The 44,551-nt window shown below is 67.4% G+C and carries 37 protein-coding genes and 1 pseudogene (1 of these 38 only partly in view); 20 read left to right on the forward strand and 18 right to left on the reverse strand.

Going from position 1 to position 44,551, the window contains the following annotated elements:
• The 4 genes from ACYVD0_RS08420 to ACYVD0_RS08435 form a co-directional block, all read right to left on the reverse strand.
• Window positions 1–1,377, reverse strand: partial view of an efflux RND transporter permease subunit gene (locus tag ACYVD0_RS08420; RefSeq protein ID WP_460426396.1) — the start only. It extends 1,779 nt beyond the left edge of the window; only the first 1,377 of its 3,156 coding nucleotides appear in the window; its start codon is at window positions 1,375–1,377; its stop codon lies beyond the left edge, outside the window.
• The gene (locus tag ACYVD0_RS08425) at window positions 1,374–2,813 is read right to left on the reverse strand and encodes an efflux RND transporter periplasmic adaptor subunit (RefSeq protein ID WP_460426397.1); all 1,440 of its coding nucleotides are present in this window, start codon (window positions 2,811–2,813) and stop codon (window positions 1,374–1,376) included. Before ACYVD0_RS08425 ends, ACYVD0_RS08420 begins: the two co-directional genes overlap by 4 nt.
• A complete protein-coding gene (locus ACYVD0_RS08430; RefSeq protein WP_460426398.1) occupies window positions 2,810–4,063 on the reverse strand; it encodes a TolC family protein in 1,254 nt (417 codons plus the stop codon). Before ACYVD0_RS08430 ends, ACYVD0_RS08425 begins: the two co-directional genes overlap by 4 nt.
• A gap of 101 nt (window positions 4,064–4,164) precedes the next feature.
• Window positions 4,165–4,524: a hypothetical protein gene (locus ACYVD0_RS08435; protein ID WP_460426399.1), complete on the reverse strand. Its 360-nt coding sequence runs from the start codon at window positions 4,522–4,524 to the stop codon at window positions 4,165–4,167.
• Between the two features lie 579 nt (window positions 4,525–5,103).
• Between ACYVD0_RS08435 and ACYVD0_RS08440 the strand changes: the two genes are divergently transcribed.
• A complete protein-coding gene (locus ACYVD0_RS08440) occupies window positions 5,104–6,810 on the forward strand; it encodes an ABC transporter ATP-binding protein/permease (RefSeq protein WP_460426400.1) in 1,707 nt (568 codons plus the stop codon).
• Here ACYVD0_RS08440 and ACYVD0_RS08445 read toward each other — a convergent pair.
• From ACYVD0_RS08445 to ACYVD0_RS08455, 3 genes are all read right to left on the reverse strand, one after another.
• Window positions 6,796–7,902 carry a glycoside hydrolase family 5 protein gene (locus ACYVD0_RS08445; RefSeq protein ID WP_460426401.1) on the reverse strand — a complete coding sequence of 369 codons (1,107 nt, stop codon included), beginning with the start codon at window positions 7,900–7,902 and terminating at the stop codon, window positions 6,796–6,798. The two genes, ACYVD0_RS08440 and ACYVD0_RS08445, sit on opposite strands and share 15 nt — an antisense overlap.
• A gap of 269 nt (window positions 7,903–8,171) precedes the next feature.
• Window positions 8,172–8,885, reverse strand: coding sequence for an aquaporin Z (aqpZ, locus tag ACYVD0_RS08450; RefSeq protein ID WP_460426402.1), 714 nt, complete (start codon window positions 8,883–8,885; stop codon window positions 8,172–8,174).
• A 494-nt stretch (window positions 8,886–9,379) separates the two neighbouring features.
• The gene (locus ACYVD0_RS08455; RefSeq protein WP_460426403.1) at window positions 9,380–10,324 is read right to left on the reverse strand and encodes an SdiA-regulated domain-containing protein; all 945 of its coding nucleotides are present in this window, start codon (window positions 10,322–10,324) and stop codon (window positions 9,380–9,382) included.
• Window positions 10,325–10,856: 532 nt separating this feature from the next.
• On the opposite strand from ACYVD0_RS08455, the gene ACYVD0_RS08460 reads away from it, so the two are divergent.
• The 4 genes from ACYVD0_RS08460 to ACYVD0_RS08475 all read left to right on the forward strand — a co-directional run bounded on the left by ACYVD0_RS08460 (window position 10,857) and on the right by ACYVD0_RS08475 (window position 14,960).
• Window positions 10,857–12,344: a SulP family inorganic anion transporter gene (locus ACYVD0_RS08460; protein ID WP_460426404.1), complete on the forward strand. Its 1,488-nt coding sequence runs from the start codon at window positions 10,857–10,859 to the stop codon at window positions 12,342–12,344.
• 15 nt (window positions 12,345–12,359) lie between these two features.
• Entirely contained in the window at window positions 12,360–13,214 is an 855-nt protein-coding gene (locus tag ACYVD0_RS08465; RefSeq protein ID WP_460426405.1) for a universal stress protein, read from the forward strand.
• Between the two features lie 115 nt (window positions 13,215–13,329).
• Window positions 13,330–13,623, forward strand: coding sequence for a hypothetical protein (locus ACYVD0_RS08470; RefSeq protein WP_460426406.1), 294 nt, complete (start codon window positions 13,330–13,332; stop codon window positions 13,621–13,623).
• Entirely contained in the window at window positions 13,620–14,960 is a 1,341-nt protein-coding gene (locus tag ACYVD0_RS08475; RefSeq protein WP_460426407.1) for an MATE family efflux transporter, read from the forward strand. The genes ACYVD0_RS08470 and ACYVD0_RS08475 overlap by 4 nt, the downstream gene beginning before the upstream one ends.
• A 133-nt stretch (window positions 14,961–15,093) precedes the next feature.
• On the opposite strand, the gene speA is transcribed toward ACYVD0_RS08475, so the two are convergent.
• The 10 genes from speA to ACYVD0_RS08525 form a co-directional block, all read right to left on the reverse strand.
• On the reverse strand, window positions 15,094–17,004 hold the full coding sequence (gene speA / locus ACYVD0_RS08480) for an arginine decarboxylase (protein WP_460426408.1): 1,911 nt from the start codon (window positions 17,002–17,004) through the stop codon (window positions 15,094–15,096).
• Between the two features lie 42 nt (window positions 17,005–17,046).
• The gene (locus tag ACYVD0_RS08485) at window positions 17,047–17,421 is read right to left on the reverse strand and encodes a translation initiation factor (RefSeq protein WP_460426409.1); all 375 of its coding nucleotides are present in this window, start codon (window positions 17,419–17,421) and stop codon (window positions 17,047–17,049) included.
• 114 nt (window positions 17,422–17,535) lie between these two features.
• Window positions 17,536–19,155: an L-lactate permease gene (locus tag ACYVD0_RS08490; protein ID WP_460426410.1), complete on the reverse strand. Its 1,620-nt coding sequence runs from the start codon at window positions 19,153–19,155 to the stop codon at window positions 17,536–17,538.
• A 113-nt stretch (window positions 19,156–19,268) separates the two neighbouring features.
• Complete coding sequence (locus ACYVD0_RS08495) at window positions 19,269–20,276, reverse strand: 2-hydroxyacid dehydrogenase (RefSeq protein WP_460426411.1); 1,008 nt, start codon at window positions 20,274–20,276, stop codon at window positions 19,269–19,271.
• A 150-nt stretch (window positions 20,277–20,426) separates the two neighbouring features.
• Window positions 20,427–21,389: a lysylphosphatidylglycerol synthase transmembrane domain-containing protein gene (locus ACYVD0_RS08500; protein WP_460426412.1), complete on the reverse strand. Its 963-nt coding sequence runs from the start codon at window positions 21,387–21,389 to the stop codon at window positions 20,427–20,429.
• A complete protein-coding gene (locus ACYVD0_RS08505; protein WP_460426413.1) occupies window positions 21,386–22,126 on the reverse strand; it encodes an SDR family oxidoreductase in 741 nt (246 codons plus the stop codon). Before ACYVD0_RS08505 ends, ACYVD0_RS08500 begins: the two co-directional genes overlap by 4 nt.
• Window positions 22,123–23,439, reverse strand: a complete 1,317-nt coding sequence (locus tag ACYVD0_RS08510; protein ID WP_460426414.1) for an FAD-binding oxidoreductase — start codon at window positions 23,437–23,439, stop codon at window positions 22,123–22,125. Before ACYVD0_RS08510 ends, ACYVD0_RS08505 begins: the two co-directional genes overlap by 4 nt.
• The gene (locus ACYVD0_RS08515) at window positions 23,436–24,860 is read right to left on the reverse strand and encodes a UbiA family prenyltransferase (RefSeq protein ID WP_460426415.1); all 1,425 of its coding nucleotides are present in this window, start codon (window positions 24,858–24,860) and stop codon (window positions 23,436–23,438) included. The genes ACYVD0_RS08510 and ACYVD0_RS08515 overlap by 4 nt, the downstream gene beginning before the upstream one ends.
• A gap of 315 nt (window positions 24,861–25,175) precedes the next feature.
• Complete coding sequence (locus ACYVD0_RS08520; protein ID WP_460426416.1) at window positions 25,176–25,709, reverse strand: NUDIX hydrolase; 534 nt, start codon at window positions 25,707–25,709, stop codon at window positions 25,176–25,178.
• Entirely contained in the window at window positions 25,709–26,758 is a 1,050-nt protein-coding gene (locus ACYVD0_RS08525; protein WP_460426417.1) for a DUF2333 family protein, read from the reverse strand. The genes ACYVD0_RS08520 and ACYVD0_RS08525 overlap by 1 nt, the downstream gene beginning before the upstream one ends.
• A 219-nt stretch (window positions 26,759–26,977) precedes the next feature.
• On the opposite strand from ACYVD0_RS08525, the gene ACYVD0_RS08530 reads away from it, so the two are divergent.
• From ACYVD0_RS08530 to ACYVD0_RS08590, 13 genes are all read left to right on the forward strand, one after another.
• Entirely contained in the window at window positions 26,978–28,747 is a 1,770-nt protein-coding gene (locus ACYVD0_RS08530; RefSeq protein WP_460426418.1) for a protein-disulfide reductase DsbD, read from the forward strand.
• Window positions 28,748–28,913: 166 nt separating this feature from the next.
• A complete protein-coding gene (gene aroQ, locus ACYVD0_RS08535) occupies window positions 28,914–29,357 on the forward strand; it encodes a type II 3-dehydroquinate dehydratase (protein WP_460426419.1) in 444 nt (147 codons plus the stop codon).
• 22 nt (window positions 29,358–29,379) lie between these two features.
• Entirely contained in the window at window positions 29,380–29,844 is a 465-nt protein-coding gene (gene accB / locus ACYVD0_RS08540; RefSeq protein WP_460426420.1) for an acetyl-CoA carboxylase biotin carboxyl carrier protein, read from the forward strand.
• A gap of 17 nt (window positions 29,845–29,861) precedes the next feature.
• Window positions 29,862–31,211: an acetyl-CoA carboxylase biotin carboxylase subunit gene (gene accC, locus ACYVD0_RS08545; protein WP_460426421.1), complete on the forward strand. Its 1,350-nt coding sequence runs from the start codon at window positions 29,862–29,864 to the stop codon at window positions 31,209–31,211.
• Window positions 31,212–31,368: 157 nt separating this feature from the next.
• On the forward strand, window positions 31,369–32,247 hold the full coding sequence (gene prmA, locus ACYVD0_RS08550; RefSeq protein WP_460426422.1) for a ribosomal protein L11 methyltransferase: 879 nt from the start codon (window positions 31,369–31,371) through the stop codon (window positions 32,245–32,247).
• Window positions 32,248–32,324: 77 nt separating this feature from the next.
• Complete coding sequence (locus tag ACYVD0_RS08555) at window positions 32,325–33,467, forward strand: DUF3426 domain-containing protein (RefSeq protein ID WP_460426423.1); 1,143 nt, start codon at window positions 32,325–32,327, stop codon at window positions 33,465–33,467.
• Window positions 33,468–33,639: 172 nt separating this feature from the next.
• Window positions 33,640–34,638: a tRNA dihydrouridine synthase gene (gene dusB, locus ACYVD0_RS08560; protein WP_460426424.1), complete on the forward strand. Its 999-nt coding sequence runs from the start codon at window positions 33,640–33,642 to the stop codon at window positions 34,636–34,638.
• Window positions 34,635–34,955, forward strand: a complete 321-nt coding sequence (gene fis / locus ACYVD0_RS08565) for a DNA-binding transcriptional regulator Fis (protein ID WP_460426425.1) — start codon at window positions 34,635–34,637, stop codon at window positions 34,953–34,955. The genes dusB and fis overlap by 4 nt, the downstream gene beginning before the upstream one ends.
• 72 nt (window positions 34,956–35,027) lie before the next feature.
• Window positions 35,028–36,635, forward strand: coding sequence for a bifunctional phosphoribosylaminoimidazolecarboxamide formyltransferase/inosine monophosphate cyclohydrolase (purH, locus tag ACYVD0_RS08570; protein WP_460426426.1), 1,608 nt, complete (start codon window positions 35,028–35,030; stop codon window positions 36,633–36,635).
• A gap of 127 nt (window positions 36,636–36,762) precedes the next feature.
• A complete protein-coding gene (purD, locus tag ACYVD0_RS08575; RefSeq protein ID WP_460426427.1) occupies window positions 36,763–38,043 on the forward strand; it encodes a phosphoribosylamine--glycine ligase in 1,281 nt (426 codons plus the stop codon).
• Between the two features lie 131 nt (window positions 38,044–38,174).
• Entirely contained in the window at window positions 38,175–40,973 is a 2,799-nt protein-coding gene (locus ACYVD0_RS08580; RefSeq protein WP_460426428.1) for a response regulator, read from the forward strand.
• Window positions 40,974–41,048: 75 nt separating this feature from the next.
• Window positions 41,049–42,314, forward strand: coding sequence for an Hsp70 family protein (locus ACYVD0_RS08585; RefSeq protein WP_460426429.1), 1,266 nt, complete (start codon window positions 41,049–41,051; stop codon window positions 42,312–42,314).
• 149 nt (window positions 42,315–42,463) lie between these two features.
• Complete coding sequence (locus ACYVD0_RS08590; RefSeq protein WP_460426430.1) at window positions 42,464–42,838, forward strand: hypothetical protein; 375 nt, start codon at window positions 42,464–42,466, stop codon at window positions 42,836–42,838.
• On the opposite strand, the gene ACYVD0_RS08595 is transcribed toward ACYVD0_RS08590, so the two are convergent.
• Window positions 42,839–43,723, reverse strand: a complete 885-nt coding sequence (locus ACYVD0_RS08595; RefSeq protein ID WP_460426431.1) for an esterase/lipase family protein — start codon at window positions 43,721–43,723, stop codon at window positions 42,839–42,841.
• Window positions 43,724–43,865: 142 nt separating this feature from the next.
• On the opposite strand from ACYVD0_RS08595, the gene ACYVD0_RS08600 reads away from it, so the two are divergent.
• Window positions 43,866–44,264 (forward strand): Rho termination factor N-terminal domain-containing protein, encoded by a 399-nt coding sequence (locus ACYVD0_RS08600; protein ID WP_460426432.1) that lies wholly within the window; start codon window positions 43,866–43,868, stop codon window positions 44,262–44,264.
• Window positions 44,265–44,331: 67 nt separating this feature from the next.
• Window positions 44,332–44,551 (forward strand): annotated as a pseudogene (locus ACYVD0_RS08605) (IS701 family transposase); the annotation flags it as partial.

Below are 44,551 nucleotides of genomic sequence, written 5' to 3' on the forward strand. Positions count from 1 at the left end.
CAGGGTGATGATCAGCAGGCTGAAGAACAGCGCCGGGCCGACCTCCATCGCCGCCTCGGTGATCACCCGCCAATGGGTATCGCCCGAAAGCCTCTGGCCCGGATGCGCCGCGCGCCAGTGCTCAATGTGCTTGTGGGCGTTCTCGATCATCACCACCGCGGCGTCGACCATGGCGCCGACGGCTATGGCGATGCCGCCGAGGGACATGATGTTGGCGTTGATCCCCTGGCGCTGCATGACGATGAAGGCGATCAATACGCCCACCGGCAACGAGACGATGGCCACCAGCGACGAGCGCAGGTGCCAGAGGAATAGCGCGCAGACCAGCGCCACCACGATGAACTCCTCGACCAGCTTGTGGCTGAGGTTCTCCACTGCGCGGTCGATCAGCCCGCTGCGGTCGTAGGTGGTGACGATCTCCACGCCTTCGGGCAGAGTCTTCTGCAGCTCGGCCAGCCGCGTCTGCACCGCAGCCAGGGTGTCCCGGGCGTTCTTGCCGCTGCGCAGGATCACCACACCGCCTACCACCTCGCCCTCCCCGTCCAGTTCGGCGATGCCGCGGCGCATCTCGGGGCCGAGCCGCACCCGGCCCACCTCGCCCAGGGTCACCGGCACACCGTTGGCGTCCAGGCGCAGAGGGATGGCGCGGAAGTCCTCGAGGGTCTGCAGGTAGCCGGAAGCGCGCACCATGAACTCGGTCTCCGCCAGCTCCAGCACGCTGCCGCCGGTCTCCCGATTCGCGCGCTCGACGGCGCTGGCTATCTGCTGCTGGGTCACTCCGCGGCTGGCCATGCGCACCGGGTCGAGGACCACCTGATACTGCTTGACCATGCCGCCGATGCTGGCCACCTCGGCGACGTTGGGCAGGGTCTTCAGCTCGTAGCGCAGGAACCAGTCCTGCAGCGAGCGCAGCTGGGCCAGGTCGTGCCCGCCCGTGCGGTCGACCAGCGCGTACTGGTAGATCCAGCCGACCCCGGTGGCGTCCGGCCCCAGTGCGGGGCGGGCCTCGGCGGGCAGGCGGTCTTGCACCTGGCTCAGGTATTCGAGCACCCGCGAGCGGGCCCAGTAGAGGTCGGTGCCGTCCTCGAACAGCACGTAGACGTAGCTATCGCCGAAGAAGGAATAGCCGCGCACCGTCTTCGCCCCCGGCACCGAGAGCATGGTGGTGGACAACGGGTAGGTGACCTGGTTCTCGACGATCTGCGGCGCCTGTCCGGCGTAGGGCGTGCGGATGATCACCTGCACGTCGGATAGGTCCGGCAGGGCGTCGATGGCGCTGTGCCTGACCGACCAGACGCCCCAGGCGACAGCGAACAGGGTCGCGAGCAGGACCAGGAAGCGGTTGGCCACCGACCAGCGGATGAGCGAAGCGATCATGGCTGCCCCTCCAGTTTCTCGAGGCGCTCGATGAGCAGGCCCTCGTCGGTCTGGCGCACGCCGACGCGGACCCGGTCGCCCACCTTGAAGCCCTTGGCCAAGGCGGGGTCGGCCAGCGGGAAGGGCATGGTCATGCCGGGCATGTCGAGGCTCTTGAAGGGACCGTGTTCGAGCCCGAGCATGTCGCCGTCGATCTCGACGATGGAGCCCACCGCCTCGTGCAGGGCCGGCGCGCCGGCCGGCTGGCCGAGGCGCCGGGCGAGCAGTCCGCGCAGGCTGGCCTCGGAGTCGAGCAGGAACTGGCCGGAGGCAACCACCCGCTGGCCCTCCTCCAGCCCCTCCAGCACCTCGGTGCGGTCTGCGCTCTCGCGGCCGCTGCGCACCTCCACCGGACGGTAGCGGCCCTCCTCCTCGGCGAGCATGACCAGCGTGCGTCGGCCGCTGCGCAGCACCGCCTCGCTCGGGACCACCAGCGCCGTTCCGGCGGCCCGCTTCAGGGTCGTCTCGGCGGTCATGCCGGGATGCAGGCGGCCCTCCGGGTTGGGCAGCTCTACCCGCACCCGCACCGTACGGCTGTCCAGGTTGGCCTGCGGCAGCAGGGCGGCGACCCGCCCCTCCAGCACCTCGCCGGGAAAGGCCGGCAGGCGCGCCTCGACACGCTGTCCGGCGGCGAGACCGGCGACCTGCGCCTCGGGCACCGCCACCTCCAGCCAGACGTTGCCCAGGCCGTTGATCCGCGCCAGCGGCGCGCCGGCGGCCAGAGTCATGCCCTCGCGCACCTCCAGCGTTTGCAGCACGCCGGCAATAGGGCTGACGATGGTCCACAGCCGCTGGGCCTTGCCTGTACGCTCGAGGCGCGCGATCAGTTCGCCCGGTATGCCAGCCAGGCGCAGGCGCTGGCGGGCTGCCGCCAGCAGCGCCGGCTCGCCGAGGCCGCGCAGGGCGAGGAATTCCTCCTGCGCCGCCGCCCACTCCGGTACCAGCAGGTCGGCCAGCGGCGCGCCCTTCTCCACCAGGTCCTCAGGAGCCCGGTCGTAGACCCGCTCGACGAAGCCGCCGCTGCGCGCCTGGACCAGCGCCACATCGCGCGCGTCGAAGGTCAGGGTGCCGACCGCCTCGAGATCCTCGCCGAACCGCTCGCGACGGACCGTCGCCACGCGCATGCCGAGGTTCTGGACCACGCTGGGGTCAATGCGCAGGGCCGCGCCCTCGCCACCGTCGTCGGCGTAGCGCGGCACCAGGTCCATGTCCATGAAGGGCGACTTGCCGGGCTTGTCGAAATGCTGCTGCGGGTACATGGGGTCATACCAGTAGAGCACCTCGCGCCCGCCGTCCGCCTCGGCGGCCTGCAGCCGGGCCGTGGCGGACAGGGCCGCGACGCTGATGGCCACGGGCAGGCCGAGCAGCAGCGCCAGTCGTTTGATTGACGGGTTCATGGGGCGTCTTCTCCGTAGGCGAAATGCAGGCGGGCGCCGCTCAGGGCGCGCTGCTCGGTCAGTTCGATGCGGCGCAAGCGGGTTTCCACCCGTTCGCGGCGGGCGTCGACCACGGCGACCAGTTCGCCGGCGCCGCCGGAATAGTCGGCCATCGCCAGCGCCACCTTCTTCTCGGCGAGCGGCAGCAGGGTCTTTTCCAGGCGTTCGAGGGCACGTTCGAGGCGCCGGTATTCGGCCAGGTCCTCCTCCAGCGCCAGGGCGTGCTCGCGCAGCAGGGCCTCGCGCTCGGCCGCCACCTCGACGACCCGGGCCTGGCGGGCGGCGATCTTCGGGTCCTGGCGCGAACCGGGGAAAATCGGCAGGTCGACGCTCAGGCGCAGACTGACCATGTCGGTGTAGTCGCGGCCGCGCTTCTGATAGTCGACCTCCCAGCTCCAGTCCGGCCGCTTGTCGGCGGCGGCCCGACGTACCTCGGCCTCGGCCTGGCGCGCCAGGGGGGCGAAGGCGGCCAGTTCGGGATGTTCGTCGAGGTTGTGCCGATAGTGCTCGGCATCGGCCGTCCACTGCGGCCAGTTGCCGACCGGCGTGGCGCCGGCGGACGGGCCGATCCAGCGGCGCAGGGCCGCCTGGGCGACGGCGCGGCTGCGCAGCAGGACATCCTCCCGCTCGCCCAGCAGGGCGTACTCCTGGGCGGGCAACACGCCGTCCGCCGCCCGGCCGCGGCCGCCGGCGATCCGAGCCCTGACCGCGCGCTCGAACAGACGGTTTTCCGTGTAGAAGCGCTGGAACAGCTCCAGCTTGCGCTCCACCGCCAGCGCGGCGATCCACGCCAGGGCGGTTTCCCGGCGCACGAGCAGGCGCTCGATGCGCCGCCGGGCGTCGGCCACGTCCACGCCGGCCTCGGCGACCTCGACGCGGGCGCGGCGTTTGGCGCGGTTGGGCACCTCCTGCATGACGCCAATCATGCGCATGCTCATGGGATCCTGGTCGAGCTGCCAGCCGCCGTCGCCCTCGATGGGCACGTTCTGCAGGCCGAGGGCCAGTTTGGGGTCCGGCAGCTCGCCGGCGGGAATGGCGGCACTGCGGGCCGCCTGCAGATTCGCCGTGCGGGCGGCCATCGAGGGCGCCTCGCGCTCAGCCAGGCGCAGGGCCTCGTCCAGGGTGAGGGCGGCCGCCGCCCCGGGCAGGGCCAGCGCGCACGCCACCAAGGTCGCCACGCACGGGCATCCCCTCAGACATCGGAGGTTCATGTTCAGGATTCCTGTGATGTTCCGGCGCAGGCCCGAGCGGGCATGCGCATTGCGCCGCACGACCGAAGGGGCGGCGGAGGGCGTTCAGGACACGGGAGGAGTCAGGCGCGCGGCGGGTGCCAGATGGGCTCCGGCGCGAAGACCGGGAGGGCGTGAGCGCTGTGGGACGGGATCTGCCGCCCCGGCGGCAGCAGCGGCGGCTTGGCTGTGGCGACCTGGAACGGGCTGCCAGACTTGCACTGGTGGCCGTCCTTGCATAGATGCCCGCCCGGCGGGGCGGATGGGTGATCGTCGTGGCAGCCGCAGTCCGGGCCCGCCACCATGGTCCCGTCGTCATGCTGCATTTGCATTTGCGTCTGCATGGGGCAGGGCTGCACCTGCACCTTGACGCCTGCCATCCCGTTGATGGGAAGCGCAAGGCACAGCAGCAGGTACAGACAGAGGCGCAGGTGGCGGTTCATGGGCCTCAGTCTACTGGGCGGGCCGGCCCCCGGCAATTGCCAGGCCAGTACCAGAGTGTCGCGGCATGACGGACACGGCGCCCTGCCCGACAAACGAGCAGGCCACCGGCTACGCTATCCGTAGCAGCCGTTCGGCCGCAATGCGCCGGCCGCCCCGCAGCAACAACATGGACCTGTCCCCACCCTGGCGATCCCTCGCCAAAGCCGAGATCGCCGTGTCCGGCCCCGGAACGGCGTTGAAGGGCGGGCCGCTGATGTCGTACGTCGCCAACCGGCGGCGGAGATGAAAGGAATGTCGTTCTGCGAGTCGAGGATATTCCTGCAGGCGGACGGCCAGTGGTCGGGATGGCGCGAAGCGCGTCGCGCGGACATCCCGAACGGAGCACACTGGCACGCCTCGTCTGCCGGACGCAAACGGCTTGAAGCCATTCCCCCGCGCCTGATACCGGACGGTCATCGCAGTCTGTCCGCCATCCTCCAGACACTGCCTCAACTGGCGCGCAGACAGGGGATTATCGAATGTCGATGAATCAGAACAGTCCAAACCCTCCCCCCCTGAGGTGGCAGTTCGCCAATCTGGTGAGACCCTACTGGAGCAGCGAGCGCAAGTGGCTGGTACGCGGCGCCGTGGGGATTCTGCTGCTGCTGACCCTCGGCCAGGTCGGCCTGGCGATCTGGACCAGCTACTGGCACCGCGAACTCTTCGACGCCCTCGAGGCGCGCTCGCTCAACACCCTGATGCTGCAGATCGCCACCTTCGCGCTGATCTTCGCCCTGACTATGCTGGTCACCGCGCTGCACCTGCACGTCAAGCGCTGGCTGCAGTTGGACTGGCGACAGTGGCTGACCCTGCGCCTGCTCGACCAGTGGCTGGCGCGCGCCCACCACTACAAACTGCAGTTCACCAGCGGCGAGCACGACAACCCCGACGGGCGCATCGCCGAGGACATCCGCATCGCCACCGAGAACGCGATCACCCTCGCCCATTCGCTGGTCTTCTCCCTGCTGATCCTCGGCAGCTTCGTCGATATCCTGTTCAAGCTCTCCGGCACCCTGGCGCTGCCCGGCACCAACATCGTCATCCCCGGCTTCCTGGTGCTGCTGGCCTTCCTCTACGCCGGCGGCGGCAGCGTGCTGGGCCTGCTGCTCGGCCGGCAGCTGACCCTGTCCACCAACCGGCTGCAGACGGTCGAGGCGAACCTGCGCTTCGGCCTGGCCCGGGCCAGGGAGAATTCCGAGCCGATCGCCCTGATGCACGGCGAGGGGATCGAGCGCGACTACGCCGGTCGGCTGTTCGCCGATGTCGGCCGCGGCTGGAACCGGCAGACCATCAGCTACCTCGGCATCGTGTCCTTTTCCGCCGGCTACGGCGCCCTCTTGCCGGTGTTCCCGGTCCTGGTCGCGGCGCCGCAGTACATCACCGGGGCGATGAGCCTCGGCGTGCTGATGCAGGCAGCGCAGGCCTTCCAGCGCCTGACCTCGGCGCTCTCCTGGCCGATCGACAATCTTGGCGAGCTGGCCCGGTGCAAAGCCTCGGCGGACCGGGTGGCCAGCCTGTACAACGACATGCTGCAATTGGAGGCGCGGGCACTACAGCCGCTGGAACACCGCATCGAGCTGGGTCACGGGCGGGCCAACGAGCTGGTGTTCCGCGACCTGTGCCTGGCCAATCCGGATGGCGAGATCCTCGTCGAACGCCTCAACGCCACCATCCGCCGGGGCGAGCGGGTGCTGATCGCCGGTGATCCGGCGGTGACCATCAGCCTGTTCAAGGCGGTGGCCGGGCTGTGGCCGTGGGGCAACGGCGAGATCCTGCTGCCCGACGATGCTGGCATGGTCTTCCTCTCGCAGCACCCCTTCCTGCCCGACGGCAGTCTGGAGTCGGTGCTCAGCTACCCGCGCGAGCCCGGCCATTTCAGCCGGACGGAGCTTCACCATGCACTGGAATGCGCCGGGGTGGCCTGGCTGGCCCCTCGGCTGGTGGAGGCCGACAGCTGGGGCCGGGTGCTGCCGCTGCGGGCCCAGCAGTGCCTGGGCATCGCCCGGCTGATCCTGCACCAGCCGCCCTGGGTGTTCCTCGAGGAGGCCACCGACGCCTTCGATCCCAAGGGCGAGGACTACATGCTGGAGATGCTCTGCCGCGAGCTGCCCGACTCGACCCTGCTGACCATCAGCTTCCACGCCGGGCTCGAACATCACCACTCGCGCAAGCTGATCCTCAACCGCCAAGTCGAGCCGCGCTTTCTCACCTGCGCCAACGAGCTGTGCGCGCTACACAAACGCTGAGGGCAGCCAGCCGCGCTCGACGCTGTCGCGGAAGCTCCAGGCCGGGGTGGTTTCGGTCTTGTAGCTCCAGAAGAACCAGCCCTGGTACTTCTCGAAGCAGGCCAGCTGGGCGGCGGCGTAGCCGCGGTAGGCGACGCTCTCCTGGAAGGCGTCCATGTGCTCCAGGGCATGGTTGAACGGCCCCTCGGCCCACAGCGACACCACCTTCAAGTCCAGCCCCAGGCTCCACTCGCCGCAGATGGTCGGCAGGCCCAACTCGGTGATGATGGCGTCGGCCTCGGTCTTCCAGTCCCCGGCGGCCTTGCGCAGGTGGCCGTAGATGTCCATGTCGATGTCGCAGCGCTCGAAGCACTGGTAGCGGTGGATGTCGAACAACACGTTCTGCCACTGCGGTGGCTGCATGAAGCCCAGGTACTCGCGGAAGTTGCGGAAGCCGTCGTGGAAGACCACCGCCACCCGCTCGGCCGGGCAGTGCCGGCGGATACGCGCGTAGGCGTCCAGATAGTAGGCCTTGAGGTAGTCGGTGGGCACGTCCCAGCGCGGCTCGTTGAGCACCTCGATGGCGTGCAGCGCCGGGTGTTCGCGGTAGCGCTCGGCCAGGCGCTCCAGCACCGACAGCGCATGCTCGCGGTACTCCGGGCGGGTATGCCACTCGCAGATGTCCTTGATCCCGCCGTTGTCGAAGCCGTTCTGGCAGCCGGGCGCAGCATGCAGGTCAAGCACCACGCGCAGGCCGCACTCCCTGGCCCAGTCCATGGCGCGGTCGAGCACCTCGATGCCGCCCTCGACAAAGGGATAGCGGGCCTTGCCGTAGCTCGGATGATAGGGGTAGTCCGGGCCGAAGATCCAGTGGCCGACCGGAATGCGCACGGCATTCAGGCCGCGCTCGGCCAGCCAGGCGAAGTCGTCGCGGGTGATCCAGCAGTTCCAGTGGCTACGCAGCCGCTCGCCGGCCCGCTCGCCCAGCTCGGCACACCAAGTGGTTTCGTCGGTGGCCGCCAGTCCCTCGAACAGGCTCGGCACCATCCATTTCTCCAGCACCAGCCAACTGCCCAGATTGACCCCACGCAATTTCAGGTTGTTGTTGTGCATCCTTGCGCTCCCCTGCGGAAAAGTCTTTCCGACAAGCATAGATGGCCCGTCTCGCTGGAGCCCGGGACGGCGCAGGGCGAAGGCGGTCTGCAGGAAGAGCCAGGCTCCGCCGGAACTGGTCTCGACGCCGGTAGTGAAAAACCGTTATGCGTGTTTTGCACCTTACGGACGGATGCCGATAGCGTCGCGGCTTTTGCCGGGTGGGTAAGCACGCAGCGTTACCCAGCGAATGACGAGAGAGAAGCCGGGTGGCTTGCCCGGCACTCCTGTCAGCCGCGCGCCGGTTGCCGAGCGAGACCGGTATCCTCGGCGATCAGCCTATAGACGAAGGCCCCGATCACTGCCCCGACGATGGGTGCGACCCAGAACAGCCAGAGCTGGCCGATGGCCCAGTCGCCGACGAACAGGGCGACGCCGGTGCTGCGCGCCGGGTTCACCGAGGTGTTGGTCACCGGGATGCTGATCAGGTGGATCAGCGTCAGGGCCAGGCCGATGGCGATGGGGGCAAAGCCGGCGGGGGCGCGCTTGTCCGTGGCGCCGAGGATGACCAGCAGGAAGAACAGGGTCATTACCACCTCGCTCACCAGCGCCGCCAGCAGCGAATAGCCGCCCGGCGAATGGGCGCCGTAGCCGTTGGAGGCGAAGCCCTTGGCGACGTCGAAGCCGGGAGCGCCGCTGGCAATGACGAAGAGAACACCGCCCGCCGCGATCCCGCCGAGCACCTGGGCCGCGATGTAGGGAGCCAGATCCTTGGCCGGAAAGCGCCCGCCGGCCCAGAGGCCGATGGACACGGCCGGATTCAGGTGACAGCCGGAGATGTGGCCGACGGCATAGGCCATGGTGAGCACCGTCAGCCCGAATGCCAGCGAGACGCCGAGCAGACCAATGCCGACGTCCGGGAAGGCCGCCGCGAGGACTGCACTGCCGCAGCCGCCGAGCACCAGCCAGAAGGTTCCGAGAAACTCCGCGCCATACCTGTTCATTTTTCCGACCTCCCTGGGTCCATGGGGGGAACGCCTTGTGCATTCGAGACGCACGGCAAGTCTAGTCGGGGTCTGCAACGTTCTCCTGATGGGAAACTGATTCCCACTGGAAGGGGGGCAGCGGGGGGCAGCGGTGGCCAGCCGCTCCAATGGCAAGCTCCCGAACGCGCCGGCGGGGCGGCGCTGCAGGCCTTCGACGAATGGATGCGCCAGGACAACTTCGACGGCACGGGCAGCACCATTGCCGTCACCCTGCTGCAGGCGGGGATCGCCCGCCCCGACTTGTTCGACGTCGATCTGGCTTCACCGAACGCCTGAAGACGAGATCAGGAAGGGGGGCTGGGTGAACTGCCCGGAGGGGCGGGAATGGCAGCCGGTGGCACCGTGACCCGCTGAAGCCGCAGGGCTGGGCCTCGGCGACGTTGCCGGCGCGGGTGTCTCGGCCCGGGGAGTCTGGCCGAGCCGGGGTGTTCCGCCAGCCGGCGGCGAGCGGCTCAGTTCTTGCGATCGAAAACGTAGAACAGGTTCGGCTCGCTGACCATATAGAGCCTGCCGTACTCGTCCAGGGCCACGCCCTCGCCCTGCGGGATGCTCTCCTTGAGCCCCGCGGAACCACGCCACAGGGAACGCAGGCTCACCGTATCGCCCCGGCCGTCCAGCTCCACCATCAGCCGCGACTCGTCGCTGAGCAGGATCAAGTGGCCGCTGCTCTGGTCGTACTCCACGGAGGACAGACCGGTGCCGACGAACTTTTCGTTCAGCCAGGCGGAGCGGTCGAGCACCTTGAGGTTGAAGTCGCCGGACAGGCTGGCCTTGAACCCGCGGACCTCGTAGAGCTTGAGCGGCGAACGCTCTGTGGCCACGAACAGGCGGTCGCCGCCGCGGTCGTAGCCGACCCCCTCGAAGCCGCGGTTGTCGCCATCGGGATTGTCGAAGCCCAGGGTCAGCGCCCGGTAGTCCTGGCGCCGCAGCGCGCCGGGACCTGTCGGCACCGGCACGGCGACCAGGGCCTGGTCGCGCTCCTCGGTGAGCAGCAGCAGATCGCCGCCCAGGTAGGCCACACCCTCGACGTCCTTGAAGCCTTCCAACGGATAGCGCGCCAGCACCTCGCCCTCGGTGCTCAGGGCGAGCAGCTCTTCCGGATTGTTGATCACCGCCCACAGATGGAGGCGCTCGTCATCGTAGGCCAACCCGGAGAGATTGTTGCGCACGCCGGCGACCGGCAGTGCCTCGATGCGCACCTCATAGTCCGGCAGGCAGAAGTCGAGGCCCTTGGCACAGGCCTCGAGCCAGGCGCTCTTCACCCAGAAATACAGGCGCTCGTCGAACTGCCGGTCATGCACTTGCTGCACCAGGAACAGGCTCAGCAACAACGCGATCCAGATCCGCGGATGTATTGCAGGCAGCCGTCCCAGCAGCCCCTTGGCAATGGCGATCATGATGCAGTCGTTCTCGATGGATGGAATTTGCGACGCAATATACACATCCTAGGCTACAGGTTTGCTAGTGATCGCCCGCCCCCAGGGCAATCGCATGAACAACTTTCGCCCCTCTCCCATTCATGGGATGGGCGGGGGGAAGAGGGTATGAGCAGCAATGGCCTGTTTCCCCTCTCCCGCACGCGGGAGAGGGAGTGAAGGCTGCACCTGCCCCTTCATACGATTGCCCTGCGCCCGCCCCCTTGGTCGCGTTACCGAATATATCTATGCTAAGGTCCGCTCCTCTAAAAGAATCCAGGCACCTGCACCGAAAATGACCGACCGCTCCACCGCACGCTGGCTGCCCACGCCGCCATAGCGTTTCGCCCCCTCCCCCGACCTGCGCCCGCCGCAAGTACCCGAGCGCCCGTACGCCCTGCCGTCGCGTGTCTCACCCTGATTGTCCGACGAAAAATTTTGCCATTCGAAGCGTCCACCCCCGCCCGGGGAGGCTGCGTTTCTTTTTGTTTGTTCGTTCCAACAGGAAAAAACCATGCTGAAACCCCTCAAAGACACCTGGCTGTTCAACGTCCGCGGTGACGTCCTCGCCGGCCTGGTGGTGGCCCTCGCGCTGATCCCCGAGGCCATCGCCTTCTCCATCATTGCTGGCGTCGACCCCAAGGTTGGCCTCTATGCCTCCTTCTGTATCGCTGTGGTGATTGCCTTTGTCGGTGGCCGTCCCGGCATGATCTCGGCGGCTACTGGCGCCATGGCCCTGTTGATGGTGACCCTGGTGAAAAACCACGGTCTGGAATACCTACTGGCCGCCACCCTGCTCTGCGGTGTATTGCAGATCGTCGCCGGCTACTTGAAGCTTGGCTCGCTGATGCGCTTCGTCTCGCGCTCGGTGGTCACCGGCTTCGTCAATGCCCTGGCGATCCTGATCTTCATGGCTCAGTTGCCGGAGCTGACCAACGTCACTTGGCATGTCTACGCCATGACCGCCGTCGGCCTGGGGATCATCTACCTGTTCCCCTATGTGCCCAAGATCGGCAACCTCATCCCTTCGCCGCTGGTGTGCATCGTCGTGTTGACCGTCGTCGCCATGGTCCTGGGCCTGGATATTCGCACCGTCGGCGACATGGGTCAGTTGCCGGACACCCTGCCAGTCTTCCTCTGGCCTGACGTGCCGCTGACCTTCGAGACCCTGGCGATCATCTTCCCCTATTCAGCGGCCCTGGCCGTGGTCGGCCTGCTCGAGTCGATGATGACCGCCACCATCGTCGACGAACTGACCGACACCCCCAGCGACAAGAATCGCGAGTGCAAGGGCCAGGGAGTGGCCAACATCGCTGCCGGCCTGCTCGGCGGCATGGCCGGTTGCGCCATGATCGGCCAGTCGATCATCAACGTGAAATCGGGCGGTCGCTCCCGCCTGTCTACCTTTTCCGCAGGTGTATTCCTGCTGCTGATGGTGGTGTTCCTCAGCGACTGGCTGACCCAGATCCCCATGGCCGCGCTGGTGGCGGTGATGATCATGGTGTCGATCGGCACCTTCAGCTGGGACTCGCTGCGCAATCTAAAGAAACACCCGCTGTCGACCAATATCGTGATGGTCGTCACCGTAGTGGTTGTGGTGGCCACTCATAACCTGGCCTACGGCGTGCTGGTCGGCGTGCTGCTGGCGGCGCTGTTCTTCGCCAACAAGGTCGGCCACTTCCTGCGCATCGACAACGAGAGCCAGGAAGACGGCCATGCCCGCACCTACCGGGTGGTCGGTCAGGTATTCTTCAGCTCGTCGAGCAAGTTCGTCGATGCCTTCGACTTCAAGGAGGCGCTGAACCGGGTCACTATCGACCTGTCCCATGCCCATTTCTGGGACATCACTGCGGTAGCCGCCCTGGACAAGGTGGTGCTCAAGTTCCGCCGCGAAGGAACCGAAGTGACGGTGCTCGGCCTCAACGCGGCCAGCGCCACCATCGTCGACCGCTTTGGCGTGCACGACAAACCCGACGCTATCGACACACTCATGGAACACTGAGAAAGGAGCGACCCCATGACTCGGATACTGGCCTGCATCGACGGCTCCCCGTCCACTGCAGCAGTCTGCGACGGCGCCATCTGGGCCAGCCGGCGCCTCGGCCTGCCGCTGACCTTCCTGCATGTGCTGGACCGCGGGCGCTACCCGGAGCCTGGCGATCTCAGCGGCGCCATCGGCCTGGGCAGCCGCGAGCACCTGCTCGACGAGCTGACCCGGCTCGACGAGCGGCGTGCCAAGGTGGCGCTGGAGCAGGGCCAGGCGGTGCTGGAGGCGGCCCGTGACCGCGCTATCGCCGCCGGCCTGGAAGCGCCGGAACTCTGCCAGCGCCACGGCGCCCTGGTCGAGACCCTCGGCGAGATGGCCGACAGCATCCACCTGCTGGTGATCGGCCGCCAGGGCGAGGACAGCCGGCACAACGCCGACCAGCCCATCGGCAGCCAGCTCGAGAGCGTGACCCGCACCCTGGTCCGGCCGACCCTGGTCGTGCCGGACGACTTCAAGGCACCAGGCAGCCTGCTGCTCGCCTACGACGCCAGCCCGACCGCCCGGCAGGCTGTGCACATGCTGGCCACCAGCCAGCTGTTCAAGGGCCTGCCGCTACACCTCCTGATGGTCGGCGAGGACAACGCGCTGACCCGTGCTGCGCTGCACGACGCCCAGGCGCAGCTGGAGGTCGCCGGCTTCGTGGTGATCCCGGCGATCCGCGAGGGCGACATCGAGCCGGTGCTGCACGCCTATCAACAGGAGCGCGCCATCGACCTGCTGGCGATGGGGGCCTACGGGCATTCGCGGATCCGCCGCTTTTTCCTCGGCAGCACCACCAGCCACATGCTGCACACGTCATTGACGCCTCTGCTGCTGCTGCGCTGAAAGCGCCCGCCCGGCGCGTTATCCTTGCCCGGCTTTTCCGGGCCGTCCCCTTTCCCCCGTTGGAGCGAGGGGAGCCCGCGGCCCGGCACCTTTCTTTGTTCAGCAGGGGGATGCAATGCAAGAGGAAAGCTTCTTCGAATGGCTCGGCGAGGCGGTGGGGGCAGTGCTCCGCTACCTCGTCGAGGCGCTGGGCGGACTGTTCGACTCGATCGCCAGGGCCGGCGCGTCTTTCCTCGAAGGCTTGTCGCGCACCCTCGGCATGAATCCCACGCTGCTCGGCTTCATCGCCCTGATCGCCGGCCTGGCGCTGCTGATCGCCGGGGTGCGCGCGCTGCTGCAGCGCGCCTTCATCAGCGGGGTAATCTGCCTGCTGCTGGGCCTCTGGGTGCTCAGTTGGCCGATCCAGTGAGCGCCGTCGCGCTCGCCGAGGCCTGGCGCCACGCGCCGACCCAGCGCCGGGTCTGGGCGCTGGCCGCGCCGATGGTCCTCTCCAACGTCTGCACACCGCTGGTGACGCTGGTCGACAGCGCAGTGGTCGGCCACCTGACGCACGCCCACCAGCTCGGTGCTGTGGCGGTCGGCGGCAGCCTGTTCACCCTGCTCGCCTGGGCCTTCGGCTTCCTGCGCATGGGCACCACCGGCTTCGCCGCCCAGGCCTGCGGTCGCGCCGACGGCGCCGCGCTGCGCCAGGTGCTGCTGCAGAGCCTGCTCCTGGCCGGTGCCTTCGCCCTGCTGCTGGGCCTCTTGGCGTTACCCTTCGGCGAACTCGCCCTCGGCCTGATGCAGCCCTCGGCAACGCTGGACGCGCTGAGCCGCGAGTACTTTCACATCCGCCTGTTCGGCCTGCCGGCGGTGCTGGCCAGCTACGCGCTGATCGGCTGGCTGCTCGGCACGCAGAATGCCGGCGCACCGCTGGCCATACTGCTGGTCACCAGCCTGGGCAACGTGGCGCTCGATCTGTGGTTCGTTCTCGGCCTCGACTGGGGGGTGGCGGGCGCCGCTCGCGCTTCGGTTATCGCCGAGTGGAGCGGCGCCCTGCTCGGCCTGGCGCTGGCCCGCCGAGCGCTGCGCCAATATCCCGGCCGGCTGCCCTGGAACGCCTTGCACCGCTGGGCGAACTGGCGCCCGCTGCTGGCGGTGAACCGCGACATCTTCCTGCGCAGCCTGCTCCTGCAGCTGGTGTTCTTCCTGCTCACCGTGCAGGGCGCGCGGCTCGGCGACGCCACGGTGGCAGCCAACGCTCTGCTGCTCAACGGTCTGCTGCTCACCGCCCACGCCCTGGACGGCCTGGCCCATGCCGTGGAAGCGCTGTGCGGGCACGCCATCGGCAGCCGCGACCGCGCCGCCCTGCGCCGGGCACTGGTGGTCGCCGGGCTCTGGTCGCTGCTGGCCAGCCTGGGCTTCGCGCTGTTCTTCCTGGTCGGCGGGTCACTGTTCATCCGTCTGCAGACCGACATCGCGACGGTGCGCGAATTGGCCGAAGGCTATCTGCCCTATCTGGCCGTGCTGCCCTTGATCGCGGTATGGAGCTACCTGCTCGACGGCCTGTTCATCGGCGCCGTCCGCGCCCGCGAGATGCGCGACGCCATGCTGTTCGCCGTGGCCCTGGCGCTGCCGCTCGCCTGGCTGCTGCAGGATCTGGGCAACCACGGCCTGTGGCTGGCCTTCCTCGCCTTCATGGCGCTGCGCGCCCTGATCATGGCGGCCTTCGCCCGGCGCCTGTGGCGTCAGGGGCTGGCGGAATAGGCGCCAGAGGCTCAGGCCAATAGGTAGCCTTCTGCGTAGGATGGAAAACTCGCATGGCGATTTTCCACCATGCCCTGCATGCCGCCTTGGAGGGAAAGGCTTGCGGCCGTTTCCCATACGCATGGGCGGTGCACTACGCAGACAGGTAGGACGAGCGCGTCAGTCCCAGGCGCAGGGCGTCCAGGTACTGGGCGCGTTCGCGGGCGCCGATGGGCGCGCCGGCCACCTTGTCGCGGTAGTAGGTCATCAGCTCCTCGGGGGAGAGGTGCACATAGCGCAGCATGTCCTCGATGGTGTCGTGGGTCTCGATGCCGGTGTGGTAGACGCGGCCGTCGGCACGCTGGTAGACGTTCACCGAGTCGGTATCGCCGAACAGGTTGTGCATGTCGCCGAGGATCTCCTGATAGGCGCCGACCAGGAAGATGCCCAGGAAGTACTCCTCGCCCGTGCGCAGCTCGTGCACCGGCAGACTGGTCTCGATGCTCTGCTCGTCGACGTACTGCTTGATCTTGCCATCGGAGTCGCAGGTCAGATCCTGCAGCACGGCGCGGCGCAGCGGCTCCTCGTCGAGCCGGTCGAGGGGCAGGATCGGCAGGACCTGGCCGATCGCCCAGGTATCCGGCAGGCTCTGGAACACCGAGAAATTGCAGATGTACTTATCGGCCAGCTTGTCATTGAGCTCGTCGATCACCTGGCGGTGGGAGCGCTGGCGGGCCTTCAGCGAGTCGTGCAGACGCCGGCAGAGCGCGTAGTAGCACTGCTCGGCGAGCGCCTTGTCGGCCAGGCTCAGTTTGCCCTCGGCATACTGGCGGGACAGCTCTCCGAGGTACTGGGTGGCGCGCCAGTAGGTTTCGGTGACCATCTCGTCGTCGGTCGGGCCGAGCAGCTCGACCAGCCAGCGCAACGTCTCCGGCAGGCGCTCCGGATCGGTGACTTCCGTCAGTTGGTCGTTGTGGCGCTCCACGTCGGTGACCTGGACGACCAGCAGGGCATGATGGGCGCTCAGCGCGCGGCCGCTCTCCGAGAAGATGTGCGGATGCGGCAGGCCCTGGGCGTCGCAGAACTCCAGGAGCATGCCGACCACGGTGGCGGCGTAGTCGTCCAGGTCGTAGTTGATCGAGCTGGGGTTGCGCGAGTGGGTGCCGTCGTAGTCGACGCCCAGGCCGCCGCCGACGTCCACGTGGTCGAGGGGCAGGCCGAGGGCACGCAGCTCGGCGTAGTAGCGGATGGCTTCCTTGAAGCCGCCCTGGTAGTCGGCCAGGTTGGCGATCTGCGAGCCCATGTGGAAGTGCAGCAGGCGCACCCCCTGGTCCAGCCCGGCGCCACGCAGGCGCTCGATCACACGCAGCAGCTGCGCCGCCGAGAGGCCGAACTTGGCCTTCTCGCCGCCGGTGTCGGCCCACTTCGAGGAGGCCAGCGAGGACAGCCGCACGCGCAGGCCGAGCTGCGGGACGACCTTGAGCTCGGCGGCCTCCTCGATGACCAGTTGCACCTCCGACTCCTTCTCGATGACGATGAATACCGCGTGGCCGAGCTTCTGGCCGATCAGCGCCAGGCGGATGAATTCGCGGTCCTTGTAGCCGTTGCAGACGATGGTGCCGCCCTTCGGCGCCAGCGCCAGCACGGCGAGCAGCTCCGGCTTGGAACCGGCCTCCAGACCGATGGAGACGTTCGGCGTGGCGATGATGTTCTCCACCACCGCCTCCTGCTGGTTGACCTTGATCGGATACAGCGCGGTGTAGCGGCTCTGGTAGCCAAGGCGCTCGATGTGCGCGTCGAAGGCGCCGGTCAGCTGGCGCACGCGGTCCTGCAGGATATCGGGAAAGCGCACCAAGAGCGGCAGCGACAGGCCGGCCTCGCGCAGCTGGCCAAGCAGCTCGACGAGGTCGATGGGCCGCTCGGCGGCGCGGTTCGGCCGCGCTTCCACATGTCCCTGCTCATTGATGGCGAAATAGCCGGCACCCCAGTGACGGATGCCGTAGACGGCGCGGCTGTCGGCCACGGTCCACTGGCTACCGTCGTCCTTGCGTGTACGTCGTGCCATGGATTTCTCCTGTGCAGAGATGTCTTCTGATAGAGACTAGGACTAGCCGCCGGACTTCTTCGCCTTGAAGCCGCGCCTGGCGAGTTCCTCGAGAAGCAGCTCGACGTGCTCGCCCTGGATCTCGATGACCCCGTCCTTGAGCGCGCCGCCGGTGCCGCAGCGGCGTTTCAGGGCACTGGCCAGCTCTTTCAACTCGGCCTCGGCCAGCGGCACGCCGCTGACGGTAGTCACTGTCTTGCCGCCGCGGCCCTTGGTCTCGCGGCGCACCCGGGCGATACCGTCGCCGGCCGGCACCCGGCTCTGCGCGCAGGTGCAGGTGGCGACCGGCTGGCCGCAGTCGGGGCAGTGGCGGCCGCCGTCGGTGGAATAGACCAGACCGCCCAGGGCGGCGAGTGAAACGGCTTTCTTGTTGGCCAAGGCTGGCTCCTCGGGAATGCGGGGCGGAACGAGGAGGCAGTGTAGCGGCAGCGTGGGCGATGCTGAAGGCCGAATGCTCGCTCGGCCCGCAGCCCCCGATCGCCGGGAAGAACGCTATACCGGCAGCGACAGCGCGAAGGTCCGGACACAGACATAGGCCAGCAGCGCCAGGCTGTAGCCCAGGGTCAGGCGCATGATCGCCGACTCCCCGCCGACCTGCCCCACCGCCGCCGCGGCGATGGCGATGGACTGCGGCGAGATCAGCTTGGCCATCACCCCGCCGCTGGTGTTGGCGGCCACCAGCAGGGCCTGGCTGGTGCCGATCTGCGTCGCGGTCACCGCCTGCAGGTGGGCGAACAGGGTGTTGTTGTTGACCACCGAGCCGGTGACGAACACCCCGAGCCAGCCGATGGAGGGCGAAATCAGCGGGAACGCCCGGCCGGTCTCCGCCAGCGCCAGGCCGATGGCGGAAGAGGCGCCGGAGAAGTTGGCGATGTAGGCGACGGCCATGACCAGGCAAATCATGCCGAGCGGCTGCCATAGCGCCTTCAACGTCTGCCGCAGTTGCTCGCCCGCCACCTGCCACGACAGGCGCGGCGACAGCAGGACTGTCAGCAGCACGGCGACCAGGATCGCGGTGCCCGGCGCCCCGATCAGGGACGGGCTCCAGACCGCCGGCAGCGCGCGGACCGCCGGGGTGATGGGCGGCAGCACCTCGACCTGCAAGTGCAGGAACGGCACTGGCCAGTGCAGCACTGTGCCGGCCAGCGGGCCGTCGGCAGCGAACAACGCCTTGAATGCCGGCAGGCTCCAGAGCAGGACCAGCGCCGTCAGGATATAGAACGGCGACCAGGCGGCGATGACCTCCCCGAGCGACCAGCGCCGGTCGGCCAGCGCCGGCGCATCCGGCTCGCGGTAGATGTGCCGGGGCTGCCAGACCTGCATGAACAGTGCCAGCGCACCCATGCACAGGATCGGCGCGAGGATGTCCACCAGCTCCGGGCCGAGTAGGTACAGGGTGAGCGTCTGCACCGCGCTGAACAGCGCGCCGATCAGCGCCAGCACCGGCCAGGTCTCGCGCACCCCGCGCAGGCCGTCGAGCACCAGGATCAGCAGGGTCGGCACGAACAGCGTGGCCAGCTGCACGATGGCGATCATCATCAGCGACATCTCGGCCAGCGGCACGTTGCCCTGCTGGGCCCCGACAATCACCGGGATGCCGATGGCCCCGTAGGCCCCCGCCGCCGCGTTGGCCAACAGGCAGAGCATGGCCGCCTTCAGCGGCTGGAAGCCCAGCTCCACCAGGAGCGCGGCGCAGATGGCAATGGGCACGCCGAAGCCGGCCACCCCCTCCAGAAAGGCGCCGAAGCAGAAGGCGATGAGGATCACCTGGATGCGCTGATCCTCGGAAATCGTGGCGATGCTGCCACGAATGACCTCGAACTTGCCGCTCTTGACCGCCAGCCGGTACAGCCACACGGCCATCAGCACGATGTAGCCGATGGGCCACAGGCCGCTGAGAATACCGAGCGCCGCCGCACCGAGAATGCTCTCCAGGGGCATGCCGAACCCCAGCAGCGCGACGGCCACCGCGATGCCCAGGGCCAGACAGGAGGCGGTCAGGCCCTTCAGCTTGAGCAGCGTCAGGGCGAGGAGAAAGAACAGAATGGGAATCGCCGCCAGCAGGGCGGACAGGTAGGGATTGGCGAAGGGATCGTAGATCTGCTGCCACATTGTCGGGATGTTCCTGATCGGGATGGACGCGGCCCTTCCGTCGGCCGCGCGGGAAAAGCGCCAGGCGAAGGCGAATCGTCCGCCCGGCCCGCAGGTGGCCGGGCGGCGGCGCTTCAGGCACTGACGGGCAAGAGGTTCGCGCAGGTGCGTCCGCCGGCGTAGCAGTCCAGGTTGTGCAGGGTCGTCTCGGCGATCTCGCGCAGTGCCTCGACGGTGAAGAAGCCCTGGTGGCCGGTGACGATCACGTTGGGGAAGGTCATCAGGCGCATGAAGACATCGTCGTCGATGATGTCCGAGGAGCGGTCGTGGAAGAACAGCTGGCTCTCCTGCTCGTAGACGTCGATGGCCAGTGCGGAGAGGCGTCGCGACTTGAGCGCGGCGATCACCGCGCGGGTGTCGATCAGTGCGCCGCGGGAGGTGTTGACCAGCATGGCGCCATGCTTGATCCGCGCCAGGCTGGCGGCACTGATCAAATGCCGGGTGGCATCGCTCAGCGGGCAGTGCAGGCTGACCACATCGGATTCGGCGAGCAGGACGTCGAACGCCACATATTGGCCGAGTGCGGCGAAGTCGGCCGTCTCGTACGGATCGTAGCCGAGCACCCGGCAGCCGAAGCCCTTGAGGATGCGCGCCGTGGCCAGGCCGATCTTGCCGGTGCCGACCACGCCCACGGTCTTGCCGTGCAGGTTGAAGCCCAGCAGGCCGTCGAGCATGAAGTTGCCCTCGCGCACCCGGTTGTAGGCGCGGTGGGTATGCCGGTTGAGGGTCAGGATCAGGGCGATGCAGTGCTCGGCCACCGCCTCCGGCGAATAGGCCGGCACCCGGGCGACGAACAGCCCCAACCGGCGGGCGGCCTCCAGGTCGATGTTATTGAATCCCGCGCAGCGCAGCAGGATCGCCCGCACGCCGTAGCCGTGGAGGGCCTCCAGCACCGGCGCATCAAGCTGGTCGTTGACGAAGACGCACACCGCCTCGCAGCCCTGGGCCAGCGCCACGGTCTGCAACGACAGCGTGGCCTTCTGGTAGACCAGCTCGAAGCCGCGGGAAGCATAGTCCCGCTGCAGAACCTCGTCGAAAGAGCGTTCGTCGTAGGGTTGCGCACTGAATACCACGATCTTCATGGGTGAAAGCTCCTGCCGTTCGGTCGGCACCGCCACCCCTGGCTGGCCGACTGGTGTGGAAATCAGAAACAGTGTAGGGAATCCGGAGGGGCGACCGGGTGCGCAGGATCAATGGGCCAGGACAAGCGCGGACGACTCCGCTCTCATGTCTCAGTGACGCCCGGACGCGCGCTCCGGATCGCTGCGGCTCAGGCAGGCCGCGCCTAGCCCCACGGCGAACCACAGGGTCGCCAGCCGGATCAGCACGGTCGCAGCCACGGCATCGGCACCGGCCATCCCCTTCCACACCAACAGGGCGGCCATCGCCGCCTCGGCTCCCCCCAGCCCCCCCGGCATGAAGCTCAGCGCCCCGGCCAGCATGGAAATCGCGTACACGAACACCGCGAAGGCCAACGGCACGTCCGCGCCCATCCAGCGCAGGAGCCAGTAAAAGGCCAGGGCTTCGGCGCTCCACGCCGTCACGCTCAACAGGGTGGCGCCGAACAGCAGGCCAGGACGATGGCAGCGGCGGGCTTCCAGCAGGACATGGAGGAGCGCCTGGAAGAGCCCGAGCGCCCGGCCGCCCGACGCGGGAAGCGAGCCGGCCAGTCGCTCGATCAGGCCCCGCTGCGCCAGCAGCAGCAAGCCCGCCGCGACCAGCCCTACTCCGACGACGATCAGCGGCCGCGCATCCGGATACAGCGTCAGGCCGAACAGGGTCAGCAGGACCACGGCGCACAGGTCGGACAGGCGCTCGCTGAAGAAGGCGGCAAAGCTCTGCGGATAGGGCACGCCCCAAGGCTTGAGCAACAGGCCGCGCAGGGCTTCACCCGCCTTGCCGGGCGTGGTGGTCAGGGCGAAGCCGGCCAGGTAGATCCTGAGGCTGGATTGCCAGGGCACGGCGTGGCCGAATGCCCCGAGGTAGCTCTGCCAGCGCCGGAAGCGCAGGCCGTAGTTGACCAGCGACATCAGCAGGGCAAGGGCGATGCCGCTCATGCCGACCTTGGCCACGGCGCTGCCAACCTCCTGCCAGCCGGCCCACAGGGAAAAGCCCAGATAGCCGAGCGCCGCGCACAGCACCGAGAGAACGACCGTTCGGTAGCGCCAGCCGGACAGGTACAGGGCGTCACTCACAGGCTCAACCGCTTGAAGATCGGCTGGGGGATGCAGCGGATGATCAGCATGATCGGTGCCCAGAAGCCGGGGGTGTAAAGGGTCGCCGCCCGGCGCTCGATGCCCCTGACGATGCGCCGCGCCACCGCCTCCGGACTGGCCAGCAGCGCCGCCGGCAGCGGCAGCCCGCGGGTCATCGGCGTGTCGACGAAGCCCGGCTTGACGGTCATGACATGCACACCGGCCTTGAACAGGCGAGCCCGCAGGCCTTCGCAGAAGGTGGAGACGGCGGCCTTGGCGGTGCCGTACAGGTAGTTGGAGGGGCGACCACGGTCGCCGGCCACCGAGGAAATCACCGCCAGGCTGCCGCAGCGCTGGGTCTCGAACTGGTTGGCCAGGAGGGTTAGCAGGGCGATGACCGAGGTGCCGTTGTTGGCGAACTCCTGCAGAGCGATCCCGGCCTCCCGCTCGCAGGCCTGCTGGTCGGGCAGGGTGCCGTGGGCGATCAGGGCGATATCGATCTGCTGCAAGGCGACCAGGCAGTGTTCGAGCATGGCCGGATGGGCCGCGAAGTCGGTGGCCTCCAGGCGGTAGGTAGTGACGGCCCTGGCGCCGCGGATGCTCAGATCGGTGGCGACCTGCTCCAGCTTCTCGGGGTTGCGGGCGACCAGGAACAGCTCGCTGCCCTGCTCTGCCCACAGGCGGGCGCAGGCGCCGGCGATGGCCGAGGTGGCGCCGATGATCAGTACTCGTTTCATGCGGTCACTCGTCTCCAGAAGCGGGAATTCAGGGCGGGATCGCGCAGCGCCTCCAGGCGCTCCCAGGCGGGATAGGCCCGGCGAAAGTCGCTGGCGCTCATGTGCGCATCCTTGGCCGGGTACAGACGTCCGCCGGCCTCGCGCACCACGGCATCCAGGCGCGGGAACAACGCCCGCTCCAGATCGGCCTGCTGCGGGAAGTCCAGGGCCAGCGAGGTGCCGGGCAGCGGGAACGACAGCAGGCCGGGCGAGGCAATGTCGCCACAGCGCTTGAGCACGGCAAGGAAGGAACCCAGGCCGGAGGCGGCGATGGCGCTCAGCAGCTCGCCCAGGGCGACCTCGGCCACGGCATCGGGAAGCACGCACTGGTACTGCTGGAAGCCCCGGCACCCGTAGATGCGGTTCCAGTGCAGGATGCGGTCCAGCGGGTAGAAGAAGGGTTCGTAGTCGACGCGCCGGTGGGTGCGGCTGGCCGGATGGATGCGCCAATAGAGTTCGTTGAAGGCGCGCAGCGACAGGTGATTGACCAGCGAGACCGGCGGCGTCAGGGGAACCCGCAGCTTGCGGCGCCCGCCCACCTCCAGCCGGCCATAGCGGGCATGGTCGCCGACGGTGAACACCCCTCTGCCGGCATGGCGGCCCATGGCTAGACAATCGATCCAGGCCACACTGTACTCATGGCGGTGATTCAGCTCGGCCGACAGCGCGAAGAATTCGCTCAGTCCGCCGAAGCGCACCAAGGTGCGATCGATCTGGCTGGAGCGGATCGGCATCAACTGGATTTCCGCCCAGGCGATTACCCCGGTCAGCCCCAACCCGCCGATGGTGGCGACATATAGTTCGGGATTTTCGTCCGAAGAGCAGGTCAAGACCTCCTGGCCATGACGCTGCAGGCCAAAGCGCAGCACATGGTTGCCGAAGGTGCCGCGCCGATGGTGGTTCTTGCCGTGCACGTCGTTGCCGATGGCGCCGCCCAGGGTAGCGTACTGCGTGCCCGGCGTGACCGACAGGAACCAGCCGCGGGGAATCGCCACCGCCAGGATCTCGGCCAGGGTGACGCCGGCTTCCGCCAGGACGATCCCCCGTTGCCAGTCGACCTGGATGAAGCGATCCAGCGCGCGCATGTGCAGCACCCGGTCACTGGCCGCCAGGCAACTGTCGCCATAGCTGCGCCCGTTGCCGTAGGGCAGCGTGCTGCCCTGCTCGCGAACGATCTCGTCCAGATCGGCAGCCAGCCGGTCACGCCAGTGGCAGGCCCGCGCGGTCTGCGGTGCATCGGGATAGCGGCCCCAGGAATGGACTGGCGCGCTCATGTCGCCCCCCAGAACACCAGACCGAACAGGACGCCAACCAGCAGGCTGACGCGGTCGCGGATGGCGAACACCACCGGGTCCTCGTTCATCTGCCCGCGATGGGTGAGCATCCAGACGCGGGTGATCCAGAACAGCAACAGCGGACAGGCCAGCCAGATCAGCTCCGGATAGGCGTACAGGGAGACGGTGGCCTGATCATGGATATACAGCGCCAGCACCATTACCGCCAGATAGCCGGAGGCCGCGCCCAGCGAGGAGATCTCTCCCAGGTCGTCGGGATAGTAGCCGCGCCCGCGGGTCTTTTCGGTATGCCCCTCGCGCCAGGCTTCGCGCAGCTCGGCGTAGCGCTTGACCAGCGCCAGGCTGAGAAAGATGAACATCGAGAAGGCCAGGATCCAGAAGGTCAATGGCAAGCCGAACGCGGCGCCGCCGGCGATGATGCGCAGGGTGTAGAGCAGCGCCAGGGCGATGACATCGACCGCCATGTAGCGCTTCAGCGCCAGCGAATAGGCCAGGGTCAGGCTGTAGTAGGCGGCCAGGGCCACGGCGAACGGCCAGGGCAGCAGCCACAGGGCTCCGGCAAAGGCCCCCGCCAGCAAGAGCGGACAGACGAGCAGGCCGCTCCTGATCGACAGGCGGCCAGCGGCAAAGGGACGATGCCGCTTGGCGTGATGGAGCCGGTCATCGGGCAGATCCAGCAGATCGTTGAGCAGATAGACGCTGGAGGCGCACAGCCCGAAGAGCAGGAAGGCCAGGATGCCCTGCCAGAGCAGCACGGGATCGGTCAGCCGGTGGGCGGCCAGCAGCGGTACGAAGATCAGCAGGTTCTTCATCCACTGGTGCAGGCGCAGGGCCTTCCGCCAATCCTGCAGGCTGGACGGATTCGAGCGAATGACCTGCTCGACGTTGCCCAGCGCCCTGGCACGGCTCTCGACGCCTCGCTCGGGATTGACCACATAGGCCTTGCGCGCCACCGCCCAGACGGGAATATCGTCCTGGGAATTGCCGACATAGTCGAAGCCGCCTTCCCCATAATGCTCGACCAGAATGTCGCGCTTGCGATGCGCGGAAAGATTCCGCTCGGCAGTGGAGCCCAGCACCCGGTCGAACAACTGCAGATGGCCGGCAACGCGCTCGGCCAGGCTGTGGTGGCTGGCCGTCGCCAGCACCACAATCCGCCCATTGCGCCGCTCGGCCTCGATCAGGGCAATTACCTGCGGATCGTAGGGCAGGCTACCGACCTCGATATCGGAGGCCAGCGCCAGCTTCTCCTTCAGCATGGCCTTGCCGTTGCTCAGCCATCCCAGCGGCTTGTGCAATTGCAGGGGCTGACGACGGAAAAAGCACAGCCCGGTTTCCAGCAAAAGATTCGAGCGCAACAGCGTGCCATCCAGGTCGATGACAAGAGGAGCAGCAGTCAACTCGAACTCCCCCTCAAGTCAGTACAAAACACCCGGATAAGCATGCACTCTTTCGGCATCCAGCCGTTTCTCACTATTCATCCCTCATGCGCAGGGCTCGAAAAAGCACGACACGGAGTCGCCGTAATCACGCACGGTGCGCGCTGACTAAAAACAGCGCTCGCAACCGGTACCATGATGAAAGGTAGCAGCCAGGCGACCGCCAAGCCTGCCCCCACACGATCGTAGTCGAACAGACGAAAGCAGCGCGGCAAGGCCCCGCTTACAAGGAGGGATTGCACAGAGCAGGTACGGCCAGGAAATGTCGCAGCCGACTCAGAGCATCCCGAGGCACGTGCGCAGGGCCTGCAGGGAGTCCGGGCAATAGGGGCGCTCCAGAGCCTCGCGCAGGGCCTCGAGGGGTGGGATGAAGCGGGCTTCCAGCACTTCCTCGGGCTGCAGCACCAAGGGGGCGTCGGAGATCGCCGAGAACACCGCGCACCACAGGCGGTTGTCCGGCTGGTCGAAGAAGAAGCGGCCCTGGTCGCGCAGTTCCACGCCGGCGATGCCGAGCTCCTCCGCCAGCTCGCGGGCGGCGGACTCACCGTAGCCTTCCCCGGCCTGCACCATGCCTCCGGCGGCGACGTCCCAGTAGCCGGGATAGATCGCCTTGCTGAGGGTGCGCTGGTGCACGCAGAGCTGCCCGGCGCCGTTGAACAGCAGGATGAAGGTACCGCGGCCGATCAGCCCGCGCTCGCGCAGCTCGGCGCGGGGCAGCGCACCGAGTGGGCGGTCGTCGGCATCGACCCAGGCGACCAGTTCGGCATCGGAGGCGGCCCGATGAGCCGCCTCCCGTGCGGAGATGGCCATCAGCCCTGGGAAAGCAATGCGCGCAGGTCGATCAGCGCGGCGTTGGCCCGGGAGATGAAGTTGGCCATTACCAGCGAGTGGTTGGCCAGCATGCCATAGCCACCGCCGTTCAGCACCATTGGGCTCCACAGCGGCTCCTGCGCCGCCTCCAGCTCGCGGATGATCTGCTGGATGCTGACGGTGGCGTTCTTGCGCGCCAGCACGTCGCCGAAATCCACTTCGATGGCACGCAGGAAGTGCGACAGCGCCCAGGCGTGGCCACGCGCCTCGTAGAACACGTTGTCGATCTGCAGCCAGGGCGTCTTGGCTCGCTCCCCCTGCTGCATCTGACCGGTCGCTTCGTCAGGAACCAGGTCGGCATCCAGGCGCTCCTGGCCAATGCTCGCCGAGAGCCGCTGGGAGAGCGAGCCAAGACGGGTGGAGACGTCGCCCAGCCAGCCGTTCAGGTTGTCGGCGCGGGCGAAGAATTGCGCGCTGGGCTTGACCGGGTCGGCCAGGCGGGCCAGGTAACTGTCGAGCAGCTTGAGACCGGCGCGGTATTCGGTTTCGGAGGCCGGCAGCGCCCAGCTGCGGTTGTCGAAATTGAAGCGCGGCTCGGCCTTGGCCAGATCCGAGTCCTCGGTGGACTGCGATTGCGAGCGGGCAATCTCCTTGCGCAGCGAGCGCGCCAGGTCGCGCACCTGAACCAACACGCCGAACTCCCAGCTGGGCATGTTGTCCAGCCAGACTCCGGGCGGGGAAAGGTCATTGGTCAGGTAGCCGCCCGGCTTGTCGAGCAGGGTGCCGGCCACTGTCTTCAGTGTCTCGATGGTGGTGTAGCCCTTGACAAACTTGCGCTGTGCCTGCTCGGCCGCGGCCTGGGCGTTCTCTTTCACCGGGAAGGCGTCCGGCTCTTGGCTCCAGTACCAGCCCAGCAGCCCTGTCACCAGCAGGTAGAGGCCGAGCAGCAGTGCCAGGGCGCGGCCCAGCCAGTGGTTGCCGACGACGCGCCGCAGGGCGCTGTCGACGCCACTGCGCGTACGGCTTGCGCTTTCTTTCCAGTCCAGCATGGCAAAATCCTTCGTGATTCGAAAAGTCGGCCGGCCTTCGAGCCGGCCGCGCAAGCCTAGCATTAATGGGGAGAGCACCGGGACGGAGCGACGTCGCGCCCGCATGCGAGCCAGATCGCGCGGGCAGTGCTTGCCACATGCCGGCCACGGCCTGCAGTGTTCCGCCGCCTCCGGTATCATCCGGCCCTTTGTATTTCTGCACGTTTCTGCGAGAACGCCATGCGCCGCCTGCTGCCCCTGCTCCTGCTGCTGCTCGCCCTGCCCTCCGCCGCTGGCCTGTTCGACAGCCGGCCCGGCTCGACGCTGGGCGGACTGGACAACCGCGGCGACTTCCTGCCGGTCCGCGAGGCCTTCCGCCTGAGCCTGGTGGACAGCACGCCGCAGTCGGTGCGGCTGCGCTTCGTCGCCGCCGAGGGTTACTACCTGTACCGCCAGCGCCTGCAGTTTCGCGCCGAGGCGACTCAGGTCCAGCTCGGCGAACCCCGCCTGCCGGCCGGCACGCGCAAGACCGATGAGTACTTCGGGGAAACGGAGGTCTACTACGGCGTGCTCGACATCGAGCTGCCGCTGGACAACCCGGACAGACAGCCCTTCACCCTGCAGGTCGGCTACCAGGGCTGCGCCGACAAGGGGCTCTGCTACCCGCCGGAAACCGAACAGCTGCAGATTGGCGATGCCGGCGCCAGCCCCTGGGCCGTGGCGCCGCCCGCCGCCGGGACGGGCGAGCGGGGCTGGCACGCGCTGGCGCTGTTCTTCCTCGCCGGCCTCGGCCTGACCTTCACCCCCTGCGTGCTGCCGATGCTGCCGATCCTCTCCGGCGTGGTGCTGCGCGGCACGCTCGGCGGCGCACGTGGCCTCGCCCTGTCGCTGGCCTACGTGCTGCCGATGGCCGCCTGCTTCGCCCTGCTCGGCGCGCTGATGGGGCTGTTCGGCGCCGAGCTGAACCTGCAGGCGCGCCTGCAGGCGCCCTGGGTGCTGGCGCCCTTCGCGCTGTTCTTCACACTGTTTGCCCTGGCCATGTTCGGCGTCTATGAACTGCGCCTGCCGCAGGCGCTCAGCACCCCGCTGGAGCGCCTGGCCGGCAATACCCGCGGCGGCTCGCTGTGGGGGGCCGCCGTCCTCGGCGTGCTGTCCAGCCTGCTGGTCTCACCCTGCGTCTCCGCCCCGCTGGCCGGAGCGCTGCTATACATCAGCAGCAGCGGCGATGCCCTCGGCGGCGCTCTGAAGCTCTTCGCCCTGGGACTCGGCATGGGCGCGCCGCTGGTGCTGTTCGCCACCGGCGGCGGCGCCCTGCTGCCGAAGAGCGGCCCGTGGATGCTCGCGGTGCGCAATGCCTTCGGCGTGCTGCTGCTGGCGGTCGCCGTGTGGCTGCTCGAACGGGTGCTACCCGGCCCGCTGGCGCTGGCCCTGTGGGGCCTGCTGGCGGCGGGGGTGGCGCTGTTTCTTGGCACCCTCGAACTCACTGCGAAGAGCCACCGGCAGAAGCTCGGCCAGTTGGCCGGGCTGGTCCTGCTGGTCTACGCCCTGGCCAGTTGGACCGGTGCGCTGCGCGGCGAGTCCGATCCACTGCGCCCGCTCGGCAGCGCGCCGCTGTCCACCGCTCCCGCCGTGCCGGGCGCCGGTGCCTGGCGGACCGTCACCGCACCGGAGGAGCTCGACGGCGCCCTGGCCGAGGCGAAGAATGCCAGCCAGCCGCTGCTGCTCGACTGGTATGCGGACTGGTGCATCAGCTGCAAAGTGCTCGAGCGCGAGGTGTTCGCCGCCCCGCAGGTCGCCGCGCAGCTCGGGGGCTACCGGCTGATCCGCTTCGACATCACCGCCGGCACCCCGGCGCAGCGCGCGCTGCTGGACCGCTATCGGCTGTTCGGCCCGCCGGCCATCCAATTCTTCGCCGCCGACGGCGAGGAGCGCGAGGCGCTACGGGTGGTCGGTGAAATCGACGCCACAGGCTTTGCGCAACGCCTGCGGGAAAGTCAATCCCAACGCTGATCCTGCAAGACATATGCGAGGAATCGCAGGTAATATGCAGGAAATTCCGGTTAAAATGCCAGGCTGACGGTCTCGACGGAACGGAGCCCCAGCCACCCCGCCGCCTGCGGGGCGGGGCGGCCCGTTGCCGTGTCCCATCACTCAGTACGCAAGGACAACAACCGACATGGCCACCCTACTGGTGCTGCACGGCCCCAATCTCAATCTGCTGGGTACCCGCGAGCCCGGCGTGTATGGCGCCACCACCCTCGCGCAGATCAACCAGGACCTGGAGCGCCGCGCCAGCGAGGCCGGCCATCGCCTGCTCCACCTGCAGAGCAATGCCGAGCACGCGCTGATCGAGCGCATCCACGCCGCCCGCCACGAAGGCGTGGAGTACATTATCTTCAATCCGGCGGCCTTCACCCATACAAGTGTCGCCCTACGTGACGCGTTGCTGGCGGTGAGCATCCCATTCACCGAAGTGCACCTGTCCAACGTGCACAAGCGCGAGCCCTTCCGCCATCACTCCTACTTTTCCGACATCGCCGTAGGGGTGATCTGCGGCTTGGGCGCTAGCGGCTACCGGCTGGCCCTGGAAGCCGCCCTCGAACAACTTGAACGTCCTTGATTCGTAACCGGAGTTATTTCGAATGGATATCCGCAAAGTCAAGAAACTGATCGAACTGCTGGAAGAGTCCGGTATCGACGAGCTGGAGATTCGCGAAGGCGAAGAATCGGTTCGCATCAGCCGCCACTCCAAGAGCTTTCCCCAACCGATGTATGCTGCCGCTCCGGCCATGGCTGCCATGCCTGCGCCGGCCGCCGTCGCCCCGCTCGCCGCGCCCGCCGAAGCCACCGCTCCGGCCGCACCCAAGCTGAACGGCCACGTGGTCCGCTCGCCGATGGTCGGCACCTTCTACCGTTCGCCGTCGCCGAGCGCCCCCTCCTTCGTCCAGATCGGCCAGAGCGTGAAGAAGGGCGACATCTTGTGCATCGTCGAAGCCATGAAGATGATGAACCACATCGAGGCTGAAGTCGGCGGTGTCATCGAATCCATCCTGGTGGAAAACGGTCAGCCGGTGGAATACGACCAGCCGCTGTTCACCATCGTCTGAACCGCGGAGGCCCTGCGATGTTGGAAAAAGTCCTGATCGCCAACCGTGGCGAGATCGCCCTGCGCATCCTGCGAGCCTGCAAGGAGCTGGGCATCAAGACGGTGGCTGTGTACTCGACGGCGGACCGCGAACTGATGCACCTGGGCCTTGCCGATGAGACCGTGTGCATCGGTCCAGCCCCGGCGACAAAATCCTACCTGCACATTCCGGCCATCATCGCCGCCGCCGAGGTCACTGGCGCGAACGGGATCCACCCGGGCTACGGCTTCCTCGCCGAGAATGCCGACTTCGCCGAGCAGGTGGAGAAATCCGGCTTCGCCTTCATCGGCCCGACCGCCGAGGTGATCCGCCTGATGGGCGACAAGGTTTCCGCCAAGAACGCCATGAAGCAGGCTGGCGTGCCCACCGTGCCCGGCTCCGACGGCCCACTGCCGGAAGACGAGGAGGTCGCCCTGGCGATCGCCCGCGAGGTCGGCTACCCGGTGATCATCAAGGCCGCAGGTGGCGGCGGCGGGCGCGGTATGCGCGTGGTGCGCAAGGAAGAGGATCTGATCAAGTCGGCGCGGCTGACCCGCACCGAAGCCGAGGCAGCCTTCGGCAATGGTATGGTCTACTTGGAGAAGTTCCTGGAAAACCCGCGCCACGTGGAGGTGCAGGTGCTGTCCGACGGCAAGGGAAACGCCATCCACTTGGGCGACCGCGACTGCTCGCTGCAGCGCCGCCACCAGAAGGTCCTGGAGGAGGCCCCGGCGCCGGGCATCGACCCGCAGGCCCGTGCCGAAGTGCTGGACCGCTGCGTGCGGGCCTGCATCGAGATCGGCTACCGCGGCGCCGGCACCTTCGAGTTCCTCTACGAGGACGGCCGCTTCTACTTCATCGAGATGAACACCCGCGTGCAGGTGGAGCACCCGGTCACCGAGATGGTCACCGGCATCGACATCGTCAAGGAGATGCTGCGCATCGCTGGCGGCGAGCCGCTGTCGATCCGCCAGGAGGACGTGGTGATCCGCGGCCATGCGCTGGAGTGCCGAATCAACGCCGAAGACCCGGCGACCTTCATGCCCAGTCCAGGCAAGGTCAAGCACTTCCACGCCCCGGGCGGCAACGGCATCCGCGTCGACTCGCACCTCTACAGCGGCTATGCGGTACCGCCGAACTACGACTCGCTGATCGGCAAGCTGATCGCCTACGGCAAGGATCGCGACGAAGCCATGGTGCGCATGCGCAATGCCCTGGACGAGATCGTCGTCGACGGCATCAAGACCAACGTGCCGCTGCACCGTGACCTCACCCGCGATGCGGGCTTCTGCAAGGGCGGCGTGAACATCCATTACCTGGAAAAGAAACTGGGTCTGGACAAGCACTGAGCAGCACGTCAGCGCTGCATGACGGGGGCCCCTTCGGGCGGCCCCCGTCGTTTCTCCGCCTTTCTCCCAGGTGCCAGCTGGCAGCCAACCCACCCCTCCAGTAAGCTTGCCCGCCATCCGTATCCGCGCTCGTCGCATCCTTCAAGAGGTCTTCCCCATGCCCTGGCTGCAAATCCGTCTCGCCATCACCCCCGACCAGGCTGGCGCGCTGGAAGACCAGCTGCTGGAGCTGGGTGCGGTCTCGGTAACCTTCATGGACGCCGAGGACCAGCCGATCTTCGAACCGGACCTCGGCACCACCCCGCTCTGGTCGCACACCCACCTGCTAGCCCTGTTCGAGGCCGACACCGACGCCGACGCCCTGCTCGCCCACCTCCGCCTGCTGCGCGGCGGCGAGCTGCCCGAGCAGCAGGTCGAGCACATCGAGGACCAGGACTGGGAGCGCAGCTGGATGGACAACTTCCAGCCGATGCGCTTCGGCCGTCGTCTGTGGATCGTGCCGAGCTGGCACCAGGCGCCGGAGCCCGAGGCGGTCAACCTGCTGCTCGACCCGGGCCTGGCCTTCGGTACCGGCACCCACCCGACTACCGCACTGTGCCTGGAATGGCTGGACGGCCAGGACCTCGCCGGCTGCAGCGTGCTGGACTTCGGCTGCGGCTCGGGCATCCTCGCCATCGCCGCTCTGCTGCTCGGCGCCGAACGGGTGGTCGGCACCGACATCGACCCGCAGGCGCTGGAGGCCTCGCGCGACAACGCCACGCGCAACGGCATCGACCCGGCGCGCTTTCCGCTCTACCTGCCGATAGACCTGCCACCACAGCCGGCTGACGTGGTGGTAGCCAACATCCTTGCCGGTCCGCTGGTACAGCTGGCACCGCAGATCGGCGCGCTGGTCAGGCCGGGTGGCCGCCTGGCGCTGTCCGGCATCCTCGCCGAACAGGCTGAGGAGGTGCGCGCCGCCTATACCGGCGCCTTCGCTCTCGCCCCTACCGCGGAGCAGGACGGCTGGGTGCGAATTAGCGGTGTGCGTCACTGATTCCCTGCCCCCGGGGCCAACGGCTGCGCTAGACTAGCGTCCCGTTCAGTCCAGACCGCCGACTGCCGGTTCGCCGCATGACAGATACCTTCGCCACCCAGTGCCCATACTGCCAGACCCGCTTTCGCATCAACCGTGCGCAGCTCGATGCTGCCCGCGGCGCGGTGCGCTGCGGCGCCTGCCTGCAGGTGTTCAACGCCGCCAGACACCTCATCGAGCGACCGGCCCCGCCCCAGTCCGCAGCTGCCGAAGCACCGACCGGTACCCCCCGGGCAGCGGAGCCCGCGTCCCACTGGGACCATGACGAACTCGATCTGGGCGATCTTGACCTGGATACCCTTGACCTGGACGAGGAGCTGGCCAAGCTGGAAAGCCAGGAGCGCCAGCTGATGGCGCGCCTGCAGAGCGCCGACGCCGAATCTCCGGCGCCACGCTCCGGCGCCCGACCGCGCCAGGGGCCCGTCGAACCGCTGCCGCCGACCGGCAGTCTGCTCGTCACGCCGAGCGGCGAGGGCGAGCGCCCCGAGCCGACACTGACCCTGAAACCACCCGTCGAGGGCAGTGAGCCGCTCCGCCCCCCGCCCCCCGCCCCCCGGGAAGCGCCCGCCGCCAGAGTGGAGCCGCGCCGACCTTCGCCCGCCAGCCCGCTGCAGCGCAACGAGCCGGAGCGCCCCGAGGGAGGACTGCTCGAACTGGCCGACGAACCCCTCCGCCTCGACTGGCGGAAACCACGCCAGTCCTGGGGCCGCCGCCTGGGCTGGCTCCTCCTGAACCTGCTCGCGCTCACCGCGCTGGCCGGCCAGTACGTCTGGTTCCACTATGACGAGCTGGTCCGTCAGGACCGCTACCGGCCCTGGTTCGAGCGACTGTGCCCCTACCTCGGCTGCAGCCTGCCGCCGCTGGTCGATATCGACCAGATCAAGAGCAGCAACCTGGTGGTGCGCAACCACCCCGAATTCGCCGGAGCCCTGGTAGTGGACGCGATCATCTACAACCGCGCCACCTTCGCCCAACCCTTCCCGCTGCTCGAACTGCGCTTCGCCGATATCAACGGCCAGCCCGTCGCCAGCCGGCGCTTCAAGCCTAACGAGTATCTGAGCGGTGAACTGGCCGGGCAGCAGGAAATGCCGCCGCAGACGCCGATCCACATCTCGCTGGAGATTCTCGACCCCGGCACACAGGCGGTGAATTACAGCCTAAGCTTCCACTCTCCGGAGTGACGCTCCTTGCTTGGAGGGCTGCCATCGGGCTGCCCGCCGGTTGCGGGCGCCTGCCTGCTGTTCATATTTTGTGCAGGACAACCTTTATCCATTCATGGAGAGCAGGTATCATGCCCACCCTTTTTTTGCGGTCCCCGTTCGGCCTGAAACCAGCCTCCAGCAGGGAAGACCTATGTCGGCGGTACGTATCGGCCCCTACACTTTGCCCAACCGACTGATCCTGGCGCCCATGGCCGGCGTCACCGATCGGCCGTTTCGTGCCCTGTGCCGCCGACTCGGCGCCGGCATGACGGTATCGGAAATGCTCACCAGCGACGTTCGCCTGTGGAACAGCCGCAAGTCCCGCCTGCGCCTACCGCACGGGGACGAGCTAGAGCCGCGCTCGGTGCAGATCGCCGGCGGCGACCCGCAAATGCTCGCCGAGGCGGCCCGGCGCAATGTCGAACTGGGCGCGCAGATCATCGACATCAACATGGGCTGCCCGGCGAAGAAGGTCTGCAGCAAGGCCGCCGGATCGGCGCTGATGAAAAACGAGTCGCTGGTCGCCGAGATCCTCCATGCGGTGGTTGCCGCCGTCGACGTGCCAGTGACCCTGAAGATCCGCACCGGCTGGGATCGGGCGAATCGCAACGGGGTCAGCGTGGCCCGGCTCGCTGAACAGGTCGGCATCGCCGCCCTCGCGGTTCATGGGCGGACCCGCGCCGACCTGTACAGCGGCGAGGCAGAGTACGACACCATCGCCGCGATCAAGCAGGCAGTATCGATTCCGGTGTTCGCCAATGGCGACATCGACTCGCCGGAGAAGGCCCGCCAGGTGCTCGACGCCACCGGCGCCGACGGCCTGCTGATTGGCCGCGCGGCCCAGGGACGGCCATGGATCTTCCGCGAGATCGAGCACTACCTGCAAACTGGCGAGTGCCTGCCGGCAGCGACGGCGGCGGAAGTAGAACCCGTTCTGCTGGAGCACCTGGCCGCACTGCACCGCTTCTACGGGGATGAATTGGGCGTTCGCATTGCCCGCAAACACGTCGGCTGGTATCTGGCAACCCTGCCGGGGGCGGGGGAGTTTAGAGCCCAGTTCAACCGCTTGGATACCACGGACGCGCAGAGCGCCCACGTTCGACGATTCTTCGCCGAACGCCACGAAGACGGAGATGGGGTGGCCGTATGACGACGATGACCAAGACTTTAGAGAGTGGAACGACACCCGTGAGCGACAACGCCAATCTGAAAAAACACCTGAACACGCCGAGCGAGGCGGGACAGACGCTGCGCGACAGCGTGGAGAAGGCGCTGCGCAACTACTTCGCCCATCTCGAGGGGGCTGCCGTCACGGACGTCTACAACCTGGTGCTCTCCGAAGTGGAGGCCCCCCTGCTGGAAACCGTGATGCAGTACGTCAAGGGCAACCAGACCAAGGCCTCCGAGCTGCTCGGCCTGAACCGCGGCACCCTGCGCAAGAAGCTCAAGCAGTACGACCTGCTGTAACCCTATCCGTCTGAAACGGGAGCGGCCGAGCCGCTCCCGTTTCCATTCAATCCTGTCCTGATGGAATCCGAGATGACCGACCAGACCACCCGCCTTCCCGTTCGCCGCGCCCTGATCAGCGTGTCCGACAAGACCGGCATCGTCGACTTCGCCCGCGAACTCGCCGCCCTCGGCGTCGAGATCCTCTCCACCGGCGGCACCTTCAAGCTGCTGCGCGACAGCGGTGTCAACGCCGTGGAAGTGGCCGACTACACCGGCTTTCCGGAAATGATGGACGGTCGGGTGAAGACCCTGCACCCGAAAATCCATGGCGGCATCCTCGGCCGTCGCGACAGGGACGGCGCAGTGATGGCCGAACACGGCATCGCCCCGATCGACCTGGTCGCGGTCAACCTCTACCCCTTCGCCACCACCGTGGCCAAGCCCGGCTGCACCCTGCCGGATGCCATCGAGAATATCGACATCGGCGGCCCGACCATGGTCCGTTCGGCAGCGAAGAACCACAAGGACGTGGCCATCGTGGTCAACGCCTCCGACTACGCAGGCATCATCGAATCCCTGAAAAGCGGCGGCCTGACCTACGCCCAGCGCTTCGACCTGGCGCTCAAGGCCTTCGAGCACACCACCGCCTACGACGGGATGATCGCCAACTACCTGGGCACTGTCGACCAGTCGGCCGAGACCCTGTCCACCGAAGGCCGCGCCGAATTCCCGCGCACCTTCAACAGCCAGTTCATCAAGGCTCAGGACATGCGCTACGGCGAGAACCCGCACCAGAATGCGGCCTTCTACGTCGAAGCCAGCCCGGCCGAGGCCAGCGTCGCCACCGCCAGGCAGCTGCAGGGCAAGGATCTGTCCTACAACAACGTGGCCGACACCGACGCCGCACTGGAATGCGTGAAGAGCTTCGTCAAGCCGGCCTGCGTCATCGTCAAGCACGCCAACCCGTGCGGCGTGGCCGTGGTACCGGAGAGCGAGGGCGGCATCCGCAAGGCCTACGACCTGGCCTATGCTACCGACAGCGAATCGGCGTTTGGCGGCATCATCGCCTTCAACCGCGAGTTGGATGGCGAGACTGCCAAGGCCATCGTCGAGCGCCAGTTCGTCGAAGTGATCATCGCTCCCAGCGTGTCCGCCGAGGCCCGTGAAGTGGTCGCCGCCAAGGCCAACGTACGCCTGCTCGAGTGCGGCCAGTGGCCGACCGAGCGCATTGCCGGACTGGACTACAAACGCGTCAACGGCGGCCTGCTGGTGCAGAGCCGCGACATCGGCATGATCACCGAGGCCGATCTCAAGGTGGTGACCCAACGCGCGCCGAGCGAGCAGGAAATCCACGACCTGATCTTCGCCTGGAAGGTGGCCAAGTTCGTCAAGTCCAACGCCATCGTCTACGCGAAGAACCGCCAGACCATCGGCGTCGGTGCCGGCCAGATGAGCCGCGTCAACTCCGCGCGGATCGCCGCGATCAAGGCCGAGCACGCCGGCCTGTCGGTCGCGGGCGCGGTGATGGCTTCCGACGCCTTCTTCCCGTTCCGCGACGGCATCGACAACGCGGCCAAGGCCGGCATCAGCGCGGTGATCCAGCCGGGTGGCTCGATGCGCGACAACGAGGTGATCGCCGCGGCCGACGAGGCCGGCATGGCGATGGTGTTCACCAGCATGCGCCACTTCCGCCATTGATTCGTTGATCTGTAATGGCGGACAACTGCGGTTGTCCGCCCTACACCCGCCTCTAATTCGCAGGGTGGACAACCGCGTTGTCCACCAAATGGGCCAAGGCCCATGCCTCCCCTCCTAGGAGACAGATATGAACGTACTGATCATCGGCAGCGGCGGCCGCGAGCATGCCCTGGCCTGGAAGGTGGCGCAGGACCCGCGCGTCGAGAAGGTCTTCGTCGCCCCGGGCAACGCCGGCACCGCCCTCGAGGCCAAGTGCGAGAATGTCGCCATCGAGGTGCTGGCCATCGAACAGTTGGCCGACTTCGCCGAGAAGAATGTGCAGCTGACCATCGTCGGCCCGGAAGCGCCGCTGGTGAATGGCGTGGTCGACCTGTTCCGCGCCCGCGGCCTGGACTGCTTCGGCCCGACCGCCGCCGCCGCCCAGCTGGAAGGCTCCAAGGCCTTCACCAAGGACTTCCTGGCCCGCCACGCCATCCCCACCGCCGCCTACCAGAACTTCACCGAAGTCGAGCCGGCACTCGCCTACCTGCGCGAGAAGGGCGCACCCATCGTGGTCAAGGCCGACGGCCTGGCCGCCGGCAAGGGCGTGATCGTCGCCATGACCCTGGAAGAAGCCGAGGACGCGGTGCGCGACATGCTGTCGGGCAACGCCTTCGGCGACGCCGGCGCGCGCGTGGTGATCGAGGAGTTTCTCGACGGTGAGGAAGCCAGCTTCATCGTCATGGTCGACGGCGAGCACGTGCTGCCGATGGCCACCAGCCAGGATCACAAGCGGGTCGGTGACGGCGACAGCGGCCCCAACACCGGCGGCATGGGCGCCTACTCCCCCGCCCCGGTAGTCACCGCCGAAGTACACCAGCGGGTGATGGACGAGGTGATCTGGCCGACCGTGCGCGGCATGGCCGCCGAGGGCAACGTTTACACCGGCTTCCTGTATGCCGGCCTGATGATCGACGCGTCGGGCGCACCCAAGGTCATCGAGTTCAATTGCCGCTTCGGCGACCCGGAAACCCAGCCGGTGATGCTGCGCCTGCAGTCGTCCCTGGTGCTGCTGATCGAGACCGCTCTGGCCAAGGCGCTGGACAAGGTCAAGGCACAGTGGGACCCGCGGCCGAGCCTGGGCGTGGTGCTGGCTGCGGGTGGCTACCCGGGCGACTATGCCAAGGGCGCCGTGATCTCCGGCCTGGACGCCGCCGCACAGCTGCCCGGCAAGGTGTTCCACGCTGGCACCGCGGTCAAGGACGGTCAGGTGGTCACCACTGGTGGCCGTGTGCTATGCGCCACCGCCCTCGGCAAGAGCGTGTCCGAGGCCCAGCAGGGCGCTTACACCTTAGCAGCGCAGATCAGTTGGAGTGGCTGCTTCTACCGCAAGGATATCGGCTACCGTGCGATTGCCCGGGAAGGCTGAAAGCCTGGAATAATCATCGAGAAAACGCCTGAAAGAACAAAAAAAGGCTATTAAAGGATAGCCTTTTGCTCGTTACTTTACTTCAGGCCATTGGTTATAATTTGGCCACTTACTCAGGAAGGGACTTCGTCGTGCGCCGGCCTTGGAATGCCACAACGCTCATTGTCAGTCTGCTGCTGGTCGTGCTCGCGGCGTTGCCGACCCTCGCGGGCAGTCTGCTGCGCTCGGGCGATCCCCCCTTTCAGGCCGGCCAGGCAATGCCGAACGGCGACTGGCGGATCCTCCTCGACGAATCGGCCAGCCTGACGCTGAAGGATATCATCGCACGCCGCGACCGCTTCACCCCGTTCAAGCACCACTCCCTCACCTTGCCGGCCAACCAGGCTGCCTGGCTGCATGTGCCCATCTCCGGCCACGACGATCCCCGCTGGATCTGGGTATTCGCCCCGCGGGTGGACCGGGTCGACTTCTTCCTGACCAACAGGGGCGTGCAGGAGCACAGGATCGAAACCGGGGCGATGCTCTTGGGCGGCCTGGCCCCCCCCGGCCAGGCCCACCTGTTCCCCCTGCCAGCGGATCAGGCGCCGCGCGAGGCCTGGCTGCGGCTAGCCCCCCGGCAAGCCGCGCCGGCTTGGTTCGACTACATCGATACGACCGGCCTGCAGGACAAGAACAAGCTGGCCTACACCCTGGGCGCACTGCTCAGCGCCCTGTTCCTGGGAATGCTCTACAATCTGATCCGCTTCGGCTACAACAAGGCGCTCTGCAATCTCTGGCTGGCGGCCATGCAGAGCGCGCTCCTGCTCAGTGCCATCGCGCATTTCGGCCTGCTCAGTGCCTGGTTGCCGCAGCTAGGGCAGTACCAGATAGCGGTAGCGGACATCGCCGCCCTCCTCAGCTTCCTCTTCCTGCTGCAGTTCACCTGCAGCTTCTTCGACCAGGTGGAGCGCCCGCGCCTGCTCGACTGGCTGCTGCGCGGCGAGATCGCCGTGCTGGCGCTGGCCGCCGTGCTGGACGGCCCGTCCCCCCACGGCGGGCTGCGCAGCGGGCTGATCCTGCTCGCCAGCCTGACCGCGACGGGCTGCGCGCTCTATCACTGGCTGCGTGGCTATCGCCCGGCACGCCTGGTGCTGGTCGGGATGCTGCTCTTCCACCTGGGCTTCAGCGCCTATCTGTCGATGCTGCTGGACTTTGGCCAGTTCGGCCCCTGCTGGCAGGTCTTCGTGCTCTTCGCCCTTAGCGCCGCCAGCGGCCTGGTGCTCGGCTTCGCCCTTGCCGAGCGGCAGCGTAAAATCGAGACGGACCGTGCGGCCTGGCGCACCAGCGAGGCGGCGAGCAGTGCGGAACTGCGCGCCAAGAGCGAATTCCTGGCCAAGCTCAGCCACGAGATCCGCACCCCGATGAACGGCGTTCTGGGCATGACCGAACTGCTGCTCGGCACGCCGCTGACCGCCAAGCAGTACGACTACGTGCAGACGATCAACAGCTCGGGCAACGAGTTGCTCAGCCTGATCAACGACATCCTCGACATTTCCCGCCTGGAATCCGGACAAATCGAGCTGGACGATGTGCAATTCGATCTCAACGGCCTGATCGACGATTGCCTGGGCATTTTCCGCGCCAAGGCGGAAAGGCGCCGAGTCGAGCTGATCAACTTCGTCCAGCCGCAGGTGCCACGGGTGGCCAACGGCGATCCGACGCGTCTGCGCCAGATCCTGCTGACCCTGATCGATAACGCCTTCCGGCAGACCGACGAAGGGGAAATCCTCCTCAAGGTATCCCTGGAAACCGAGGGTCCGCAGCCGCGCCTGCACATCGCCGTGCAGGACAGCGGCCAACCCATGTCGAAGAGTCGCCGCGAAGCCCTGCTCCACAGCGAATTACAGAGCCACGATCTGCTCTCCGCAGCGCAGCTCGACGGCAGTCTGGGCCTGATCATCGCCCGCCAGCTGGTCCTGTTGATGCAGGGGCGTTACGGCATCGACATCGGCCCCGACACGGGCAGCACGATCTGGATGTCGCTGCCGCTCGATCCCGCCTGCCTGAAGCGCCCGGTCGCCGACCTGGACGGCCCGCTGCAGGATGCCCGCTTGCTGGTGGTGGATGACAACGACACCTGCCGCAAGGTACTGCTGCAGCAGTGCAGCGCCTGGGGCATGAAGGTCAGCGCGGCTTCCTCCGGCAAGGAAGCCCTGGCCCTGCTGCGCACCAAGGCCCATCTGGGGGAATACTTCGACGCGGCGCTGCTCGACCAGAACATGCCCGGCATGAGCGGTCTGCAGCTGGCACAACGGATCAAGGAAGACCCCGGTCTGAATCACGACATCCTGCTGATCATGCTGACCGGTCTCAGCGATGCGCCGGGGCGGGTCTATGCACGCAATGCCGGCATCACCTGCAGTCTGGCCAAGCCGGTGGCCGGCTACACGCTGAAGACCACCCTCGCCGACGAACTCGGCAAGCGTCGCGACGCTCGTCCGCCGGCCACCGGCCTGGCAGAGAACGCGGCCCTGGAAGTGCCGGGCGACTTCCGCATCCTGGTCGCCGAGGACAACAGCATTTCCACCAAGGTTATCCGCGGCATGCTGCGCAAGCTCAACCTGCAGCCGGACACCGCCAGCAACGGCGAGGAGGCCCTGCAGGCGATGAAGGCCAAGCAGTACGACCTGGTGCTGATGGACTGCGAGATGCCGGTGCTCGATGGCTTTGCCGCCACCGAACAGCTACGCGCCTGGGAGGCCCGCGAGCTTCGCCCGCACACGCCGATCGTCGCGCTCACCGCGCATATCCTCAGCGAGCACCGCGAGCATGCCCTGCGGGTAGGCATGGACGGCCACCTGGCCAAGCCGGTGGAGCTGTCCCAGCTGCGCGCCCTGATCGAACACTGGGTCGAGCGCAAGGAAATGTACCGCCACGCACTCCATCCTTGACCGGCGTCGGCAGGCGGGTGCAGACGCCGGGCGGCCTGCTAGAATGCGCGCCCCCTTTCCGCCCGAGCCCGCGCCATGACCACCGCCCTGCCCGCCCGCGCCTGCGGCATCGACTTCGGCACCTCCAACTCCACCGTCGGTTGGCAGCGTCCCGGCAGGGAGACGCTGATCCCTCTCGAGGACGGCCGGATCACCCTGCCCTCGGTGCTGTTCTTCAACTTCGAGGAGCGCCGCCCGGTGTTCGGCCGACAGGCCCTGCACGAATACCTGGAAGGCTACGAGGGGCGCCTGATGCGTTCGCTGAAGAGCCTGCTGGGCTCCAAGCTACTGAAAAGCGAAACCACTGTGCTCGGCAGCGCGCTGCCGTTCAAGGAGATCCTCAAGCTGTTCCTCGGCGAGCTGAAGCAGCGCGCCGAGACGGTGGCCGGGCGCCCCTTCGAGGAGGCGGTGCTGGGCCGCCCGGTGTTCTTCGTCGACGAGGACCCACAGGCCGATCGGGAGGCCGCGGACACTCTGATCGAGGTGGCGAAAGGCCTCGGCCTGAAGGAGGTTTCATTCCAGTATGAGCCCATCGCCGCGGCCTTCGACTACGAGTCGGTCATCGCCCGCGAGGAGTTGGTGCTGATCGTCGATATCGGCGGAGGCACCTCCGACTTCTCCCTGGTGCGCCTGGCGCCGGAGCGCCGCGCCCTGCCCGAGCGGCAGAACGATATCCTCGCCACCGGCGGCGTGCACATCGGCGGCACCGACTTCGACCGCCAGCTCAGCCTGCAGGGGGTGATGCCGCTGTTCGGCTACGGCAGCCGGATGAAAAGCGACGCCCCGATGCCGACCAGCGTGCACCTCAATCTGGCCACCTGGCATACCATCAACGCCGTCTACGCCCAGGCCTCGCAGCGGGCGTTGGCAAGTATGCGCTACGACATCCTCGACCCCACCGGCGTCGACCGGCTGCTCCGACTGATCGAGCAACGCGCCGGACATTGGCTGGCGATGCAGGTGGAGGATGGCAAGATAGCCCTTGGCGAAAGCGAACAACACCGCATCGATCTGGCGCGCATCGAGGCGGAGCTGGCCGCCGAACTAGACCGCGCGCTCTTCGAGCGGGCCATCGAGCCGCTGCTGGAGCGGGTCCGTACCAGCCTGGAAAGCCTGCTGGCCGGTGCCGGGGTGGGCCGGGAGCGGATCGACACGCTGTTCTTCACCGGCGGCTCCAGCGGCGTGCCGGCGCTGCGCCAAAGCGTTGCCGGGCTGCTGCCGAACGCCCGCCAGGTGGAAGGCGACCGCTTCGGCAGTATTGGCAGCGGCCTGGCCATCGAGGCGCGGCGGCGCTACGGCTGATACGCGCTGGGCAGCGGAACGGACCTCGGACTTCACGCGGGCCCGCCCCATCGGCTCCCGACCTGCGCGCTTGGTCGGACCAGATACCGGCCGAAGGATTCTGGCCTATGGTTTTGGGGTCACCGATGCTTCGAACCGGGGTGCGCATCATGTACAAGAAACGCCTCCTGCTGGTCTCCCTACTTGCCCTGCTGCTCGGTGCTGCCTTGCTGTTCGGCGCCTCCATGGGATTGGCGAACCAGCGTTGGGATTCCTATGACACGGGACAGAGACTGACCATCGAGGCCCCCCTGAAACAGGTGCTGTATCGCAGCCTTCAGGCCGAGGTACGGGTCGACTATCGAGGCGAGGAGTGGAATGTGGTGCTGGGTCCCTCCTCGCGCCTGCTGTCGCTCGGCGTGATCAAGAATGATCTGCGACCGGGAAGACCGGTGATCCTGGTCGGTTATCCGCGCAAGGATGGCACCGCAGAAATGCGCGCCGAGCGCCTCATCCTCGACGGACGTACGCTGGAGCTGCACTAGCTAGAGCCCGGCCTCGGCCAGTCGCGATAGGTGTTCTAGGTATACGCCGACCGGCTTGGCCTCCCCCTCCCGGCGTCCCCAGCAGCGGTTGATGATGTCCAGATGATCGAAGGGGTAGTCGGAGCGGATCACCCGCCCGAGGTGTGAGCTGAAGCGCCCCACCAGACCGTCGTTCTGCCCGGCCTCGCGGACGAAACAGCGGGCCAGCTGCCGGCACAGGACATGCCTGGGTTCGAAGTTCATAACGGCGTCGCCCCGGGTCTGCAGGGTGCCGCTCCAGGAGTAGTAGCGCACCCCGTCGACCTCCTCGGCACCCTCGCCTCCCCAGTGCCTGGGCAAACCCTGCGGGTAGCGAGCGTTGAAACCAGCCATGCCTTCGCTGGTCAGCGCCAGCAGCGAGGCCGATCCATCGAGGGGCAGGCACAGCCCCGGCTCGGCGCACTCGAGCCGCTCCATCAGCCGTGCCAGCCCTTCGAAGCCCCGCGCCAACAGGCGCTCACACCGGCCGCTGGGCGGCAGCTGGCCGCGCAGCCGATCGGCCACCTCGGAGCCGTGGTTGGGGGTGGCGACTGTGGTCACCGAAGCCACCCACTCTGGGCGCAACGCCGCCGCATAGCGGGCGCTCAGCCCGCCCTGGCTGTGGCCGAGCAGATTGACCCTGGGCGCACCGCTGGCAGCGAGGATCGCCGGAATGCGCTCGAGCAGCTGGGCACCCAGCGCCTCGTTATCATGCACGCCAGACAGCCGCACTGGATAAACCGTCACTCCCTCGCGGCGCAACGCCACATCGATGCCATTCCAGTAGGAATGGCCGGGCAGGCGCACGAAGCCGAGCAGGCCATGCACCAGCACTATGGGGTAGCGGGTCCTGCACCCTTCGCCCATGGATCCTCCTCTCGGTCACTGCCAGTCACCCGCCAAGACTAACCCGGTTGCAGATCGCCGGTCGCCACCCTGACAACTGATGAAACTTTGAGCAATAGGCCAGTCGAAACTTCATGTAACCCATCGTCACAGGAGAACCGTCATGCCCCGGGGTGACAAGTCCAGCTACACCGAAAAGCAGAAGCGCAAGGCCGAACATATCGAAGAAAGCTACGAGGCGCGCGGTGTTCCAGAAGAGGAGGCGGAAGCCCGCGCCTGGGCCACGGTAAACAAGCAGTCCGGCGGCGGCGAGAAAAGCGGCTCCGGCCGTCAGAAGAGCGAAACCGCCAAGCGCGCCGACCGCAAGGACTCCGCGCGCCGGGCTGCGGCCAGTCGTCGCGGGCAGTCGCCCAACCGCGGCTCCGCCAGTGCCCGACAGCAGGCCGGCAGCACCTCGCTGAGCGCGATGCCCCGTGCAGCTCTGCTCGCGCTTGCTGCCGAACAGGGCGTGCGGGGCCGCTCGCGGATGCGCAAGGCAGAGCTGATCGCCGCCCTCAGCTAGCACTACAGTTGCATATTTAGCCTTCATCTGCCTTGCTTGATGTATTCCCTTGCCTGGGAGAAACCGGATGACAACTGCATCGATCGAGACAACCCTGGAGCTGTGGGCTTCATCGCTGCGCGAAGTCAAGGCGCGTATGCGCCCTCTGTTTACCCAGGAGCGGGTGGCGGCCTCTGCCGGCTTGTTCCTCGATGGCCTGCTGGGCAACGAGCCACGCAAGACCGGCTGGATGCGCGCAGAGGCAGCCGGCGATCCCGGCCCCTGGCGTCAGCAGGCCATTCTCGGCC

It is taken from the genome of Azotobacter armeniacus, assembly GCF_054779355.1.

What these genes read in the sequence shown, in the direction of transcription:
- ACYVD0_RS08470 (WP_460426406.1), top strand. Translation starts at nt 13,330, where the DNA reads ATGCAAGAGGAAAGCTTCTTCGAATGGCTCGGCGAGGCGGTGGGGGCA.
- ACYVD0_RS08585 (WP_460426429.1), top strand. Translation starts at nt 41,049, where the DNA reads ATGACCACCGCCCTGCCCGCCCGCGCCTGCGGCATCGACTTCGGCACC.
- ACYVD0_RS08465 (WP_460426405.1), top strand. Translation starts at nt 12,360, where the DNA reads ATGACTCGGATACTGGCCTGCATCGACGGCTCCCCGTCCACTGCAGCA.
- ACYVD0_RS08425 (WP_460426397.1), bottom strand. Translation starts at nt 2,813, where the DNA reads ATGAACCCGTCAATCAAACGACTGGCGCTGCTGCTCGGCCTGCCCGTG.
- ACYVD0_RS08460 (WP_460426404.1), top strand. Translation starts at nt 10,857, where the DNA reads ATGCTGAAACCCCTCAAAGACACCTGGCTGTTCAACGTCCGCGGTGAC.
- ACYVD0_RS08595 (WP_460426431.1), bottom strand. Translation starts at nt 43,723, where the DNA reads ATGGGCGAAGGGTGCAGGACCCGCTACCCCATAGTGCTGGTGCATGGC.
- aroQ (WP_460426419.1), top strand. Translation starts at nt 28,914, where the DNA reads ATGGCCACCCTACTGGTGCTGCACGGCCCCAATCTCAATCTGCTGGGT.
- prmA (WP_460426422.1), top strand. Translation starts at nt 31,369, where the DNA reads ATGCCCTGGCTGCAAATCCGTCTCGCCATCACCCCCGACCAGGCTGGC.
- ACYVD0_RS08490 (WP_460426410.1), bottom strand. Translation starts at nt 19,155, where the DNA reads ATGTGGCAGCAGATCTACGATCCCTTCGCCAATCCCTACCTGTCCGCC.
- ACYVD0_RS08525 (WP_460426417.1), bottom strand. Translation starts at nt 26,758, where the DNA reads ATGCTGGACTGGAAAGAAAGCGCAAGCCGTACGCGCAGTGGCGTCGAC.
- accC (WP_460426421.1), top strand. Translation starts at nt 29,862, where the DNA reads ATGTTGGAAAAAGTCCTGATCGCCAACCGTGGCGAGATCGCCCTGCGC.
- ACYVD0_RS08435 (WP_460426399.1), bottom strand. Translation starts at nt 4,524, where the DNA reads ATGAACCGCCACCTGCGCCTCTGTCTGTACCTGCTGCTGTGCCTTGCG.
- speA (WP_460426408.1), bottom strand. Translation starts at nt 17,004, where the DNA reads ATGGCACGACGTACACGCAAGGACGACGGTAGCCAGTGGACCGTGGCC.
- ACYVD0_RS08505 (WP_460426413.1), bottom strand. Translation starts at nt 22,126, where the DNA reads ATGAAACGAGTACTGATCATCGGCGCCACCTCGGCCATCGCCGGCGCC.
- fis (WP_460426425.1), top strand. Translation starts at nt 34,635, where the DNA reads ATGACGACGATGACCAAGACTTTAGAGAGTGGAACGACACCCGTGAGC.
- ACYVD0_RS08520 (WP_460426416.1), bottom strand. Translation starts at nt 25,709, where the DNA reads ATGGCCATCTCCGCACGGGAGGCGGCTCATCGGGCCGCCTCCGATGCC.
- accB (WP_460426420.1), top strand. Translation starts at nt 29,380, where the DNA reads ATGGATATCCGCAAAGTCAAGAAACTGATCGAACTGCTGGAAGAGTCC.
- ACYVD0_RS08530 (WP_460426418.1), top strand. Translation starts at nt 26,978, where the DNA reads ATGCGCCGCCTGCTGCCCCTGCTCCTGCTGCTGCTCGCCCTGCCCTCC.
- purD (WP_460426427.1), top strand. Translation starts at nt 36,763, where the DNA reads ATGAACGTACTGATCATCGGCAGCGGCGGCCGCGAGCATGCCCTGGCC.
- dusB (WP_460426424.1), top strand. Translation starts at nt 33,640, where the DNA reads ATGTCGGCGGTACGTATCGGCCCCTACACTTTGCCCAACCGACTGATC.
- ACYVD0_RS08430 (WP_460426398.1), bottom strand. Translation starts at nt 4,063, where the DNA reads ATGAACCTCCGATGTCTGAGGGGATGCCCGTGCGTGGCGACCTTGGTG.
- ACYVD0_RS08445 (WP_460426401.1), bottom strand. Translation starts at nt 7,902, where the DNA reads ATGCACAACAACAACCTGAAATTGCGTGGGGTCAATCTGGGCAGTTGG.
- ACYVD0_RS08495 (WP_460426411.1), bottom strand. Translation starts at nt 20,276, where the DNA reads ATGAAGATCGTGGTATTCAGTGCGCAACCCTACGACGAACGCTCTTTC.
- aqpZ (WP_460426402.1), bottom strand. Translation starts at nt 8,885, where the DNA reads ATGAACAGGTATGGCGCGGAGTTTCTCGGAACCTTCTGGCTGGTGCTC.
- ACYVD0_RS08590 (WP_460426430.1), top strand. Translation starts at nt 42,464, where the DNA reads ATGTACAAGAAACGCCTCCTGCTGGTCTCCCTACTTGCCCTGCTGCTC.
- ACYVD0_RS08510 (WP_460426414.1), bottom strand. Translation starts at nt 23,439, where the DNA reads ATGAGCGCGCCAGTCCATTCCTGGGGCCGCTATCCCGATGCACCGCAG.
- ACYVD0_RS08455 (WP_460426403.1), bottom strand. Translation starts at nt 10,324, where the DNA reads ATGATCGCCATTGCCAAGGGGCTGCTGGGACGGCTGCCTGCAATACAT.
- ACYVD0_RS08600 (WP_460426432.1), top strand. Translation starts at nt 43,866, where the DNA reads ATGCCCCGGGGTGACAAGTCCAGCTACACCGAAAAGCAGAAGCGCAAG.
- purH (WP_460426426.1), top strand. Translation starts at nt 35,028, where the DNA reads ATGACCGACCAGACCACCCGCCTTCCCGTTCGCCGCGCCCTGATCAGC.
- ACYVD0_RS08555 (WP_460426423.1), top strand. Translation starts at nt 32,325, where the DNA reads ATGACAGATACCTTCGCCACCCAGTGCCCATACTGCCAGACCCGCTTT.